The 57,671-nt window shown below is 68.5% G+C and carries 53 protein-coding genes, 1 tRNA gene and 1 pseudogene (1 of these 55 running past the window's edge); 19 read left to right on the forward strand and 36 right to left on the reverse strand.

The genetic code is table 11. From position 1 onward, the window contains the following. From C8258_RS27395 to C8258_RS27405, 3 genes are all read right to left on the reverse strand, one after another. Positions 1-1,316, reverse strand: a 1,316-nt coding sequence (locus C8258_RS27395) for a PP2C family serine/threonine-protein phosphatase (RefSeq protein WP_106957629.1), incomplete at its 3' end; no start/stop codon positions are given. Next, positions 1,313-1,780 carry an FHA domain-containing protein gene (locus tag C8258_RS27400; RefSeq protein ID WP_030516711.1) on the reverse strand — a complete coding sequence of 156 codons (468 nt, stop codon included), beginning with the start codon at positions 1,778-1,780 and terminating at the stop codon, positions 1,313-1,315. The genes C8258_RS27395 and C8258_RS27400, both read right to left, overlap by 4 nt. Before the next feature lie 186 nt (positions 1,781-1,966). Further along, a complete protein-coding gene (locus C8258_RS27405; RefSeq protein WP_106957630.1) occupies positions 1,967-3,418 on the reverse strand; it encodes a DUF3662 and FHA domain-containing protein in 1,452 nt (483 codons plus the stop codon). A gap of 280 nt (positions 3,419-3,698) precedes the next feature. On the opposite strand from C8258_RS27405, the gene C8258_RS27410 reads away from it, so the two are divergent. Continuing rightward, positions 3,699-3,781: transfer RNA gene (locus C8258_RS27410), tRNA-Leu, on the forward strand. A gap of 54 nt (positions 3,782-3,835) precedes the next feature. On the opposite strand, the pseudogene C8258_RS27415 reads toward C8258_RS27410, so the two are convergent. Then, positions 3,836-4,460, reverse strand: a pseudogene (locus tag C8258_RS27415) (alpha/beta hydrolase). Positions 4,461-4,569: 109 nt separating this feature from the next. Further along, a complete protein-coding gene (locus C8258_RS27420; protein WP_106957631.1) occupies positions 4,570-5,577 on the reverse strand; it encodes a GlxA family transcriptional regulator in 1,008 nt (335 codons plus the stop codon). 78 nt (positions 5,578-5,655) lie between these two features. Here C8258_RS27420 and C8258_RS27425 point away from each other — a divergent pair, with 78 nt between their 5' ends. Continuing rightward, complete coding sequence (locus tag C8258_RS27425; protein ID WP_106957632.1) at positions 5,656-6,279, forward strand: TetR/AcrR family transcriptional regulator; 624 nt, start codon at positions 5,656-5,658, stop codon at positions 6,277-6,279. Positions 6,280-6,307: 28 nt separating this feature from the next. Here the strand turns inward: C8258_RS27425 and C8258_RS27430 are convergent, their stop codons facing one another. Then, the gene (locus C8258_RS27430) at positions 6,308-6,646 is read right to left on the reverse strand and encodes a GNAT family N-acetyltransferase (protein WP_036496941.1); all 339 of its coding nucleotides are present in this window, start codon (positions 6,644-6,646) and stop codon (positions 6,308-6,310) included. Positions 6,647-7,356: 710 nt separating this feature from the next. Continuing rightward, complete coding sequence (locus tag C8258_RS27435) at positions 7,357-8,349, reverse strand: stage II sporulation protein M (protein WP_106957633.1); 993 nt, start codon at positions 8,347-8,349, stop codon at positions 7,357-7,359. Positions 8,350-8,501: 152 nt separating this feature from the next. Here C8258_RS27435 and C8258_RS27440 point away from each other — a divergent pair, with 152 nt between their 5' ends. Further along, positions 8,502-9,332 carry an RDD family protein gene (locus C8258_RS27440; RefSeq protein ID WP_106957634.1) on the forward strand — a complete coding sequence of 277 codons (831 nt, stop codon included), beginning with the start codon at positions 8,502-8,504 and terminating at the stop codon, positions 9,330-9,332. A 4-nt stretch (positions 9,333-9,336) separates the two neighbouring features. Here C8258_RS27440 and C8258_RS27445 read toward each other — a convergent pair whose 3' ends face one another. The 5 genes from C8258_RS27445 to C8258_RS27465 all read right to left on the reverse strand — a co-directional run bounded on the left by C8258_RS27445 (position 9,337) and on the right by C8258_RS27465 (position 15,697). Further along, complete coding sequence (locus tag C8258_RS27445) at positions 9,337-10,629, reverse strand: DUF58 domain-containing protein (RefSeq protein ID WP_106957635.1); 1,293 nt, start codon at positions 10,627-10,629, stop codon at positions 9,337-9,339. Positions 10,630-10,633: 4 nt separating this feature from the next. Beyond that, a complete protein-coding gene (locus C8258_RS27450; RefSeq protein WP_062994910.1) occupies positions 10,634-11,617 on the reverse strand; it encodes a MoxR family ATPase in 984 nt (327 codons plus the stop codon). A gap of 10 nt (positions 11,618-11,627) precedes the next feature. After that, a complete protein-coding gene (locus C8258_RS27455; protein WP_106957636.1) occupies positions 11,628-12,665 on the reverse strand; it encodes a DUF4129 domain-containing protein in 1,038 nt (345 codons plus the stop codon). Beyond that, the gene (locus C8258_RS27460) at positions 12,662-13,576 is read right to left on the reverse strand and encodes a hypothetical protein (RefSeq protein ID WP_146161350.1); all 915 of its coding nucleotides are present in this window, start codon (positions 13,574-13,576) and stop codon (positions 12,662-12,664) included. Before C8258_RS27460 ends, C8258_RS27455 begins: the two co-directional genes overlap by 4 nt. Positions 13,577-13,738: 162 nt before the next feature. Further along, on the reverse strand, positions 13,739-15,697 hold the full coding sequence (locus tag C8258_RS27465; RefSeq protein WP_146161351.1) for a DUF4407 domain-containing protein: 1,959 nt from the start codon (positions 15,695-15,697) through the stop codon (positions 13,739-13,741). Positions 15,698-16,168: 471 nt separating this feature from the next. Here C8258_RS27465 and aroQ point away from each other — a divergent pair, with 471 nt between their 5' ends. The 4 genes from aroQ (at position 16,169) to C8258_RS27485 (ending at position 24,856) form a co-directional block, all read left to right on the forward strand. Continuing rightward, complete coding sequence (gene aroQ, locus C8258_RS27470; RefSeq protein WP_146161352.1) at positions 16,169-16,738, forward strand: gamma subclass chorismate mutase AroQ; 570 nt, start codon at positions 16,169-16,171, stop codon at positions 16,736-16,738. Between the two features lie 719 nt (positions 16,739-17,457). Beyond that, on the forward strand, positions 17,458-22,122 hold the full coding sequence (gene gltB / locus C8258_RS27475) for a glutamate synthase large subunit (protein WP_106957640.1): 4,665 nt from the start codon (positions 17,458-17,460) through the stop codon (positions 22,120-22,122). Beyond that, a complete protein-coding gene (locus C8258_RS27480; RefSeq protein WP_106957641.1) occupies positions 22,115-23,584 on the forward strand; it encodes a glutamate synthase subunit beta in 1,470 nt (489 codons plus the stop codon). The genes gltB and C8258_RS27480 overlap by 8 nt, the downstream gene beginning before the upstream one ends. 348 nt (positions 23,585-23,932) lie before the next feature. Further along, entirely contained in the window at positions 23,933-24,856 is a 924-nt protein-coding gene (locus tag C8258_RS27485) for a cutinase family protein (protein WP_106957642.1), read from the forward strand. A gap of 63 nt (positions 24,857-24,919) precedes the next feature. Here the strand turns inward: C8258_RS27485 and C8258_RS27490 are convergent, their stop codons facing one another. From C8258_RS27490 to lysX, 4 genes are all read right to left on the reverse strand, one after another. Further along, entirely contained in the window at positions 24,920-25,234 is a 315-nt protein-coding gene (locus C8258_RS27490; RefSeq protein ID WP_062994904.1) for a hypothetical protein, read from the reverse strand. Between the two features lie 246 nt (positions 25,235-25,480). Continuing rightward, positions 25,481-25,759: a hypothetical protein gene (locus C8258_RS27495; protein WP_158271321.1), complete on the reverse strand. Its 279-nt coding sequence runs from the start codon at positions 25,757-25,759 to the stop codon at positions 25,481-25,483. 122 nt (positions 25,760-25,881) lie between these two features. Continuing rightward, the gene (locus tag C8258_RS27505; protein ID WP_106957645.1) at positions 25,882-26,511 is read right to left on the reverse strand and encodes a histidine phosphatase family protein; all 630 of its coding nucleotides are present in this window, start codon (positions 26,509-26,511) and stop codon (positions 25,882-25,884) included. A gap of 69 nt (positions 26,512-26,580) precedes the next feature. Then, the gene (gene lysX / locus C8258_RS27510) at positions 26,581-29,916 is read right to left on the reverse strand and encodes a bifunctional lysylphosphatidylglycerol synthetase/lysine--tRNA ligase LysX (protein ID WP_255420469.1); all 3,336 of its coding nucleotides are present in this window, start codon (positions 29,914-29,916) and stop codon (positions 26,581-26,583) included. Between the two features lie 156 nt (positions 29,917-30,072). Here lysX and C8258_RS27515 point away from each other — a divergent pair, with 156 nt between their 5' ends. Next, on the forward strand, positions 30,073-30,294 hold the full coding sequence (locus C8258_RS27515; RefSeq protein WP_030516732.1) for an RNA-binding S4 domain-containing protein: 222 nt from the start codon (positions 30,073-30,075) through the stop codon (positions 30,292-30,294). Positions 30,295-30,328: 34 nt separating this feature from the next. On the opposite strand, the gene rraA is transcribed toward C8258_RS27515, so the two are convergent. From rraA to C8258_RS27550, 7 genes are all read right to left on the reverse strand, one after another. After that, the gene (rraA, locus tag C8258_RS27520) at positions 30,329-30,814 is read right to left on the reverse strand and encodes a ribonuclease E activity regulator RraA (RefSeq protein WP_039775068.1); all 486 of its coding nucleotides are present in this window, start codon (positions 30,812-30,814) and stop codon (positions 30,329-30,331) included. A gap of 72 nt (positions 30,815-30,886) precedes the next feature. Further along, complete coding sequence (locus tag C8258_RS27525; RefSeq protein WP_036496952.1) at positions 30,887-31,345, reverse strand: SRPBCC family protein; 459 nt, start codon at positions 31,343-31,345, stop codon at positions 30,887-30,889. A gap of 90 nt (positions 31,346-31,435) precedes the next feature. Next, positions 31,436-32,377: a CopD family protein gene (locus C8258_RS27530; protein ID WP_106957647.1), complete on the reverse strand. Its 942-nt coding sequence runs from the start codon at positions 32,375-32,377 to the stop codon at positions 31,436-31,438. Further along, positions 32,374-32,928 (reverse strand): copper resistance CopC family protein, encoded by a 555-nt coding sequence (locus C8258_RS27535; protein WP_084461093.1) that lies wholly within the window; start codon positions 32,926-32,928, stop codon positions 32,374-32,376. Before C8258_RS27535 ends, C8258_RS27530 begins: the two co-directional genes overlap by 4 nt. Further along, on the reverse strand, positions 32,925-33,581 hold the full coding sequence (locus C8258_RS27540) for a YcnI family protein (RefSeq protein ID WP_106957648.1): 657 nt from the start codon (positions 33,579-33,581) through the stop codon (positions 32,925-32,927). The genes C8258_RS27535 and C8258_RS27540 overlap by 4 nt, the downstream gene beginning before the upstream one ends. A 75-nt stretch (positions 33,582-33,656) precedes the next feature. Next, positions 33,657-34,262 carry a hypothetical protein gene (locus C8258_RS27545; protein WP_146161353.1) on the reverse strand — a complete coding sequence of 202 codons (606 nt, stop codon included), beginning with the start codon at positions 34,260-34,262 and terminating at the stop codon, positions 33,657-33,659. 14 nt (positions 34,263-34,276) lie between these two features. Further along, positions 34,277-34,918: a DUF6474 family protein gene (locus C8258_RS27550; protein ID WP_036496956.1), complete on the reverse strand. Its 642-nt coding sequence runs from the start codon at positions 34,916-34,918 to the stop codon at positions 34,277-34,279. A gap of 421 nt (positions 34,919-35,339) precedes the next feature. Here C8258_RS27550 and C8258_RS27555 point away from each other — a divergent pair, with 421 nt between their 5' ends. Both C8258_RS27555 and htpG read left to right on the forward strand, forming a co-directional pair. Continuing rightward, the gene (locus tag C8258_RS27555; RefSeq protein WP_106957685.1) at positions 35,340-37,019 is read left to right on the forward strand and encodes a TM0106 family RecB-like putative nuclease; all 1,680 of its coding nucleotides are present in this window, start codon (positions 35,340-35,342) and stop codon (positions 37,017-37,019) included. Next, the gene (htpG, locus tag C8258_RS27560) at positions 37,016-38,998 is read left to right on the forward strand and encodes a molecular chaperone HtpG (RefSeq protein WP_106957650.1); all 1,983 of its coding nucleotides are present in this window, start codon (positions 37,016-37,018) and stop codon (positions 38,996-38,998) included. Before C8258_RS27555 ends, htpG begins: the two co-directional genes overlap by 4 nt. Positions 38,999-39,096: 98 nt before the next feature. Here htpG and C8258_RS27565 read toward each other — a convergent pair whose 3' ends face one another. Both C8258_RS27565 and C8258_RS27570 read right to left on the reverse strand, forming a co-directional pair. Then, entirely contained in the window at positions 39,097-40,347 is a 1,251-nt protein-coding gene (locus C8258_RS27565) for a lipase family protein (RefSeq protein WP_233225377.1), read from the reverse strand. A 290-nt stretch (positions 40,348-40,637) separates the two neighbouring features. Beyond that, positions 40,638-41,405, reverse strand: coding sequence for an SDR family NAD(P)-dependent oxidoreductase (locus C8258_RS27570; RefSeq protein ID WP_036496958.1), 768 nt, complete (start codon positions 41,403-41,405; stop codon positions 40,638-40,640). A 188-nt stretch (positions 41,406-41,593) separates the two neighbouring features. Here C8258_RS27570 and C8258_RS27575 point away from each other — a divergent pair, with 188 nt between their 5' ends. Continuing rightward, a complete protein-coding gene (locus tag C8258_RS27575) occupies positions 41,594-42,286 on the forward strand; it encodes a TetR/AcrR family transcriptional regulator (RefSeq protein ID WP_106957652.1) in 693 nt (230 codons plus the stop codon). 18 nt (positions 42,287-42,304) lie between these two features. Here the strand turns inward: C8258_RS27575 and C8258_RS27580 are convergent, their stop codons facing one another. Beyond that, entirely contained in the window at positions 42,305-42,742 is a 438-nt protein-coding gene (locus C8258_RS27580; protein WP_106957653.1) for a VOC family protein, read from the reverse strand. Next, entirely contained in the window at positions 42,742-43,311 is a 570-nt protein-coding gene (locus C8258_RS27585) for a DinB family protein (RefSeq protein ID WP_106957654.1), read from the reverse strand. Before C8258_RS27585 ends, C8258_RS27580 begins: the two co-directional genes overlap by 1 nt. Before the next feature lie 61 nt (positions 43,312-43,372). On the opposite strand from C8258_RS27585, the gene C8258_RS27590 reads away from it, so the two are divergent. Beyond that, on the forward strand, positions 43,373-44,347 hold the full coding sequence (locus C8258_RS27590; RefSeq protein WP_106957655.1) for a YafY family protein: 975 nt from the start codon (positions 43,373-43,375) through the stop codon (positions 44,345-44,347). A 23-nt stretch (positions 44,348-44,370) separates the two neighbouring features. Here C8258_RS27590 and C8258_RS27595 read toward each other — a convergent pair whose 3' ends face one another. The 4 genes from C8258_RS27595 to C8258_RS27610 all read right to left on the reverse strand — a co-directional run bounded on the left by C8258_RS27595 (position 44,371) and on the right by C8258_RS27610 (position 47,622). After that, positions 44,371-45,090, reverse strand: coding sequence for a TMEM165/GDT1 family protein (locus C8258_RS27595; protein WP_233225378.1), 720 nt, complete (start codon positions 45,088-45,090; stop codon positions 44,371-44,373). A 354-nt stretch (positions 45,091-45,444) separates the two neighbouring features. Beyond that, positions 45,445-45,972: a hypothetical protein gene (locus C8258_RS27600; RefSeq protein ID WP_039775088.1), complete on the reverse strand. Its 528-nt coding sequence runs from the start codon at positions 45,970-45,972 to the stop codon at positions 45,445-45,447. A gap of 203 nt (positions 45,973-46,175) precedes the next feature. After that, entirely contained in the window at positions 46,176-46,799 is a 624-nt protein-coding gene (locus tag C8258_RS27605; RefSeq protein ID WP_106957656.1) for a superoxide dismutase, read from the reverse strand. A 214-nt stretch (positions 46,800-47,013) separates the two neighbouring features. Continuing rightward, positions 47,014-47,622: a hypothetical protein gene (locus tag C8258_RS27610; protein WP_036496964.1), complete on the reverse strand. Its 609-nt coding sequence runs from the start codon at positions 47,620-47,622 to the stop codon at positions 47,014-47,016. Positions 47,623-48,072: 450 nt separating this feature from the next. Between C8258_RS27610 and C8258_RS27615 the strand changes: the two genes are divergently transcribed. The 4 genes from C8258_RS27615 (at position 48,073) to C8258_RS27630 (ending at position 51,441) form a co-directional block, all read left to right on the forward strand. Next, a complete protein-coding gene (locus C8258_RS27615) occupies positions 48,073-48,456 on the forward strand; it encodes a rhodanese-like domain-containing protein (protein WP_233225379.1) in 384 nt (127 codons plus the stop codon). A gap of 72 nt (positions 48,457-48,528) precedes the next feature. Beyond that, the gene (locus C8258_RS27620) at positions 48,529-49,626 is read left to right on the forward strand and encodes a DUF4328 domain-containing protein (protein ID WP_233225380.1); all 1,098 of its coding nucleotides are present in this window, start codon (positions 48,529-48,531) and stop codon (positions 49,624-49,626) included. Beyond that, a complete protein-coding gene (locus C8258_RS27625; protein WP_036496965.1) occupies positions 49,623-50,390 on the forward strand; it encodes a glycerophosphodiester phosphodiesterase in 768 nt (255 codons plus the stop codon). The genes C8258_RS27620 and C8258_RS27625 overlap by 4 nt, the downstream gene beginning before the upstream one ends. 124 nt (positions 50,391-50,514) lie before the next feature. Next, positions 50,515-51,441, forward strand: coding sequence for a DUF5926 family protein (locus C8258_RS27630; RefSeq protein ID WP_106957658.1), 927 nt, complete (start codon positions 50,515-50,517; stop codon positions 51,439-51,441). 93 nt (positions 51,442-51,534) lie between these two features. Here the strand turns inward: C8258_RS27630 and C8258_RS27635 are convergent, their stop codons facing one another. The 5 genes from C8258_RS27635 to C8258_RS27655 form a co-directional block, all read right to left on the reverse strand. Then, complete coding sequence (locus tag C8258_RS27635) at positions 51,535-52,083, reverse strand: ferritin (RefSeq protein WP_036496967.1); 549 nt, start codon at positions 52,081-52,083, stop codon at positions 51,535-51,537. Between the two features lie 152 nt (positions 52,084-52,235). Next, positions 52,236-52,775: a ferritin gene (locus tag C8258_RS27640; RefSeq protein WP_106957659.1), complete on the reverse strand. Its 540-nt coding sequence runs from the start codon at positions 52,773-52,775 to the stop codon at positions 52,236-52,238. 9 nt (positions 52,776-52,784) lie between these two features. Then, positions 52,785-54,212, reverse strand: a complete 1,428-nt coding sequence (locus tag C8258_RS27645; RefSeq protein ID WP_369974821.1) for an LCP family protein — start codon at positions 54,210-54,212, stop codon at positions 52,785-52,787. A gap of 91 nt (positions 54,213-54,303) precedes the next feature. Continuing rightward, positions 54,304-55,098 (reverse strand): CPBP family intramembrane glutamic endopeptidase, encoded by a 795-nt coding sequence (locus C8258_RS27650; protein WP_106957660.1) that lies wholly within the window; start codon positions 55,096-55,098, stop codon positions 54,304-54,306. Between the two features lie 59 nt (positions 55,099-55,157). Further along, positions 55,158-55,931 carry a DUF2470 domain-containing protein gene (locus C8258_RS27655; RefSeq protein ID WP_106957661.1) on the reverse strand — a complete coding sequence of 258 codons (774 nt, stop codon included), beginning with the start codon at positions 55,929-55,931 and terminating at the stop codon, positions 55,158-55,160. 107 nt (positions 55,932-56,038) lie between these two features. On the opposite strand from C8258_RS27655, the gene C8258_RS27660 reads away from it, so the two are divergent. The 3 genes from C8258_RS27660 to C8258_RS27670 all read left to right on the forward strand — a co-directional run. Continuing rightward, complete coding sequence (locus C8258_RS27660; RefSeq protein WP_106957662.1) at positions 56,039-56,458, forward strand: hypothetical protein; 420 nt, start codon at positions 56,039-56,041, stop codon at positions 56,456-56,458. Positions 56,459-56,541: 83 nt separating this feature from the next. Then, positions 56,542-57,462, forward strand: coding sequence for a prephenate dehydratase (pheA, locus tag C8258_RS27665; protein WP_106957663.1), 921 nt, complete (start codon positions 56,542-56,544; stop codon positions 57,460-57,462). Beyond that, positions 57,459-57,671: the beginning of a histidine phosphatase family protein gene (locus C8258_RS27670; RefSeq protein WP_106957664.1), read on the forward strand. 489 nt of this gene lie beyond the right edge of the window; the window shows 213 of its 702 coding nt (coding positions 1-213); the start codon lies at positions 57,459-57,461; the stop codon falls past the right edge of the window. The genes pheA and C8258_RS27670 overlap by 4 nt, the downstream gene beginning before the upstream one ends.

Raw genomic sequence — 57,671 nt, forward strand, 5'->3', positions numbered from 1 at the left:
TGTATAAGAGACAGCTCGGCGGGCGGCGGAGCGACCGGCGGGGCCGGCTTCGCGCAGACGGGCAGCAGGTCGGTGGCGGCCAGCTTCTCCAGTTGCCCACGCGTGGAATCGAATCCACCGGGCGGCAGCAAGCCGTTGTTGACCTTGTCGCGGCCGGTCTGCTGCAGATCGGCCACCGCCAGCTGCTTACACCCGCTCGGGAAGCCGGCGCCCGGTCGCATGAGGGTGACCTTGTTGCGCGAGTCGACGCAGACCAGCTGGTCCACATCCTGAATCGAATAGCCGAGAACCGAGCCGGGCAGACCGCGCATGATCACCACGTTGCCGTTGTCGGCGCCCACGTAGTAGTTGCTGCGAATCATCTTGTAGCCCACCACGAGTCCGACCACGACGGCCACGACGAGCGCGACGGCCAGTGCGATCCAGCGGCCCTTGTGGCTCTTCCGTGGCTCGGGCGGTTCCGCCGCGACCGCGGCCCGGCGGGGTGCCGCCCGCGGCGGACGCATGGCGGCGGCACGCCCGGCGGCGGTGTTGGGCGGTGGTGTGTCCTCGTCCTCACCGGAGGCGGCGCCCGCGACGATGGGGTGGCTCTGGCCGTAGTCGAGATCGATCACATCGGCGACGACGACGGTGACGTTGTCGGGACCGCCGCTGCGCAGAGCCAGTTCGATGAGCCGGTCGGCCGCCTCGTCGGTGCTGCCCTCGCGCAGGGTGTTGGCGATGGTCTCGTCGCTCACCACATCGGACAGGCCGTCCGAACACAGCAGATAGCGGTCACCGGCGCGGGCTTCCCGGACGATGAGCGTCGGCTCGATCTCGTTTCCGGTGAGTGCCCGCATGATCAGTGACCGCTGCGGATGGGTGTGGGCCTGCTCCGGGGTGATCCGGCCCTCGTCGACCAGCGACTGGACGAAGGTGTCGTCGCGGGTGATCTGGGCGAGCTCGCCGTTGCGGAGCATGTAGGCCCGGGAGTCACCGATATGGGCGAGGCCGAGTTTCTTGCCCGCGAACAGGATGGTGGTGAGCGTGGTGCCCATACCGTCGAGTTCGGGTTCCTCTTCGACCTGGTCGGCGATCGCGGCGTTGCCTTCGCGAATCGCCCGGTCGAGTTTGCCGAGCAGATCGTCGCCGGGCTCGTCGTCGTCGAGATGAGCCAGCGCGGCGATCATCAACTGCGAGGCCACCTCACCGGCGGCGTGCCCACCCATGCCGTCGGCGAGCGCCAGCAGGCGTGCACCGGCATAGACGGAGTCCTCGTTGTTTGCCCGGACGAGACCACGGTCGCTACGCGCTGCGTAGCGGAGAACTTGAGTCACGATCGCAGCTCGATCACAGTCTTACCGACACGGACAGGGGTGCCGAGTGGAACTCGGACGGGAGTGGTGACCTTCGCTCGATCGAGGTAGGTCCCGTTGGTCGATCCTAAGTCTTCGACGTACCAGTCCTCGCCGCGCGGCGATAACCGTGCATGCCGGGTCGAGGCGTAGTCGTCGGTCAGTACCAGCGTGGAGTCGTCTGCACGCCCGATGAGCACCGGTTGGGTGCCGAGCGTGATCCGAGTGCCGGCGAGTGAACCCTGAGTCACCACTAGATACTTGGCGCCCTTCTGGCCACGGCTGAAGGATGGCAGCACCACCGAACCTCGGGTGGGTCGGGGCTGGATCCGAATGCCTGATGCCGCGTAGATGTCGCTGCGCAAGGTGCGAAGCACCGCCCACACGAACAGCCACAACAACAAGAGGAACCCCGCACGGGTCAACTGCAGGATCAGTCCCTGCACGGCGCTCCACCTCCTGTTCGACCGGTCCCGTAGTGGCGTTTCGTCCCCCAACCGGCGTGCTGGTCAGCACGGCCCGGCTGCCGAGCGAATGTTGGCAGCATAATAGGGCCGATGACCGGTTGCGATCACGATACGGGCGAGCGGTTTTCGCGCCCCATCGTGACCTGCACCGGCGAGCTTACGGGATCAGACGATTCGGATCAGGATCTCGGAATGCCCGGCCCGGATCACATCTCCGTCGGCGAGCTGCCAATCCTGGACGGGAGAGCCGTTGACCAGCGTCCCGTTGGTGGAACCGAGATCCGAGAGCATGGCGACCTGACCGTCCCAGCGCACCTCGATGTGGCGACGGGACACCCCGGTGTCGGGAAGCCGGAAATGGGCGTCCTGGCCGCGCCCGATGATGTTGCTGCCCTCGCGTAGCTGGTACGTGCGGCCGCTGCCGTCGTCGAGGTGCAGGGTGGCCGCATAGCCGGACCCGCCGCGCGCCGGCTGCGGGGCCGCGGCGTAGCCGCCCTGCTGTCCGTAGGCCGGCTGCTGTCCGTACGCCTGATCCTCGGCGCCGTAACCGCCCTGGTCGGCGTACCCCTGATCGGCATAGCCGGGGTCGGCGTAACCCTGCTGGCCGTAGCCGGCCTGAGCCTGGTAGCCCTGGTCGTATCCGGGCGTCTGGCCATAGCCCGGCTGCTGACCGTAGTTCTGCTCCGGATAACCCTGCTGTTGCCCGTACCCCTGGTCGGCGTAGCCCTGCTGGCCGTAGCCCTGGTCGTAGCCGCTCTGCTCGTAGCCGCCCTGCTCGTACGCCTGCTGCTGGCCGTACCCCTGGTCGGCGTAGGCCTGCTGGCCGTAGCCCTGGTCGTAGCTGCTCTGGTCGTAGCTGCCCTGCTCGTAGCCCGGCTGCCCATAGGCCGCGCCACCCTGCTGGTAGCCCGCGCCGCCCTGCTGGTAGTCGTAGCCGTTCTGGTAGTCGCCGCCCTGCTGATAGTCGCCGTAGGCGGGCTGCGATTCCGGAGCGGCGTATTCACCGGCACCGGGGTACTGACCACCCCGGCCGTAGTCGTCCTGATATTGCGGCGCGGGGCGGCCCCCCGGCGGGGGTGCGTACCCGCGGTTGCGTGGATCGGACTCCGCGGGCTCTCGGCTGGGGTCGTAGCCTGAGTTCTGCGTCATGGGGCCAGCTCCTGGTTGCGGGTGTGCGGGTCGTTGTGGGGGTCGTCCAGGTCGATCGGGCGGCCGGCGCGGTGCCGGGGGGTTCCGGCGGCCCGCATCCGGGTCGACCCGTCCGTGCGTCCTGAACTGTCCGGTGTGCAGCGTAGGGGATGCCTCGAATTCGACGTGCACTTCACCGTAGGTCTGCCACCCCTGATCGCGGATGTAGTCCTGTAAATGCTTGGCGAACGCGCGGGTGGTCAACTCGTGGTCTGCATCGAGTTCCTGCAGGTCCGTGGGGTTGACCGTGATGACATAGACATTCGGGGCGAGCAGATGCCCGCCCTCGAGTTCGCTCAGGCGATCCGAGGCCTCGCGCTGCAGCGCCGCTTCCACCTCCTGGGGAACGACGCTGCCGCCGAAGACCCTGGCGAAGGCGTCACCGACGGCGCCCTGCAGACGTCGCTCGAAACGCGAGACGATGCCCATACCGGCCTCCCTTCGATGCCCGCCCTCGTTGCCTGCGCTGTCTGTCTACGTCAGCTGATCGGTCTGTGTCGTCCGGGCGTCACGATCCCGCGACACGACATGCCGATAGGGCGTGTCGTCGAACGGACACGGTCACTGCATGATATCCACGATCCTCCACCGCTGTAACTCACGACCGGCCACCCACGGTTCCCATAATCCGAAAATTCTCCCCCGCAACCGTCGTGAGCAGGCGATTTCGTGTGCGAAGCGGGCGCGTGATACTGTCGTCCAGTCGCTCGGGCGAGTGGCGGAATGGCAGACGCGCTGGCTTCAGGTGCCAGTGTCCTTCGGGACGTGGGGGTTCAAGTCCCCCTTCGCCCACAGAGGAAGAGCCGCAGATCGAATCCGATCTGCGGCTCTTCTTTTTCGTGTCCGTCAGGCGGTGGGCAGTGCCGCGCGCGGCACCGAGATGGCTTGGGCGACCGCCGCTTTCGCCGCGTTGGTGGCGTGCATGGAGTTGACCATCAGAAATCGTGGATGATGCCGCCGTACCGGGTCTGGACGACGGGGACGCCGGCCTCGCGAAGTTTGGCGGCGAAGGCCTCGCCCTCGTCGCGCAGGACATCGGCGGTGATCACCAGCGCCGGGGGCAGTCCGGCCAGCTGCTCGGTGGTGGCGCGCAGCGGGGAGGCCGTGATCTGGGCGCGGTCCGCTTCGCTGGTCGCGGCCGCGTGCACACCCACGGCGAGATCGCGCACCAGCCGGTCGTGGGTGTGCGCATCGCCGAACACCCAGCCGGCGCCGGGGGTGTACACGATGACGGGCAGCGTCTCGGTCACCCCTTGCGGTTTGACGATGCGGGCCCGCACCGATCCGGTCGGGCCGCCCTCGACCGTGATCCACTCCTCGCCGGCTTCTCGATCGGCGAATCCTGCACCGAGTCAACGGCTTTGCGGCCTTCCTCGGGCGGCAGCTGGTAGAGGAACGGCGGCTGTGAGGTCGCGTCGACGAGCTCCTGAGCGGCCTGCTCCAGGGAGACGCCCAGCGGATTTCCGGTCATCGGTGATTCCTTTCGGCGGGGTGTGCGGCTGCGGACAACGCGGCGCCCGATCAGTTTCCGCTGGTGGGATGGCAACGCGTCCCTCGCTACGGGACGGGAAAACACCGGATCAAGACACGGCGGCCACCAGCGGTGTCTCGCCGGATCCGGTGGTCCGGAACCGGCGCTGATACTTACTGGGCGATATCCCGAGCCGGGCTATGAACGCGCGACGCATCGCCTCAGTGCTGCCGTAGCCCGCCGCCATCGCCGCCTCGGTCACTCCGCAGCCGGCATGCAGCATGTCCCGGGCGACCCCGAAGCGGATGAAGGCGACGTATTCGGCGGGGGAGCGCTCCAATTCGGCGCGGAAGAGTCTGGTCAGATGCCGCGGGCTGACATTGGCATGGGCCGCCAGCGTCCGGACGGTATGGGGGAAGGCGGGTTCCGCGCAGATGAGATCGACCGCCTTGCGCACCAGCGGGCTGCGCGGCGCCGGCCCGGACAGCGAGGCCGAGAACTGCGACTGCCCGCCCGCGCGGTGCATGTACACCACCATCAACTGGGCGATCCGGCGTGCGATGTCGGGGCCGAAATCCTCCTCGACCATCGCCAGTGCCAGGTCGACCCCGGCGGTCACCCCGGCCGAGCTGTAGAGGTTTCCGTCGCGCACGTAGATGTCGTCGGCAGCCACGTCGATCGCGGGATAGCGGCGCGCCAGATGTGCGGCGAACTTCCAGTGCGTGGTGGCCCGGCGCCCGTCGAACAGGCCCAGTTCGGCGAGGACGAACGCGCCGCTGCACACCGATGCCAGGCGCCGCGTGTTCCAGGACAGCCGCCGCGCCGCCGCGAGCAGTTCGGGTGTGACGAATCGAGAGGGCGGCAGCTCACTGCCCGGTATCACCACGGTGTCGAAGACGCCCGCGTCGGCCGCCGCGACCGCGCATTCGATCCGGGCGCCGATCGAGGTCTGCACACTGCCGCCGTCCGCCGACACCAGTACGACCTCGTATCCCGGGCAGGCCTGGTTGGCCTCGACGAAAACTTCCGCGGGGCCGGTGAAGTCGAGCATCTTGACGCCGTCGAAGACCAGAATTCCTACCCGCCGGCGCGGTAGTTGGGCGAGTTCGAGGGCCATCCCGCCATCATTCTGGAGTAACGCCTCCAGAACAAGCTTTGTGGCCGGGGTCGCAGTGCGATTGATACGGTGGGCGCCATGGGGAGGCCACGGCAGTTCGACGAATCGGCGTTGCTCGACGCCGCCACCGAACTGTTCTGGTCGCAGGGTTTCGAACAGACGTCGGTCGAGGACGTCTCGCGCGCGAGCGGCATCGGCAACGGCAGCATCTACGCCGCCTATCGCAGCAAACGCGGCCTGTTCCTCGCGGCCTTCGAACGCTACTGCGAGGGCCGCGCTCGCCTGGTTCGCGAGGTGGTGACCTCGGCTCCCGGTTCGGCGCGCGCGGCCGTGCGCGCGTTGTTCGAGGCGATCATCGACGACTGCGTCGCACAGCCCGATCGGCGCGGCTGCCTGATGCTCAACAGCATCGCCCAGCTCGGCTCGCGCCTGCCCGAGGTGATCGGCATCGGGAATCGGACCACCGCCGCGATGGAACAGAGTGTCGCCGAGCGGTTACGCCGCGCCGCCGAGGAATCCGGCGCCGAACTCGATCCGGCGACCCTGGCCGCCTACAGCGCCGCGGTGGTGATGACGGCGCAGGGTCTCATTCAATTGAGTCGCTTGGGAACTCCGCTCTCGCGCCTGCGCGATATCGCCGAGGTGTCGAGTCGTAATCTGCCCGGGGCGTGGGACACTTCGGTCGCGGGCGGAGTTCTCTGAAGGTGTCGTCCTCCCGGGGCGCCGTTCGTCAGCGGCCTCGCTGGGTGCGCACGTAGTCGACGGCGTCCTGCGTGACAGCGTCGGTGATGTCGGCGAATTCCTCGTGCTTCTGGATGTAGCCCGCCACGAACGGGCAGATCGGCACGATGCGCAGACCGGCCTCGCGGGTACGGTCCAGTGCCTGCGAGACCAGGGCGCCGGCCAGGCCGCGTCCGGCGAAGTCGGAGTCGATTTCGGTGTGGTAGAAGATCCGCTGCCCGTCGTGGTCGAGGTATTCGGTGAAGCCGGCGAGCCGATCGTCCACGCTGATTTCGAACCGCTCCGCGGCCTGCGTGACGACCGGGGAGGGTTGCTGTTCGGCGGTCATGGTCTCAGTATTGCGGCCCGGCTGGCCGGATTCGGGCAGGTTCGGACGAGGACGCGCGCGGCAGTGTGATCTTCGCCGCATTCTCGGCGGCTGACCGGTCGTTATTCGTTTCCAGTATTACTGGCGAAGAATTGTTGTTCGAGTTCGCTGTCGAAATAACTGCACAATTCAATGGAAGCGCATCCGCAACTATCTGAGAATTACCTGACGGCCGACTTGGAATCTCCAGCGGTAACAAACTTGAAGTTTGTTTCTTGGTCGTGTCGCCCTTCCGGATGGCGCCACAGCGCCTTCGGTTGACGTTCTGACCTGCGGTGATGTCGAACAGGTAAGCGACAGGCGACGCGCCGGGAAATGATCGCGGACCGCGTATCCGGCGGCGGGGCCAACCGCCGAATGGGCAGAAAAATCCCGGCTACTCGAGCGTTGCGGTATGGGGTGCACCACTATTTCCGACCGCCCGCCAGGTATTTGCGCCCGGTCTCCGGAAGTGCTGCCCGGCTGCGGGTTTCGGCTCGGTTACGGCCGGGCAGACGGAGTGCGCAGGAGGTTGCGTAGGGGTAACGATTGTGTAGAGTCGACGGTAACGCTGGCCGCAGCTGAGCTGGACTCGCTGCGGCCAGTGGATCTCAAATCGGCACTCCGATGATCCTTCGAATCCCCGCCCTCTCGCAAGGGATTTTCTCAGCCTCAGCAGAACCCGGTCGGCGTTAGCTCGATATGCGCTCGTCCGCGGCCGCCGCGGACCGCAACGCCACACTTTCCTGCGCCGCACGGCGTCCGGGGCCGAAGACGTAGGTCAGAAATCCGAGCTCGGCAACCAGCCCGATACCGATGCGCACCGGCGCAGGCCAGCCGGCGGGCGTGACGAATCCCTCGATCAGGCCCGACACCAGCAGGACCGCCACCAGACCGAGTGCGATCGTGGCCGTCGCCCGGCCCTGCCGGGCCAGCGCCTCGGCCCGCGACGACCGCCCCGGATCGATCAGCGTCCACCCCAGCTTCAGCCCCGCACCGCCGGCGATGAAAACGGCCGTGAGTTCGAGCATGCCGTGTGGCAGCAGGAAACCGAAGAACGAGTCGAGCCGCCCGGCATCCGCCATCAGCCCGGCGGACACCCCCACGTTCAGCGCGTTCATGAACAGCAGATAGGCGGCCGGGAGAATCAGGATGCCGGTGAACAACGCGATCGCCGACACCCAGGCGTTGTTGGTCCACACCTGTGCGGCGAAGGCGTCGTGCGGATGTTCGGAGTAGTAGGACTCGAAGCGACCGCCGGGGGCGGTCAGCGATGCCGCGTCCGACGGCAGCCCCAAAGTCCTTCGCGCCGAATCGGAACCGGACACCCAGATGCCGATTCCGGCCGAGACGGCCAGGAACGCGGCCGCCACCCCGGCCCACCACGACCACGCTCGATACACCGCGGCGGGAAACCGGTGGGTGAAGAAATAGCCGATCTGCGACCAGGTGTCGGTCCGCGCGCCCAGCAGCCGCCCCCGCGCTCGCGCCAGGACCGCGCTCAGACCGTTGATCAACTCCGGATCCGGTGAATGCGATTGCAGTCGCGCCAGCTGCTGGGAGGTGCGGCGATACAGGGCCACGAATTCGTCGACCTCGGCGCCGCTGAGGCGCCGCTGCGCGGTCAGCCGGTCGAGCCGATCCCAATGCCGCCGCTGCGCGAACGAGTAGGCATCGACGTCCATCGGCTCCTCCTGTGTTCATGCGGGACACCCGCACCCGGTCGAATCGCCGCAATGAGCTTCGCAGGGTATCGCGGCAATTCTCCTGTGTTCGTGCCGACCTGCCCCCCCGAAGGCTAGTTCGCACGCGCCCGATTCGGGATACTGGAGCGATCATGGCCGATTTCACCACGGGGGAGGCCGTCTCCCTGCAGTTGCCGATCGCGCGCATCCCCACCCGCGCCGCGGCCTTCGCGATCGATCTGGTGTTGCAGCTCGTTCTCGCCCTCCTCTTGTTATCGGCCGTCGTCGGCGTGCTGTTCCGATTCGAACCCGACGGCGCGTGGGTCGATGTGGCCGTGCTGATGACCATGGTGACCGTCCTCGTCGGATATCCGGTCGTCAGCGAAACCCTGATGTGCGGGCGGACCGTCGGAAAAATGGCACTGGGCCTGCGTGTGGTGCGCGGCGACGGCGGCCCCGTCGATTTCCGGCACGCGCTGACCCGCGGCCTCGCCGGCGCGCTCGTCGATTTCTGGAATCTCGGCGGGTTCGGTCTGGTCGCGGTGGTCACCTCGCTGTGTTCGCCGCGGGCGCGGCGCGTCGGTGACATCCTGGCCGGCACCGTCGTGGTGTCGGATCGGGCGCGAATTCCCATGCCTGCCTTGGCCGTCGCGCCGCCGTGGCTGGTCGACTGGGTGGGACGGCTGGATCTGTCCGGGCTCACCGAGGATCTCGCACTGCCGGTGCGCCGGTATCTGACCCGCTTCCCGCACCTCACCCCGCAGGTCCAAGCGGAACTCGGTGCGGCGCTGGTGGTCGCGGTCTGCGAGCAACTGCGGGTGGCGCCACCGGCCGGATATCCGCCGCTGCAGATTCTCGGCGCGGTGATCGGAGAGCGGCAACGCCGGATTCTGCCGCCACCGCGCCTGCCCTTCTGGCCGATGCCCCAGCAGTGGGCGGCCCCCGCGCAGCCGTACGCCCCGGCGGTACGGCCGGGAGCGTGAACGCTCAGAGCGCTCCCGACCGTTTCAGTTCCAGGTACTCGTCGGCCAGCGCCTCCGGTACGCGATCCGGCGCCGCGGCCACCACGTCGATTCCCTGTCGCTGCAAGGTTTCTCGCACGATCGCGCGTTCGGTGAGCAGATGTTCGGCGGCCGCGGCGGCATAGACCTCGGCGGCGGAATCGCGACGGGTCGCGGTCACGGCGATCTCCGGATCGGTGACCGACACCAGCAGCACCCGGTGCCGACTGCTCAGCACCGGGAGCACCGGCAGCAGATTCTCCTCGACCATCGCCCCGTCGAGGCTGGTGAACCAGACCACCAGGCTGCGCCGCCGGGTGTGGCGAACCGCGGTGCGGACCATCGCCGGGGTGTCGGCATCCAGCAGTGCGGGCACGACGCCCGAGAGGGCGTGCATCAGCTTGGGCTGCACGGCTTTTCCGCGCGCGCCCCGCACCTCGGCGCGGATCTCGCGATCGAAGGCCAGCAGATCGACGGTGTCCCCGGCCGCGGCCGCCAATCCGCCCAGCAGCAGCGCGGCCTCGATGGCGGTGTCCAACCGGGTCTGCTCGCCGAGCCGGGCGGCGCTGATCCGGCCGGTGTCCATCAACATCAGCACGTGGCGATTGCGTTCGGGCCGCCAGGTGCGGACCAGCACATCGGTCGCGCGGGCCGTGGCTCGCCAGTCGATGGAACGCACATCGTCACCGGCCACGTATTCGCGGAAGGAATCGAATTCCGAGCCCGGGCCGCGCAGGTTGGCGACCGATCGGCCGTCCAGATGCTGCAGCCGTTTCACCTTGGCAGCGAGGATCCGTTCGGTCCGGAACGGCGGCAGTGCACGAACCGTGGCGGGAACGGTGCGGCGGAACTGCCGCCCCGCCAGGCCGAGCGGTCCGACCAGCCGAACCGTGACCGGCCCCGCGATCCGATCGCCGCGGCGAGCCGGGCGGACGGTGGTGGCCAGCCGAGTGGTGGTGTTCGGCGGCAGACGCAACCGGTGGGTCTCGGCCGGTGCCTGCGCACTGGGCGGCCAGTCGTCCCACAGCAGTGCCCGCACCACGCCCGGGCCGCGGTTCAGGACGGTGAGCTCGACCGTGGCGGTGCGGCCGACGCGGACGGTGGTGAGCGGCACCCGGGACAGTTCGAGAGCGTCGGTGCGACAGGCGATCACGTCGACGGCGACCAGCAGAGCCAGCACACCCGTCAGCACCACGACTCCGGCCCAGGACGGCAGTGCGACACCCACGACCACCGCCGCCACGGCCGCGCAGACGGCGAGCCGACCCGTGACGATCATCGCGCTACACCGGAACCGGGACCGCGGCCAGCAGCGAGGACATCACGCCGTCACCGGTCACGCCGTCCAGTTCGGCCTCGGGACGCAGCTGCAGACGATGCCGCAGGACGGTCACCGCAACGGTTTTGACGTCGTCGGGTGTCACGAAGGCGCGCCCGTTCAGCCAGGCCAGGGCCCGAGCCGAGGCCAGCACCGCGGTCGCCCCGCGCGGTGACGCGCCGTGCTGAACCGCGGGGGAGGTGCGGGTGGCGCGGCACAGATCGACGATGTAGGCCAGCACCTCCGGATTGACCGTCACCTGTGCGACGGCGGCCCGCGCCGCCGCGATATGCGCCGCCCCCGCGACCGGCCGCACACCCGCCGCGCCCAGATCGCGCGGATCGAAGCCGGCGGCGTGGCGCTGCAGAATCCGGAATTCGTCGTCCCGGCCGGGCAACTGGATGTCCACCTTGAACAGGAACCGGTCCAGCTGCGCCTCCGGCAGCGGGTAGGTGCCCTCCTGTTCGATCGGATTCTGGGTCGCGATCACCACGAACGGATCGGGCAGCGGCTGCGGCACGCCGGCCACCGACACCTGCCGCTCCTCCATCGACTCCAGCAGTGCCGATTGGGTTTTCGGCGGTGTGCGGTTGATCTCGTCGGCGAGCAGCAGGTTGGTGAAGACCGGGCCGCGGCGGAAGGTGAATTCGGCCGAATGTGGATCATAGATCTGGGAGCCGGTGACATCGCCCGGCATCAGGTCCGGAGTGAACTGCACCCGGGTGTGCTCGAGTTCCAGCGCCGCGGCCAGCGATCGCACCAGCAGCGTCTTCGCCACGCCCGGAACACCTTCCAACAGCACGTGGCCCCGGCACAGCAGCGCGAGTACCAGGTACAGCACCGCGTGGTCGTTGCCGACGACGGCCTTGCCGATCTCGGCACGCACCTCGCCGAGCGCCCGGAGCGCCTGGTCGGCGGTGGGGGTGTGGTTGGTCTGCGCCGTTGTCATCCGGTCTCCGTCATCCTGTTTCCGATTCGATCCAGTCCAGTTGTGCCGCCACGTATTCCAGTGCCGCATCGTCGGCGACGGGCCCGTAGAAGGCCGCGGCGACGCGGCCGGGATCGACGCCGATCCGGGCTCCGATCACCGCGCTCACTCGTTCCGGCGCGGCATCGGCGCGCAGGTCCACGCGGGCGCGGATGCGCCGCAGGGTGGCCGCGCGCAATTTCGCCGCGACATGGTCGCGATCCTTGGTTCTGCGGTAGAGCGCGGCCTGACCGGCGAGCAGCTCACCGGCCGCCACCTGCACCGGTCGGGGTTCGCCCACCACGGCACCGCGGCGGCGGGCGCGCCACCAGACCACGACCGCGGCGAAGATCAGCGCCTGCAATCCGCCGTAGGCCAGCCAGGGCGGCAGGCGCTGGAAGATCGAATCGTTGCCCCCGCCCACATCGGGTGGTCGGACATCCGGATGATCGGGCGGTGGCGGTGAGTGCGGCTGCGGCGGCTGCGGTGGGGCCGTCGGTGCGGCGGCGAGCCGGAACAGCAGATACACCACCAGCGCGACGACGAGCGCACCCACCACGACAGCCCAGAAACGCTTGTCGCGCAACAACTGTGGCAGTGGCGGCAGCTGACGACGGCCACGGCGCGTGCGTGCCGAGCGCCGCTGTTCGATCGGGTCCGGCGGTGGCGGCGGCGCCAGCGAATACCGGTCGGCCGAGGTGAGGCGCTGATATTCGTCCGGGGTGGCGGTGCGCCCGCCGTAGACGATCTCGTCGAAACTGTGTGCCGCGCCGTCGAATTCGGCGGAGGCGCCGGGGAGGGCATGCGCTGCGGCCGACGCGGTTTCGCGCGCGGTGCGCGAACGCCGGACCTCGAGCACCCCACCCTGTTCGAGACCGCGCACGACGGCGCGGAAACGTTCGCGCAGTGCGGTATCGAAATCGTGGTGCCCCGCGGCGGATTCGGCCGCGGCGCGGTGCTGGGCGGCCGGGCCGAGTGCCGGTGGAGGAGGCGCCGAGGGCCGATCCGGCCGGGCGTCGTCGTCGGTCACCGTGCCGCCTGCCCGCTCGGTATCCGGATGTCGAAACCTTCGCGGCCGCAGCGCCGGTCGATATGGACCACCACCGCGGTCGCGGCGTCCACCGCCGCGGCGAACGCCGAAATCAGCAGCACCGCACCGGACAGCAGGATGACGACCGCCCAGCGATGGGTGCCGGAGATATCGGAGAGGAAGCCCAGGAGTCCCGCGACCGGCGCCGCCAGCACCAGCAGCACTGCGCGCAGATAGAGCCACAGACCGGCCAACGGCATCACGCGGCCGGTGGCGAGGAGTTTCGCTCGTCGGACCGCCGCCTGGTACGAAATCGATTCGGTGAACAGGACGGGCGCGATCGGCCACCTCGTCCCGCGCACCCGCGCCAGCCAGATCACCGCCGGAATCAGGGTGACGATCAGCGGCGTGCCGAGCAACAGGATGCCGAAGCCGATCGATGTGGAAATCACCTGATTCAGCAGCAGCCGGCCCGAGACCGGAAACAGGCGCCCGGCGGCGGTGCGCGCGGTGATCGGCTGGTCGTCGACGACGGCGAGCCCGATCGGCACGGTGACGCCGACTGTCCACAGCCGCAGCACCCATGCACAGCAGGCTGTGGAAAGAATTGCCGCCCAGGCGGTTCCGGCGCTCGAGCCGTCGGTCGCGAACGACACCAGTGCGGTGATCCCGGCCACGACCCCCAGGGCCGCGGCTGATCCCGCACCCGCCAGCCCGGCGATCAGCCGAATCCGATGCTGCAACACCGCGAAGGGCAGATCGGCCAGCTCGCGCCACGACAGCGGTCGCACCGGAATTCGTTCGGCGTCGTCTCCACCGCCGCCTCCGGAGTCGCGGTCGTCGGCACCGCGCGGCGGCACCACGCGGTGGGCGGACGATCGCCCCTCTCGACCGGTCACGGCTGGAAACACGGGCCGAGTCTATCCACGGACCCGGACGCGTGACGGTTATCCGAGCGGCCACGCGGCCGGGGCCGCCCACGAGCCGACGCGACCCGGTCGGCCACACCCACGCGACGACGCACCGTGCCGCCACCGGCCGTGGCTCCGGGCGCGTCCGGTCGCAGCCCTCGGTCAGTCGCGGCCGGAGCCGGGCGGCAGTTCGCGCGGGGCGCGGTAGCCGAGTTCGGTCGCGTCGGCGGCGGGCAATTCGCCGTACGGGCCGGATTCCGGCAGGCCGGGGTGGGCCGCGGGATCCCGGTACGGGAGCGCCGCGTAGCGCGCATAGCGCGGGTCGTGCCGGTAGGCGGCGTAACGCGGGTCGTGCTGGTAGGCGTCGTACGGGTACGACGCGGTGACCTGGCCGTACGGCGCATTCGGCAGCGCCTGGGCCGGATGTGCGTAGCCCACCGCCGGATCGTGCGAATCCTCGGAGTTCACCGTCACCTTGCGGGTGCGTTTGAGAGTGAAGGTGATCTCCTCCGCCTCTTCGAAGACCTGACGGACGGTGCGCAGCGGTGCGGTCGCGGTGTCTATGGTCCGGTCGAGTGCGGAGGTGACGAATCCGGGCACCAGCGGCCGGATCCAGCGCGCCGCGGTATCGGTGAACGGCACCGTGCCGATCACCGGGAGTTCCAGTCCACCACCCTTTTTCGCATCCTCGCGCGGGGCGGGCACCGCGGCGGGCGAATTCGGCGCCAGGCCGGTCGAGGGCAGCTGTGCGGGCAGATTCCGTGCGGTCACGGTCGCCTCCTGTAGGGGGTCGGTTCGGGCCGTGGATTCGGCGGCGGGCAATGCGTTCGGGGCGGTCTGCGCCCCCGGGGGAAGGGCGGCCAGCGCTTCGAATTCGGCCACCGCCCGGCGCTGCGGTTCGGTGATGCCGATTTCCAGGTTGCCGATCGCGGCTATCACCCGTTTGCGCTGGCGTTCGCGATCGATCGCGGTATCGGCGTGCAATGCCAGTTGTGCGGCGGCCACCCGGTGTTCGGCGTGCTGGACCGCGACCGCGGTGTCGGCGGCCCGCGCGGCGCGGTCGGCTTCGGCCCGCGCGGCCACGGCGCGGTCGAACGACGATTCGCCACGCCAGGACCGCAGTATCAGCGGCAGCAGTGCCAGTACCACCGCGATCGCGATCGTGAGCAGGCGCAACAGCAGTGCGCCGATATGCCCGGTGGTGTAGTCGTTCATGGCCAGCCAGCGCGCGCCCAGACCACGGTCCCCGGTGTGGAAGGCAGCGGTACGGGCCTGCTCCAGGGCACTCTGTCGGGTGGCGATCTCCGCGTCCGAGGGCTGGATGCGCGCCTGGGCGGTGTTGAACCGCCCGCGGGCGTCGTCGAGCATCGCGTTGGCGGTCTGTGATTCGGGGCCCCGGCCGGGCACCCCGGTGATCTTGGTCTGCGGGCACTGCGGCGTCGGGTTGTATTCGCAGCGGGCGACGACCAGGGCCTGATCCATATCGGCCTGCGCCTGGGCGATGGTCTGCGTGAGTTCGGCGCGTTCGGCCGTCGCCCGGTCGAGTTCGGTGCGCGCGGTGACCACGGTCGCGGCGGATTCGGCGTCGCGGCGGGACCGATCGTCGAGCGTGCGGTCGACGGATCCGGCGAGAATCACCGTGCTCGCCAGCTCGGCCACCAGCACACCGGTGATCACCGCGACCACGACCCGCCCGAACCGCTCGGCCCGGCCGCGGCCGGCCCGGTCCGACAGTGGCGCGGTGGCCAGGGCTCGCGATATCGCGCCGACCAGCAGTGTGGCGGGCAGCGCGACGATCGCCACGACCGCGGCGGGCCAGTGCGCCGCCGCACCCGCTGCCGCGACGACGATCCCGGACAGCACCGCGAACAGCAGCACCACCCCACCGGTGACGGCGTAGGCCGACGCCTCGTGCCGATCGCCGCGGCCGGCTTCGGCGCCGCCGAGCCAGGTCAGCGCGCCGATCGGCGACCGCCGGGACATGGGTCGCGGTGCGGTCGTGCGGGAGCCGGCCGCCGGGGTTTCGGTCGCCGAGGGTTCGGAGGCCGGGCTTTCGGAGGCCGGGGCTTCGGACGCCGGACGTCCGGTGGCGGATTGATCGAAGACGCGGGGATCGGTCAACGGATTCACATCCTCTGGGTCCCAATCGTTGTCGCCACGGGCGAAACGGTCGTTGCATCGTGGTCCGGGCGGTGGTGTGCCCCCGCGCGCGGGCGGAGCGGGTAATCCGCCGAGCGCCCCGGCCGCGCGCAATCAGGTTCAGAGTGACAGGCCGACCGGGGAACCACCGAGTGCGGTGGCATCGATGTGGTAAGCCTCACAGACGGCCGGGGAGCGAAACCCTACTCTCGGGTAGGCGGCACCGATCCACACGAGGGTGCGGCCGTGACAGGAGGGCGGAACGTGCGAGCGACTCCGGAAGTCGGTGCTCATGGGAGCGGGGGAGCATATGCGGGTGAGACCGGCGACTCCGCGGTGGCGGTCGACGCCCACGCCGAACGGTCGCGATGCGATGGTCACCGCCCGCGCCGCCGCGCTCGCCTCGTCGCGGCCGCCGTGCTTCTCACCTCGGCATTCGCGATCGTGGCGCCGATGACCGCGGAACACGTACTTCCGCAGGCGCAGGCGGCTCCCACGGAGGAAGGCCGGTCGGTATTGAGTCCTTTGGTGGAGCTGGTGCTGCGCCGCCTGAACACCGCCGACGCCGTCGCCAGCGCGAAATGGACCACCTCGCAGCGGACCGGACAGGCTCCCGTGGTGGACGACCCGGTGCGCGAGGCGCAGGTCTACGACGCGATGGCCGCCGCCGGCACCCGATCGGGGCTGCCGCAGGACTGGGTGCGGCAGGTGTTCACCGGCCAGATCGAAGCCAACAAGACCGTGCAGTACGGACTACTCTCCCGGTGGCGGTTCGATCCGGCTGCCGCGCCCGCATCGGATGCGTCGGATCTGGCCGCCGTGCGGCCCGTGATCGACCAGGTGAACGGCGAAATCCTGAGTCGGCTGGCGGCGCATCGCACCGTGCTGGACGCGCCGGATTGTGCGCAGCAGCTCGCGGCCGCCGTCTTCCCCGTTCTTACCTCGGGCCGGGTGGACGCACTGCACGGCGCGGCGCTGGTCCGGGCGACCGTAACGCTTTGTCCCGCAACGTATGTGAAATAAACCACAGCCATTCTCGATCTTGGTTTGCCCAGAATGTGCTGAACTCCACATTCGCAAACGATGCCGTACGGTCCGCACATTGGCGTGGCTTGTCGCTCCGGTATCCGGAATGTCTCCTCCGGGTGTCCGGAGAGTTAGCCGCCTTACACCCCGGTTTGCCGCCGCGGCGTACGGGGAAATCTGTTTCGACGCAGGTGAGAGCGTTGCGCAGGACTGGGCTCCCAGCTCGCGGGCGATGCCCAGGCGCTATCGACGGCAGTGGCGAACGCGACTCAGCGATCCGCGCCGGCTGCTTTACACTGGAGAACGCGCAGGTAGTGGAGGACCGATGAAGATGCCCAGGTAGACGGAGTATTTAGCACAACCTAAGTTGGTTGGGCTCCGGTCCTGACTTATCGTTTGCTCTAAGTGTCGGACGTGAAATGTCCGACTCGTCGCCCGCACTCGGCCACGAGCCGCAAGCATCAGCCTAGCGGGCGAGCACGGCGCGGTGGGTAAGGAACTCCTCAGAGTTCCGCTACCACCGAGCACCCGACTACGAAACCGAAGCGGGTGGACAACTGGAGAGTTTGACTGCACGGGATGACCATCAGCGCCGCTGGTCGCCGCAACGTCCGGACGCAGTCTAGGCGGAGGCGTTTCGACGAGGGCCATCGGAAAGAAGGCATCGAAATCGAAGGCCTCTTCGTTGAAGGCGCCTATTTCTTGAAGGCAGAGGCATGACGCAACTTCCTGGCCACAGGTCACCTGGACCGATCGGGCTCTATGACCCGGCGAACGAGCACGACTCCTGCGGTGTCGCGTTCGTCGTCGACATGCATGGCCGTCGTAGCCGCGACATCGTCGACAAGGCTATTACGGCACTGCTGAACCTGGAGCACCGTGGTGCTGCGGGTGCAGAACCCAACTCCGGTGACGGTGCGGGCATCCTGATCCAGCTCCCGGATGCGTTCTTCCGGGCCGCGCTGGCCGAGAGCGGTGCCGCGTTCGAGTTGCCGCCGGAAGGTTCCTACGCCACCGGTATCGCATTCCTGCCGCAGGCCCGCCGCGAGGCCGCCCGCGCCTGCTACCGGGTCGAGAAGATCGTCAAGGAAGAGGGCCTGGCCGTTCTGGGCTGGCGCGAGGTTCCGATCGACGAGTCCTCCCTGGGTGCGCTGTCGCGCGACGCCATGCCGACGTTCCGGCAGCTGTTCATCGCCTCGCCCGCCGACGCCGCCGAGCAGCTCAGCGGCATGGATCTGGAGCGGCGTGCCTACGTCGTGCGCAAGCGGGTCGAGCACGAACTCGGCAAGCAGGGCGCCGGCGAGGGTGCCGTCGGCCGCGAGACCGTCTACTTCCCGAGCCTGTCCGGTCAGACCTTCGTCTACAAGGGCATGTTCACCACCCCGCAGCTGCGGGCGTTCTACCTGGATCTGCAGGACGACCGGGTCGAATCGGCGCTGGGCATTGTGCACTCGCGCTTCTCGACCAACACTTTCCCGTCCTGGCCGCTGGCCCACCCCTTCCGCCGCGTCGCGCACAACGGTGAGATCAACACCGTCACCGGTAACGAGAACTGGATGCGCGCCCGCGAGGCGCTGCTGAACTCCGAGATCTTCGGCACCGACAGCGAGGGCAACAACCGGCTGGAGAAGATCTTCCCGGTCTGCACTCCGGGCGCCTCCGACACCGCGCGCTTCGACGAGGTGCTGGAACTGCTGCACCTCGGTGGCCGCAGCCTGCCGCACGCCGTGCTGATGATGATCCCGGAGGCCTGGGAGCGGCACGAGTCGATGGACCCGGCGCAGCGCGCCTTCTACCGCTACCACTCCATGCTGATGGAGCCGTGGGACGGCCCGGCCTCGGTGTGCTTCACCGACGGCACCGTCGTCGGCGCGGTGCTGGACCGCAACGGTCTGCGCCCGTCGCGCATCTGGGTCACCGAGGACGGCCTGGTCGTCATGGCGTCCGAGGTCGGCGTGCTCGACATCGAGCCGTCGAAGGTGGTCCGCAAGGCCCGTCTGCAGCCCGGCCGCATGTTCCTGGTCGACACCTCGCAGGGCCGCATCATCAGCGACGACGAGATCAAGTCGCAGCTGGCCGCCGAGCAGCCGTACCAGGAGTGGCTCGACGAGGGCATCATCAAGCTGGCCGAGCTGCCCGACCGTCCGCACGAGCACATGTCGCACGACCGCGTGCTCATCCGCCAGCAGATCTTCGGATACTCCACCGAGGAACTGAGCCTGCTGATCTCGCCGATGGCCAAGACCGGCGGTGAGGCGCTGGGTTCGATGGGCACCGATACGCCGATCGCGGTGCTGTCCTCGCGTCCCCGCCTGCTGTTCGACTACTTCGCGCAGCTGTTCGCGCAGGTCACCAACCCGCCGCTGGACGCCATCCGCGAGGAGGTCGTCACCAGCCTGCGCAGCACCATCGGTCCCGAGGCCGACCTGCTGCATCCGGGACCGGAGTCCTGTCGTCACATCACGCTGACCCAGCCGATTCTCGACAACGACGAACTGGCCAAGCTCGTCCACATCAACGACGACGGTTCGCGGCCCGAGCTGCGTTCGGTGGTCGTGCGCGGGCTCTACTCGGTGAAGAAGGGCGGCAAGGGCCTGCGCAAGGCGCTCGAGGCGATCAACGCCCAGGTGTCGGCCGCCATCGACGGCGGCGCGCGGATCATCGTGCTGTCCGACCGCGAATCCAACGAGAAGCTGGCGCCGATTCCGTCGCTGCTGCTCACCGCCTCGGTGCACCACCACCTGGTGCGCGAGCGGACCCGCACAAAGGTCGGCCTGGTCGTCGAGGCCGGTGACGCCCGCGAGGTGCACCACATGGCGATGCTGGTCGGCTTCGGCGCGGCCGCGATCAACCCCTACATGGCCTTCGAGTCGATCGAGGACATGCTCGAGCGCGGTGCGCTGGAGATGCCGGGCAGCACCGGCGACAAGGCGGCCGACTACGCCGCGGCCGTCAAGAACTACAACAAGGCGGCCGGCAAGGGCGTGCTGAAGGTGATGTCCAAGATGGGCATCTCCACCATCGCCTCCTACCGCGGCGCGCAGCTGTTCCAGGTCGTGGGCCTGTCGCAGGAACTGTGCGACCAGTACTTCACCGGCCTGACCTCGCCGCTGGACGGCATCGGTCTCGACGACATCGCCGCCGAGGTCGCCGCCCGCCACCGGGTCGCCTTCCTGGAGAACCGCACCGAGCGCGCGCACCGCGAACTCGAGATCGGCGGTGAATACCAGTGGCGGCGCGAGGGTGAGTTTCATTTGTTCAACCCGGACACGGTGTTCAAGCTGCAGCACGCGACCCGCTCGGGTCAGTACTCGATCTTCAAGGAGTACACCAAGCTGGTCGACGACCAGTCCGAGCGCCTGGCCTCGCTGCGCGGCCTGTTCAAGTTCAAGACCGAGGGCCGGCACGCGATTCCGATCGAGGAAGTCGAGCCGGCGAGTGAGATCGTGAAGCGCTTCTCCACCGGCGCGATGAGCTACGGCTCGATCTCGGCGGAGGCGCACGAGACCCTCGCCATCGCGATGAACCGTCTCGGCGGCCGCTCCAACTCGGGTGAGGGCGGCGAGTCGCCGGCCCGCTTCGAGCCGGAGGACAGCGGCGACTGGCGGCGCAGTGCGATCAAGCAGGTGGCCTCGGGCCGCTTCGGTGTGACCGCGCACTACCTGACCAACTGCACCGATATCCAGATCAAGATGGCCCAGGGCGCCAAGCCCGGTGAGGGCGGTCAGCTGCCCGCGCACAAGGTGTACCCGTGGGTCGCCGAGGTGCGGCACTCGACGCCGGGTGTCGGCCTGATCTCGCCGCCGCCGCACCACGACATCTACTCGATCGAGGATCTGGCCCAGCTGATCCACGACCTGAAGAACGCGAATCCGCAGGCTCGGATTCACGTGAAACTTGTCGCGGAGCCGGGTGTGGGAACGGTCGCGGCCGGCGTCTCCAAGGCGCACGCCGACGTCGTGCTGATCTCCGGCCACGACGGTGGTACCGGCGCCTCGCCGCTGACCTCGCTGAAGCACGCGGGCGGCCCCTGGGAGCTCGGCCTGGCCGAGACCCAGCAGACGCTGCTGCTCAACGGTCTGCGCGACCGTATCGTGGTGCAGGTCGACGGCCAGATGAAGACCGGCCGCGACGTGCTGATCGGCGCGCTGCTCGGTGCCGAGGAGTACGGTTTCGCGACCGCTCCGCTGGTGGTCTCCGGCTGCGTCATGATGCGCGTCTGCCATCTCGACACCTGCCCGGTGGGCGTCGCGACCCAGAACCCGGTACTGCGTCAGCGCTTCACCGGTAAGCCCGAATTCGTCGAGAACTTCTTCATGTTCATCGCCGAAGAGGTGCGGGAGCTGCTGGCCTCGCTGGGGCTGCGCACGCTCGACGAGGCCATCGGCCGGGTCGACCTGCTCGACACCACCAAGGCCAAGGAGCACTGGAAGGCGAGCAAGCTGGATCTGTCGCCGATCCTCGACGATGTCGAGACGGCGTTCATGTACCAGGACCGCCGCAACACCAAGACTCAGGACCACGGCCTGGACAAGGCGCTGGACAACCAGCTCATCGCCCAGGCTGCGGATGCGCTCGAGCGCGGCAAGCCGGTCAAGTTCGAGACCAAGATCACGAACGTGAATCGCACGGTCGGCACCATGCTCGGCCACGAGGTGACCAAGCTCTACGGTGGCGCCGGCCTGCCCGACGACACCATCGACATCACCTTCACCGGTTCGGCGGGCAACAGCTTCGGCGCGTTCGTCCCGGCCGGTATCACCCTGCGGGTGTTCGGTGATGCCAACGACTATGTGGGCAAGGGCCTCTCGGGCGGGCACCTGGTGGTGCGGCCGTCGCTGAACGCGCCGGAGTCCTTCGTCGCCGAAGAGAACATCATCGCGGGCAACGTGATCCTGTTCGGCGCCACCAGCGGCGAGGCGTTCATCCGCGGTGTGGTCGGCGAGCGGTTCTGCGTGCGCAACTCGGGCGCCACCGCGGTGGTCGAGGGCGTGGGCGACCACGGCTGCGAGTACATGACCGGTGGCCGAGTGGTGATCCTCGGCGAGACCGGCCGGAACTTCGGTGCCGGTATGTCGGGCGGTATCGCCTACATCTACAACCCGAACGGCACGTTCGAAGCCAACCTCAACACCGAGCTGGTGGATATCGAACAGCTCGAGGGCGAGGACTTCACCTGGCTGCGCGACGTGGTCGCGAGCCATCGCGATGCGACGGGTTCGGCGGTGGCCGAACGCATCCTGAGCGATTGGTCGCAGCAGGTGAACCACTTCGTGAAGGTTATGCCTCGCGACTACAAGAAGGTATTGCTCGCTATCTCCGAGGCTGAGAAGGCCGGTCGGGATGTCGACGAGGCGATCATGGAGGCCGCACGTGGGTGATCCACAGGGATTTCTGAAGCACACCAAGCGGGAGCTGCCCACCCGCCGTCCGGTTCCGCTGCGACTGATGGACTGGAAAGAGGTCTACGAGGAGAGCTACTCCCACCAGACCCTGCAGACCCAGGCCAGCCGCTGCATGGACTGCGGTATCCCGTTCTGCCACAACGGCTGCCCGCTGGGGAACCTGATTCCCGAGTGGAACGACCTGGTGTACCGGGATCGCTGGCGCGAGGGTATCGACCGTCTGCACGCGACCAACAACTTCCCGGAGTTCACCGGGCGGTTGTGCCCGGCGCCGTGTGAGGCGTCGTGTGTGCTCGGCATCAACCAGGATCCGGTCACCATCAAGCAGGTCGAGGTCGAGCTCATCGAGAACGCCTTCGACGAGGGCTGGGTGCAGCCGGTCTATCCGACTCGCCTGACCGGTAAGAAGATCGCGGTCGTGGGTTCGGGTCCGGCCGGTCTGGCCGCGGCCCAGCAGCTGACCCGCGCCGGTCACACCGTCACGGTGTTCGAGCGCGACGACCGCATCGGCGGTCTGCTGCGCTACGGCATTCCGGAATTCAAGATGGAGAAGCGCTTCATCGACCGCCGCCTGGCGCAGATGGAGGCCGAGGGCACCATCTTCAAGGCGGGCGTGAACGTCGGTGTCGACATCACCGCCGAACAGCTGCGCGAGCAGTTCGACGCGGTGGTGCTCGCCGGTGGTTCCACCATCGCGCGGGATCTGCCGATTCCGGGTCGCGATCTGGACGGCATCCACCAGGCGATGGAATTCCTGCCGCTGGCCAACCGCGTTCAGCTCGGCGATCCGGTCGCCGACGAGGAGGGCCTGCCGCGGATTCACGCCAAGGGCAAGAAGGTCGTCATCATCGGTGGCGGTGACACCGGCGCCGACTGCCTGGGCACCTCGCACCGGCAGGGTGCGGCCAGCATCCACCAGTTCGAGATCATGCCGAAGCCGCCGGCCGAGCGGGCCGAGTCGACCCCGTGGCCGACCTACCCGCTGATGTTCCGGGTCTCCTCGGCGCACGAAGAGGGCGGCGAGCGCGTCTTCTCGGTGAACACCGAGCGGTTCATCGGCGAAGACGGCAAGGTGACCGGACTGCAGGCGCACGAGGTCCGCAACGTCAACGGCCGCTTCGAGAAGGTCGAGGGCACCGACTTCACGCTGGAGGCCGATCTGGTCCTGCTGGCGATGGGCTTCGTCGGCCCGCAGAAGCCGGGTCTGCTCGAGGAGCTCGGCGTGGGCTACGACCAGCGCGGCAACGTCAAGCGCGGTAAGGACTTCCAGACCACCGTTCCCGGCGTCTTCGTCGCCGGCGATATGGGGCGTGGGCAGTCGCTGATCGTGTGGGCCATCGCCGAGGGCCGGGCCGCCGCGTCGGCGGTGGACAAGCACCTCGAGGGCGAGACCGCGCTACCGGCGCCGATCGCTCCGACGGCGGTCCCCCAGCGCTGACCACTGAAATTCAGAGGCGTCCACGGGCTTTCGAGCCCGTGGACGCCTGCTTTTTCGCGCTGTAGTGCGGAAACGTGTACCCGAGTCTCAAACATCGGAAATCGGACGGGATTTCGAGCTCGGATGGCAGTTCCTCGATGCCGCCGTTATCCTGAGCACCGGTATGTCGTAAATGCTCTTGGTCCGTGTCCGGACTCGTTGTCGCGAGATCCTCTCGCTGCCGCGCGTCACGGAGGTGGGCGGTTTTTGCTTCGCCGGGAATTTACCGCGCGGCAATGTGGCGGCGGCATCATCAGCGGCGAATACATATGAGGAGCCCCGGCGAGGGCTGGCTTGAACTGGAGCAGCATGCGGTTGAAGAAGGTTGTCGCGGCCGCCGGGGCGGCAGTCGCGGTACTGGCTGGTATGGCAGTGTCGGGTACCGCGATCGGAAGCGGTTCCGCGAGTGCGGATCCCGGATGCCCGAGCCTGTATGTCGTCGCGATTCCGGGTACCTGGGAAACCGGTGACCACAAGCCCGATCACATGGTTGGCCCCGGCATGCTGTCCGGTGTGACCCGCGGCCTGCCGAGTTCGACGGACGTCGACTACGTCAGCTACGCCGCGACCGCCTTCCCGTGGGAGGGCGATGTCTACGGCGCCTCCAAGAAGGAAGCGACCGACAACGCGCGCGGCCTCATCCAGGGGATGGCGGCCCGCTGCGCCGGTACGCATTACGCGATCGTCGGCTACAGCCAGGGTGCGGATGCCGCGGGCGATCTGGCGGCCGAGATCGGCACCGGCCTGGGCGTGGTTCCGCCGGACCGCGTTTCGGGTGTCGGCCTGATCTCCGATCCGCGCCGTTCGCCCACCGACGTCCAGGTCGGCCCGGTCGTCGGCGGCGCCGGCGCCGGTGGTCCGCGCGTGGGTGGATTCGGCTTCCTCAGCGACCGGGTGCGCACCATCTGCGCGGCCGGTGATCTGTACTGCTCCACCGAGGACACCGACTACGTCACCCGCTTCGCCGGCTTCCTGGCGCAGGCCTCCGGTGCGAGCGCGGCCAACCTGTGGCGCTACCAGCTCGAGGCGGGTTCGATCATCGGCGATCTGATGGCGCACGGCGGTGTCGGGGCTCTGCAGTCGCAGCTCACCGACGACGCCAACCAGCAGCGGGTGGAACAGCTCGAGCACTTCTACCAGTCCGGCACCCACACCTCCTACGGGAGCTACTCGGTGGGCGGCGGTCAGACCGCGATCACCTGGATGCACAACTGGATCGCCGGAATGGCATGAGCCGGTAATCCACCCGTGCAGGCCACCTCGCATCGAGCGGGGTGGCCTGCACCGTTTCCGGGATCAGCCGGCGGAACCGGTCGGCGGGAGCTGGGGCAGCTGCGGCGCGGGAGCCGGCTGGTTCTCCGGTCCGCGGTCCCGATCCCCGCGGTTGTCGCCACGATGGTCGCCGTCGGGCCCGCGGTGGTCGCCGTCGTGATCGCGGTCGCCGGGGTGGTTGTCACGGTCGATGGCGACCGCGCTGGGGGCATTGGCGGGCGTGTCGGCGAAGGCCGGCACGGCGAGCGCGGACAGGGGAACGACGACGAGCGCGCCGGCGACGGCGACGCGGGTCACGAGGCGGCGGGTGCGGTTCTTCGGCTTCGCGGTGGTCTGCAAGGTTTCGGCCTTTCGTCTGCGAAATATGGAGCCGCGCTCTCGGTTTCGGGCCGGTCGGCCCGGCGGCTCACGAGTACATCGAAACGCTCCCGGCTGGGTCGGCGATGTCTGCGAACTGTGAATGAACTTTGAAGCGACCGGTCACGGCACCGCGGATCCCGGTCACGGCTCGCTGAATCCGCCTCCCCACACAGCAACGAGGGCCGCTCCTGAAAAGGAGCGGCCCTCGTATGCCGTCGCGGTCGATCAGCCGAACGAGCCGGTGGGAGGCGGTCCGGGGAGGAAGCCGCCGGGCCCGCCGGGCAGGAAGCCGCCCGGCCCCGGCTGCCAGGGCCCGTGGTCGTGATCGTGGTGATGACGCCACCCGTCGTGGTCGTGGTCGTGGTCGTGCCAGTCGACGGGTGCGGCGGAGGGGGTGTCGGCGAAGGCGGGAACGGCGACGGCTGCCACGGGGGCGGCGGCGACGGCGCCGGCGACGGCGATGCGGGCGATCAGCCTGCGGCGCGAAGAACTCTTGGAGAGCAACGGATTACCTTTCACTCGGAACACGGGCCGTCGTGCGGGGGCCCATGGTCACTCATCGAACGACTCGATGCTGGGACGGACGAGCGATCGCGCTGGTAATCGGCTGTGAATGTGGCGGCTGTTCAGTCCACCGGCAGATTGCGCGGCAACAGTTCCCAGACGTGGCTGTTCTCGTTCACCGTCGCCGCGGTCCGGGTCCCGCTGCGCGAGAAGAGCACTCGGGTGATCGAGCAGTAGTCGATCGGAAAGGTCAGCGGCCGTTGCAGGCCGAGCACGTCCTGCAGCAGTACGTTGATCACCCCGCCGTGGGCGAAGGCGACGACGGTATCGGCCGGTTCGGCGGCCGCGACGATTTCGGCGATCGTGCCCAGTACCCGCGCCACGAATGCGGGACCGTCGATCTGTTCGGGCAGATGTCCGGCCTTGATCCGGTCGTAGGTGGCGCGAAAGTCCCGCTTGGCATCCTCGATCGGGATGTAGGCGGGTAGGTCGCGGTCGTATTCGGCCAGCCCGTCGAGCACCTCGACCGGCAGTCCCAGCTTCTCGGCCGTCGGCGCGGCGGTATCGCGGGCCCGCCGCTGCGGACTGCTCACCACCCGTGCGATGCGATGCTCGCCCCCCGCGAAGCGGGCGATCACCGCGGGGACCCGACGGGCCTGTTCGACACCCAGTTCGGTGAGTTCGGGATCGGCGGGACCGGAGGTGGTCAGCACCCGTCCGGGCTGGGCGTGACGCACGAGAACAAGCTGCACGGATCTACTGTGCCGGACGCCGGTTCCCGGTTCGCGAACGGGTGCGCGCCTCGGACGCCGCAGGTGCGGTCAACGTCCGTCGCCCTGGCCGGTGCGCGGTTTGACCAGCGGGAACGGCAGGGTTTCGCGGATGCTGCGGCCGGTGATCAGCATGACCACGCGGTCCACGCCCACACCCAGGCCGCCGGTCGGCGGCATCGCGAATTCCAGCGCCTCGAGGAAATCCTCGTCCAGCTCCATGGCCTCCGGGTCGCCGCCCGCGGCCAGCAGCGACTGTTCGGTCAGGCGGCGGCGCTGTTCGATCGGATTGGTCAATTCGCTGTAGGCGGTGCCGAGTTCGACACCCCACGCCACCAGATCCCAGCGTTCGGCGACACCGTCGATGCGCCGATGTGCGCGTGTCAGCGGTGAGACGGAGGTCGGGAAGTCGATGTAGAAGGTCGGTTCCAGGGTCCGGCCCTCGACGAGGTGCTCGTACATCTCGAGCACGATCTGCCCGGCGTCCCAGCCCGGCTGATACGGCACCTCGACCTTGTCGCACAGCAGCCGCAGCCGATCCACCGGGGTGTCGGGAGTGACCGTCTCGCCGACGGCTTCGGAGATGGCGCCGTGCACGGTGCGCACCGGCCAGTCGCCGGAGATGTCGACCTCGCTCAGCGTTCCGTCCGCATCCGGTCGCAGGGCGACGCAGGCGCCGTTGGCCGCGATCGCCGCATTCTGGATCAGCTGGCGGCACGCGTGCATCATCCGCTCGTAGTCGCTGTGCGCCTCATAGGCTTCCAGAATCGTGAATTCCGGATTGTGGCTGTAGTCCACACCCTCGTTGCGGAATACCCGGCCCAGTTCGAAGACCTTCTCCATCCCGCCCACGCACAGCCGCTTGAGATACAGCTCCGGTGCGATGCGCAGATACAGGTCCAGGTCGTAGGCGTTGATGTGGGTACGGAAGGGCGCGGCGTTGGCGCCGCCGTGCACCTGCTGCAGTACCGGTGTCTCTACCTCGAGGAAACCCCAGCCGTTCAGCGTGTCCCGCAGCGACCGCACCACCGCACTGCGTTTGGCCAGCACCTCGCGCGCCTCGACGTTGATCGTCATATCGACGTAGCGCTGACGCACCCGCGCCTCGGGGTCGGCGAGTCCGCGCCACTTGTCCGGCAGCGGGTGCAGGCATTTGCCGATCATCCGCCAATCCTGGGCGAGCAGCGACAGTTCGCCGCGGCGGCTGCTGCTGATCTGGCCGCTCACCTCGATCAGATCACCGAGGTCGAAGTACTCGCCGAACGAACTCGAGCGGCGCGCGCCGACTCGGTCCCGGTCGATGAGGATCTGGATGTCGCCGGACCAGTCGCGCAGCGCGGCGAAGGTGACGCCGCCGTGATCGCGGATCCGCAACAGCCGCCCGCACACGCGCACCGTGGTGCCCTTGGGGGAGCGGCGGGCATCGGCGATCGAATGGGTCGGGGCGTAGGCCACCGGATAGGCGTCGATATCGGCCGATTCGAGCCGGCGCACCTTGTCCATCCGCACCCGCACCTGTTCGGGACGGCGGGCGGCGGCCTGTTCGAGTTCCGAGGGCGGCGCCTCGGGCGGGCTGCCGTCGGCGTGCAGGCCCGTGAGGGTGGGCGGTACCGCGGAATGAAGACCGGTGTGTGCCGAGGCGTCCGGCTGCGTGCCGAAGCGCGGCAGGAAGCCCTCGGCCAGTGCGCCGGCGAACGCCACCCGCGGTAGCTGGCGGCGTTCCTCGAAGATGAGGAACCGCGGCACCCACTGCGGCTGATATTTCACATTCGACCGGTACAGCGCCTCGAGTTGCCACCAGCGGCTGAAGAACATCAGCACACTGCGCCACAGCCGCAGCACCGGGCCGGCGCCGATCCGGCCGCCCTCCTCGAAGACCGAGCGGAACACCGCGAAGTTCAGCGAGACCCGGGTGATCCCGTACTGTTCCGAGGTCAGCGCCAGCTGGGAAATCATGAATTCCATGATTCCGTTGGGGCCCTTGGGATCTCGTCGCATCACATCGAGCGAGACACCGCTGCGGCCCCACGGCACCAGCGAGAGCATGCCCCATACGCGGCCGTCGCGGTCGAGCGCCTCCACCAGCAGGCTGTCTCCGTCGAGCCGGTCGCCGAGCCGGCCCAGTGCCATCGAGAAGCCGCGTTCGGTTTCGGTGTCGCGCCAGGAATCGGCGCGGGCGATCATCTGCGCCATCTCGTCCGGCGGCAGTTCGCTGTGCCGGCGGACCCGGACGGTGAAGCCTTGTTTGTATAAACGGTTGGCGGCCTGGCGGACCTGCTTCATCTCGGGCCCGGCCAGCGAGAAGGAACGGGTGTCGAGAATCGCCTCGTCGCCCAGCCGCAGCGCGGACAGGCCCGCCCGGCGGTAGGCGGTGGCGCCGAGTTCACCCGCACCCATCACGGCCGGGGCCCAACCGTATTCGTCGGCCAGTCGCAACCAGGCATCGATGGCCTGCGGCCACGCCTCCCGCACACCGATCGGATCGCCGGAGGCCAGGCAGACGCCGAGTTCGACGCGATAGGTGATCGCCGCCTTGCCGCTGGGCGCGAACACCACGGCCTTGTCGCGGCGAGTCGCGAAGTAACCCAGCGAATCCTCGACATCGGAACGAGCGAGCAGGCCGCGCACCGCGGATTCGTCCAGTCCGGTCATGGCGTTGGAGGCGCGCTGGGAGCGGAACAGCACCAGCGCCGCCGCCAGCAGCGCGATCGCCCCGAACAGGCCGAGCAGCAGATTCACCACATGCGGGGGGTGCCCGTCGAAGTTGTTGTCCGCCACCAGAATTGTCGCGGTGACCCGCGAGACCGCCCACAGCGGGCGTTGCGCACCGCGGGGCAGGCTGCCGGGGAACAGTTCCACCAGCCCCCACCCGAGCAGACTGCCGATGATCAGCCCGCTGACCAGGACACCGAGCGCCTTCCACACCGCGCCCCGCCGCACCCGGGTGTAGAACTCCGGCCACGCCGCGATCATCAGGCCGATCACGGCCAGGTGGACGAACAGCGCGGCCAGGGCGTGCGGATCCTGTTCCTCGGCGAAATCCAGTCCGTTGGCGAGCGCGAACAGCGCCATGTACCCGACCAGCAACCACCAGGCGATGCGTTTCCGGGACGCCGTCGCGCCGGCGAGCAGACCGACGATCACCGCCCACATCAGGTTCGTGTCGGGCGCGTCGAAATAGTAGGCGTCGAGGTAGTGCCGCGGGACCGAGGTGATGTAGCGCAGGCCGGGCGAAATACTCCACAGCGCACACAGAATCGAGAACACGCCGAGCACCAGGCCGACCAGGTGGGGGACTTCGCTCAGCCGACCGTGGGCGCGATGCGGAACCGGTGAGGAAGGGGATCTGCCGTCGCGCGAGTGAAGCTGGTCTTGCGTGGAAGTCACCGCACCAGTGTGCGGGCTGAGACCGCCCGAGGGGAGAAGGCCACCGGGCGAGTCCTGCTCGTGCACGGTCATATTCGATCCTTTCGCCGGACCCCGGTACCCATCGCGACGGGGGCGGCGTGCGGCCCGTCGGGCGCGGCGGTAAAGATGTAACCCATGTCGGATCCAGTCGATGTGCCGATCGAAGACGAAGTCATTCGACTCGGGCAATTCCTGAAGCTGGCCAATCTCATCGACAGCGGGTCGGAGGCCAAGACCGTGATCGCCGCCGGGCTCGTGCGCGTCAACGACGAGGTGGAACTACGGCGGGGCCGCCAGCTCCATGCCGGAGACGTGGTCGCGCTCGCCGGCCACCGCGTGCGGGTGGCAGGCGGATAGTTCGGCGGCCGCGGGCCCGGCGGCGATCGGCGACTCATTCCGCGCGGACGACGACCCCGTCGTGATCGCTGTAGAGCATCTCGCCCGGAACGAAGGTGACGCCGCCGAATTCGACCGGCACATCGCGTTCGCCGGATCCGGTCTGCGTGCTCTTGCGCGGATTGGTGCCCAGCGCCTTGATGCCGATGGGCAGGGTGCGCAGAATCGCCGAATCGCGCACGCCGCCGTTGACGACGACGCCGGACCAGCCGTTGTCGACGCCGCGTCCGGCGATCACGTCACCGACGAGGGCGGTGTGGATGCTCGCGCCGCCGTCGACGACCAGCACACGTCCTTCACCGGGTTCGCTGAGAGTCTGCTTGACCAACAGATTGTCCTGGAAGCAGCGAATGGTGACGATGCGCCCGCTGAACACCGGATTGCCGCCGAACTGCGTGAATTGCGTATCGCAGCTACGAATCTCGGGGCCGATCTCATCGGCGAGGTCGGCGGTTGCCACTAGGTTTGCTGAATCGGTCACCAAATAAGCTTGCCATGCGGGCGGCGATCGAATCCTGAGACCTTCCCGCCGCCCGCCGCGGCCCCGCCCGGTTCAGCTGTCGAGGGTGCGCTGATACTCCGCGATCTTGGTCGTCAGATTGTGGGTGGTGTGTTTGACCGACAGCTTCACGAACGGCTCGATGGTCTTGCCCAGCACCTTGCCCGCGAGCCCGCCCGGTACCCGGTACTCGACGATGGCGTCCACCGTGCAGTCTCGGTCGCCGCGCGGATGGAACAGGAAGGTCGATTCGATCTCGAAGCCGGTCACAGCCTTCACCGCGATCGCGACGTTCTTCTCCCAGCGCACGATCTGCAGCCGCGAGGTCAGCGAGGCAGGACCCAGTTTGATCTCGGTGTCGAACGTCGCGCCCAGCCCGGCCACCTGATCGGTGATCGGGCGGAAGGAATGGACCTCGGTGACGAATTCCGGCAGATGGCGATAGTCGTTGACGTAGTCGAACGCGGTCTCGGCCGGCGCGGCGCAATCGGCCACGATCTTCACTGCGGTCATGCAGTAACGGTAACGTGTTGCAGTCCGGCCCGGACCGGATGTAATTGCTATCACTCCAGTTCGCAGGGCCTATCCGGCCCGGGCTCGGGCTCAGGCCGTCACCGACAACGTTGCCGCCAAGCCGAACACCGCCGCCATCACCATGACCTCGATCAGTGCCCGGCGCAGCGAGTCGTCCGCACTCATCCGATGGTCGGTGGCCACCGGAACCCAGCTGCGCCGCCACCACCAGCCGAGCCCGAGCAGTGCGAGGGCCATGACCGTCTTCGCGAGCAGGATGCGGCCGTACCCGGTGTCGGCCAGCGCGACCGGATCGCCGACGCGGACCAGCCCGTTGACCACGCCGGTCACCGTCACCGCCGCCACCGCGGGCAGCGCCCAGCCGGAATAGCGCGGCAGGATCACCGCCCATTCACCGCGGGTACGCACCACCAGCGCCAGCGCCAGCAGCAGACCGAACCAGGCGCCCGCCGCGAGAGCGTGCACCGCGGCCAGGACCGAGCCCAGCGTCTGCTGCGACATATGGCCGGTGATCGGCCGCAGCACCAGCGTCACCGCGGCGAAGACCAGCACCAGATCGGCGCTCGCGCGCTCCGGTCGCCGGAAGGCCAGCGTGCTGTAGCAGGCGACCGCCGCGGTGCCGATCAGCACGGCGATGCCGATCTGGCCGCCGCTGACATGTGCGACGTAGTCGCCGAAATCGCCGGCGCGCAACCGGCTCAGCGGGACCCCGACCACCTCGGCGGCCTCCGTGGACAGCAGCACGAATTCCGCGAGCGTCCAGAGCCCGCCGAACACGGCCAGCAGCCGCCACGCGGGTCGCAGCCGGTCGTGCAGGCGCGGCAGAGCCGCGAGGCCGAGAACCGTGGCGCCCAGCCCGTCGGCCAGGGTGCGTACCGGCGCCTCGGCCTGTACCGGATCGGGTGCGGCGAGCGCCCATCCGGCGGCGACACCGACGAGGGCGGCCGGGACGACCAGCAGCAGTGCGTAGCGCAGTGCGGTCGATCTGCTGCCGGCCGTCCCCGGCCTCATGGTTTGCCGCCGCTGCCCGGCCGTCGGGAACGACCGCCGAACAGCGCGAACGCCAATCCACCGCCGAACAGGACGACCGCGGCCACGATGAACACCCACAGCGGAACGCCACCGGAATCGCCGTCACCACCGGAGCTGCTCTTGGCGTCGGCCTTGGCCCCCGGTGTCCCGTGCCCGGGCGTGGTCAGCTCGAAGGTGCGGGTGCCGCTGACCGGATGGCCGTCGGCGGAGGTGACCCGGTACGCCATCGTGTACGTGCCGGCCGGCCCGAGGTCACCGACCTCGACGCTGACGGTCGGCCCGTCCACAACCGGTTTTCCCTTCGACCACAGATTCCCGTCCGGGCCGACGACGGTCAGTGACGGAAAGCTCGGCTGCAGATTCTCGTTGAAGGTGATGCTGACCCGCGCCGGGCCGGACGCGAGTTTCGCGCCGTCGGCGGGGTCGGTGGACACCACCGTCGAATGCGCGGCGGCCGGGCCGGCGACCGCGATCGTCAGTCCGCCCAGCGCCAGCGCACCGACCAGGGCGAACAGTATGCGGCGCATCATGCGCGCCGGCTCCGGATCAGGCTGCCGAGTCCGAGCGCGGCGCCGAGGGCGCCGAGCGCAAGTCCGATACCGCCCAGCCAGCGCGCGGTGTTGTCGGAATCGGACTCGTCGCTGTCGGTGTCGCTCGACATGCCGGCCGCGTGGTCGTGATCGGATCCGGCGGCCGCCAGCGTGACGCTCGGCGCGGGGTGCTCGGGTTCGTCGCCGCCGGCCGGCATGGGTTCGTTCCAGTTGACGACCTTGCCGTCACTGTAGGTCTGGGTGGCCGGGAAGCTGATCTTGTCCTGCTTCGGCAGCGGACCGACCGCGAGGGCGAAGCGCTGGAACTGTTCGGGGGTGATGCCGGGATTACCCGGGTTCGCGGTCCAGGTCACGGAGGTGAACTGGTTCTTGTCGTTCTTCTCGGTCTTGGCGGTCCAGCCCGCGACGGGTTCGGTGCGGGCCGCGGACAACTGCGGCAGCGCGACGGTCAGCTTGGTGGTGGACGCCGTCGCCGATTCGGTCGGCACGCGGAAGGTGATGACGGCGTAACCGCCCTGGGCCGCGCCGGGCGCGTCCGCGGTGACATGCGCGGCCGCGGTGCCGGAGGCGAGCAGGGCGAGACCTGCGGCGGCGCCGGTCGCGACGAGGGCGCGCGACAGTGAGGTGGACATAGTTGAGCGCACGATGGGTGACTTTCTCGGTACTCGGCGATGTGCCGGGGGAATTGCCTGTGGTCGGGGAGCGGTTCAGGCGAGTACCGGTGGTGCGCGGGAGCCGAGGGCGCCGGCGCGCCATTGCTGCCACGGTGGCCGCACGGAACTCCGCCACCGGGGTGTGGCGATATCCACCGGCGGCAGCGGTCGGGTCGTGACGGCCCGGACCGAGTGGGAGACAGCGGCATACAGACGTTCCACGGCCACGATGAGCGCGGCACAGGCCACGGTCGCGAGCGTGTGCGCCAGCGTCATCCAGCCGCTCGGGAAGATCGACGTCAGGCCGGAAAGGCCGCTCCCGCACGATGTTTCATCCGGCCGGTGGGCGGGCAGCAGACTCAGCGCGATATGGGAAACCGCCTGTCCGCCACCGAGTGCCGCGAGGACGCCGGTCCGGCCCCACGCACCGCCGGCGGGCGGCAGCATCGAGGCGAAGGTTCCGGCGACCGTCGCGCTCAGCAGGAGCAGCGCCAGCGTCGCCGAGCCGGGATAGCCGCCGTCGGCCCAGCCGTGCGCGGCGGTCGCGAGGACCACCACCGCCATACCGACCAGGCCACCCCGGAGCCCATCGATGCCCGGCCGCCGGACCGCTCGCCGGGACGGCGGGGATCCGGTCGCGGGCCGGGCACGAGGCAGCATGGCGAAAGGGTCGGTCAGTGCACGCCGAGGCGCGCGAGGATATCGGCTTCGACGCCGGAGAGTTCGTGCGAGATGGAGTTGTGCACCGCCCGGCGGCGCGGCGCCGGCATCTGCTCGGCGGTGCGCACGGCCGCGGACAGGCTGGCGAGCCGGTCGCGGGTGGCGGCCACGAACTTCTGCGTCTCGCCGCTCTTGTCACCGGAGTTCTCGATACCGGCCAGGGTCGATTCGACGCCGGTGATGCGGGCCTGCAGGCGGGCGCCGTGACCGGTGAAGTTGCCCAGCTCGCCGAGGCCGATACCCAGCCGGTGGGCGCGGCGGGTGTCGATCTGGCCGCGGACGAAGGTGGCGGCCCGGTAGGCCAGCGGCGCCAGCACCGGCACCAGCACCCGCGCCACGCCCAGATACTTCTTCACCTGGCTCGCGGTGAGCAGTTCGCGGTCGGCGCGTTCGGCGGTCTTGAGGGCGGCCTTCTCCTCGGCCTTCAATGCCGCGATCTGTGCCTTCGCCACATCGCGCTGGGTGCGGAGTTCGGCGCGCTGGCGTTTGCGTTCGTTGCGGGCGCCGAGTTTGGCCTCCATCGCGGCCTTGTGCTTGAGGGCTTTCGCCTCGGCTTTGCGGTCCGCACGCCGCTTGCGCTTGGTGAACAACCCCATCGAAAGCCCTCCGTCACGAAGTTCCGTCATGCTGATATACCCACATGCCACACGGTTTGCGCCAACTGTAGCGGGATGCGCACCCGAGGGCGCCGTCGCGGCGGCCGGGGCGCGTGCCGATCCGGGCTCGCCGGCCGCGTGAGTGCCGAGGTAGCGGCTCCGCATACGCCCGGCACGCAGGCGGTTCGCGGGAGTGTCGGAGGTAGGGACCATACTGCTTAGCGTGTATTCGGGCAGCGGCGACCAAGACGGTCGCGAGGAGGACGGCGGAGGCGACGAGCGGCGGGCTGCTGCTCGACGAACCGTCGTGGTGCCCGCCGAAGTGGAACGGGCGCAGCAGGTTTCGGCCGGCACGGCGAGTGCTCCGGCCGGGCCCGCGAATCCGTCGGCGCCCGCCGGGTCCGGCGAGCACCCGCCGCGCATCGCCTATGTCGACGCCCGCGCGCTGGTCGGCTGCCGGCACCGGCTGCATCTGGACGCGACTCATCCGGAACGGCTGCTGGGGGTGCCGGAGGACGCGGGTGTCAAACAGCGCCGCGACGCCGCCACCGCGCATCGCTCGAAGGTCCGCGACACACTCGTCGCCGCCGATCCGCAGGCATGGGTGATCATCGACCCGGATCAGCACGCGAGCGGCCGCGCCGAGGACACGCTGCGCGCGTGTGCGGAAGGGGCGCAGCGCATTTGGGGCGCATTGCTACCGCAGGAGGCCGATACCGGCCGTCGCGGCGGCTGCGAGATCCTGCTGCGCGATACCGATCGCGGCGGCTACATCCCGATCATCGTGGTCAACCACAAGGTGACCGACCCGCGCCAGCCGGATCCTGCCGATTTCCATCCCACCACCTCCGATCTGTACCGCTGGGATCCGCGCCCCGACCGGCACGTCCGGGTCCGCACCCAACCGCGCGACCAGCAGCGGCTGGCCCATCTCTACCGCATGTTGCAGCGGCACGGGCTGGCCAGTCCGGCGCTGGTCGGCGGCGCCATCGGCTATCACTTCGACCGGATCCTGGTGCACGATCTGGCCCCGGTGCTCGACGAGTACGACCGGCGTTATGCCGACCGCATCGCGGTGGTGCGCGGTGAGCTGCCGACCGTTCCGTCCAAGGTGCCGGAATGCCGGCAATGCCCGTGGTGGACGCGGGCGCCCAGTGTGACCGGCGGTGAGCGTCCGGATATCACCGAACCGCCCGCGGTGAGCTGTGAGGGCTGGCTGGCGGCCCACCGCGACGTCAGCCTCGTCGCACCCGGCTCCCGCGCCGAACTGCTGCGCCGCCACGGCGTGCAGACCATCGACGACCTGGCCGAGTGGACCGCCGACGAACCCGAGGACTGGCAGTACGAGCCGTTCGCCGAGACGGTCGTGACCGCGCGTGCCTGGATCTCGGGCGCGCCACTGGTCCGCCGCGTGGACCGGGTGCGGGTCACCCGGGCCGACGTCGAGGTCGACGTCGACCTGGAGAGCTATCAGGAGTACGGCGCCTACCTGTGGGGGACCCTGCTCGACGGGGTGTATCGCCCCTTCTTCACCTGGGACCCGCTGCCGACCGCCGACGAGGCCCGCTCGTTCGCCGAATTCTGGACCTGGCTGATGGCGGTGCGCGCCGACGCGGCCGCGGCGGGCAAGACGTTCGCCGCCTACTGCTATTCGCGCACGGCCGAGGACAAGTGGCTCTACGAATCGGCGCGCCGATTCGCCGGACGGCCCGGCGTCCCGACCGCGGACGAGGTCCGCGCCTTCGTCGACAGCCCGCAGTGGGTGGATATGTTCCAGGCGGTGTCGGAGCAGTTCATCTGCCCGAACGGCAAGGGGCTCAAGAAGATCGCCCCGGTCGCCGGATTCGGCTGGCGCGATCCCGAGGCCGGCGGCGAGGCGTCGATGAGCTGGTATCGCCTGGCGGTCGGATACGACGGTGCGCCCGATCTGTCGCAGCGCACCCGCCTGCTGGAATACAACGAGGACGACGTCCGCGCCACCCAGGTGCTGCGCGAATGGATGGCGCCGGCACAACCGCGGGCGCACAGTGCCGACGCGGAGGTTCCCGCGATGACCGACTTTCGCGAGCCACCCGCGGTCCGTCGTAATATCTGCACGTGACCGATCACGTCGAACAACTGGAGTTTCAGGCCGAGACCCATCAGCTTCTGGAACTGATGATCCACTCGGTCTACTCGAACAAGGACACCTTCCTGCGGGAATTGATCTCGAACGCCTCGGACGCGCTGGACAAGCTGCGGCTCGAGTCGTTCCGGGACAAGGATCTCGAGGTCGACACCTCGGATCTGCATATCGAACTAGAGGTCGACAAGGACGCCCGGGTGCTGACCGTCCGTGACAACGGCATCGGCATGTCGCGCGCCGAGGTGGTCGATCTCATCGGCACCCTGGCCAAGTCCGGCACCGCGGAACTGCGCCGCCAGCTGCTGGAATCCAAGAGCGGCGAGGGCGCGGTGAGCTCCGAAGACCTCATCGGCCAGTTCGGTATCGGCTTCTATTCGACCTTCATGGTGGCCGACAAGGTCACGCTGACCACCCGCCGCGCGGGTGAGTCCGAGGGCACCCGCTGGGAGTCCGCGGCCGGCAGCTCGACCTACACCATCGAAACCCTCGACGACGCGCCCCAGGGCACCGCGGTGTCGCTGCATCTGAAGTCCGCGGACGAGGACGATCACCTCTTCGATTACACGCAGGAGTGGAAGCTCCGCGAGATCGTCAAGAAGTACTCGGACTTCATCTCCTGGCCGATTCGGATGCAGGTGGAGCGCACCGTCACCGAGGGTGAGGGCGAGGAGAAGCAGGAAAAGACCATTCTCGAGGAGCAGACGCTCAATTCGCAGAAGGCGCTGTGGACGCGCCCGCGCAGCGACGTCTCCGACGAGGAGTACAAGGAGTTCTACAAGCACGTCTCGCACGCCTGGGACGATCCGCTGGAGATCATCCCGCTCAAGGCCGAGGGCACGTTCGAATATCAGGCGCTGCTGTTCATCCCGTCGCACGCGCCGTTCGATCTGTTCATGCGCGAGCACAAGCGCGGCGTGCAGCTCTACGTGCGCCGGGTGTTCATCATGGACAACTGCGAAGAGCTGATGCCGGAGTATCTGCGCTTCGTCAAGGGTGTGGTGGACGCGCAGGATCTGTCGCTGAACGTCTCGCGCGAGATTCTGCAGCAGGACCGGCAGATTCAGATGATCCGCAAGCGCCTGGTCCGCAAGGTGCTGTCGACGATCAAGGATCTGCAGAGCGCCGAATCGGCCGAATCCGGCCCCGACGACGCCACCGCGACAGAGTCGAAGTACCGGACCTTCTGGAACGAATTCGGCCGAGTTCTCAAGGAGGGTTTGCTCTCCGACTTCGACAACCGCGAAACCATCCTGCAGGTCTCGTCTTTCGCCTCGACGCACTCGGATTTCGAGCCGACCACGCTCGCGCAGTACGTGGAGCGCATGGCCGAGGGCCAGGACCAGATCTACTACATGACCGGTGAATCCCGGCAGCAGATCGAGAATTCCCCGCATATGGAGGCCTTCAAGGCCAAGGGCCTCGAGGTGCTGATCCTCACCGACCCGGTCGACGAGATGTGGGTCGGCTCGGTGCCGGACTTCGACGGCAAGCCGTTCCAGTCGATCGCCAAGGGCGAGGTCGATCTGGAGACCGAGGAGGAGAAGAAGGCCTCCGAACAGCTGCGTGAACAGCAGGAGAAGGATTTCGGCGAGGTGCTGAAGTGGCTGCAGGAGACGCTGAGCGACAGCGTCAAGGAGGTCCGCCTGTCCTCCCGCCTGACCACCTCCCCGGCCTGTGTCGTCGGTGATGTCTTCGACTTCACCCCGCAGCTGGAGCGCATGTACCGCGCGTCCGGCCAGGCGCTCCCGGAATCCAAGCGGATTCTGGAACTCAACCCGGAGCATCCGCTGGTCACCGGCCTGCGCGATGCGTACGCCAAGGACAAGGAGTCCGAGGATCTGGGCGCGACGGCCGAATTGCTCTACGGCACAGCGGTTCTGGCCGAAGGCGGCGAACTGAAGGACCCGGCCCACTTCGCCCGGCTCCTGGCCGACCGCCTCACCAAGTCCGTCTGACAACCACGACCGTCCGACCACGACAACCGAAACACCAAGGCCCGCAAGGAATTTCCTTGCGGGCCTCGGATTGTGAACGGGCCGCCGTCAGCGGCGCGTCAGTCGACGGTGCAACCGGCGACCGGCTTGTCGTTCAACCGGTCCATCAGATAGGGGATGACACCGCTCGGGCTGAAACCGTCGATGATCTCCGGACCGAAGTGGTTCGGCAGCGCCATACCGGGCAGGATCGGCGGGAGACCGTTACTGCGGAAGGTGACAGTGGCACCCTTGCCGCACCAGTCGTCGGCGAGCTGCCGCGTTTGTGGATAGGGCACGGTGTCGTCGTTGACCCCGCTGGTGATCAGAACCGGTGCGGTGGGGCCGAGGGTGCCGATGCGCTGCCGGTTCAGAATGTCCATGGCCGCCGGTACTTCGCGCAGGTTGTCCAGAATCGGCCGATGGTCCCGGGTGAAGTCACTGCCGCGCAGCAGCGGATGTTTCAGGATCACATCGCCCACACAGCTGTCCTGCAGTTCCGCGAGCAGGCCCTCGCCCTCCGGCGTCACCCGCTTGTCCACCTCGGGTTTCAAATCCGGGTAGCGTTCGAGGAATCCGTTGAGGGCGTAGGCGACCACACCACCGATGAGATTTCCGTCGATCTTCTGCAGAACCGCGCTCAGATCGGCGGTCGGCGCGCCGGCCCACACCCCCTTCAGGTTCAGCTCCGGTGCATAGCTCGGCTGCAACTCCGCCGCGGACGCGGTCGCCCCGCCGCCCTGGGAGTAACCCCAGAAGGCGAGCGGCGTCTGCGCTCCGGTACCCGAGAGCGCATTCGCGGCGCGCGCCGCGTCGAGAACGGCGTGCGCCTCTTCCACCCGGTTGACGTAGGTGTGGACGCCGGGCGTGCCCAGTCCGATGTAGTCGGTGACGAAAACCCGGGCGCCCAGCGCATGCCACACCATCGCCGATACCGCCTCCTGATTGGCGGAGATGCTCGGTGGGGTGATCCGGGCGTAGAGACCGGTGGCGAAGGCCTCCGACGGCGCGCACTGATCGCCTTGTCCGGAGGTACCGGGCGCGATCACGATGGTCGGCCGCGGTCCGGTGCCCTGCCAGGCAGCGGTGGCGTCGAGGTAGGTGCCGCTGACCGCGGTGGGAGCGCCGTCCTGGGTCTGCGAGGTGTACATGACCTTCTGCGCGTTCGCGGGCCACGGCCCGAATCCCGGCGGCGCCACGAAAACCGGCATCGCCTCGGTCTTGATCACCGATCCCGGCGTGGTCGCGAATTGTGCCGGGGGAATGTAGAACTCGCTCACCGGCGTGGCGGTGGAGGTGCCGGCGGCCGCGCAACCGAGCGCCGCGCCCATACACGCTGCAGCCCCGAGCGCGACCATCCGGCGGAAGCCGGCCCCACGCCGTCTCGGCGATCCACTCGCCCTCGAGTGCTGTGCTCTGTCACCCAGTTGCATCGTCACGACCTGGCCTTTTGAACTTACTACCCAGTAGAATCAGCTTTAACATAGCCTTAATTCCCTCTGGGGAGAAATGCCTGGTCACCCGCACCGAAGTTACGCCGCCGAGATTGTGATGGTTCACAACCCGTGGGTCATCAAAGCAAAAGGCCGACACGGGAATCCGTGTCGGCCTCGGCTCGACGTCAGCGCGGCGCCATGCGCAGCGCACCGTCCATGCGGAAGGTTTCGCCGTTCAGGTAGTCGTGCTCGGTGATGTACTGCGCGAGCTGCGCGTACTCGTCCGGGCGGCCCAGGCGCGAGGGGAACGGCACGCCGGCCTCCAGGCCCTTGCGGTACTCCTCGGTGACGCCGGCCAGCATCGGGGTGTCGATGATGCCGGGGGCGATGGTGTTGACGCGGATGCCGAACTGGGCCAGGTCGCGCGCGGCCGGAACGGTCATGCCGGCCACGCCGCCCTTGGAGGCGGAGTAAGCGATCTGGCCGATCTGGCCCTCGAACGCCGCCACCGACGCGGTGTTGATCACGACACCGCGCTGGCCGTACTCGTCGACCGGCTCGGTCTTGGAGATGGCGTCGGCGGCCAGGCGCATCACGTTGAAGGTGCCCAGCAGATTCACGGTGATCACGGTCCGGAACAGCTCCAGATCGTGCGGGCCGTTCTTGGACAGGATGCGTCCCGCCCAGCCCACACCGGCGCAGTTGACCACGATGCGCGGCGGCACACCGGATTCGACGACCTTCGCCACCGCGGCGGCGACCTCGTCGTTGCTGGTCACATCGGTCGGAATCAGGGTGACACCGGCGGGGACGCTGTCGCCGGCCCGTTCGATCGACTGAGTCAGATCGAGACCGAATACGGTCGCACCCTGGTCGGCGAAGCGTTGTGCGGTCGCGGCGCCCAGACCGGACGCAGCTCCGGTGATGATCGCGGCGGAGCCCGAAATCTCCACGGTGTTTGGTCCTCTCGTTAGTGACGGCCCTATGGGGTACTGGCCTTCCGTCAACAGCACCATATCGGGCGTGGGTGCCGTCACAGCCGGGGGTGCGCCGGCGAGGGAAGCCGCCACCGCGCAGAATGGAAGACAACCAGCTAGTTTCGTTTGCGAACCGGTACGCGATCGAACGATGGAGTTGCCACATGACCGCCTCGGCCCCCGCGGACCGCCGGCTACCTCGGGGCCGACACGGTATCCCGCGGGAAACGGTCGTCCGGGACCAGCGCGACCGGATTCTCGCGGCGATGGCGGATGCGATGGCCGCCCACGGATATGTGGGCACGTCGGTCGCGGCGGTGATCAAGCGTGCGGGAGTGTCGCGGGAGACGTTCTACGAGCAGTTCCGCTCCAAGGAGGACTGTTTCGAGGCGGCCTACGAGCGGGCGGTGGAACAGCTGATCGCGCGCATCCAGGACACGCTGCGGCCACGGCCCGACGCCCCGGCCGAACCGCCGATCGGCGCCCTCCTCGACGCCTATCTCGACGGCCTGGCCGCCGAACCGGCCTACGCGCGCCTGTTCCTCGTCGAGGTCTACGCAGCCGGCCCCACCGCGATCGCGCGGCGCGCGGAACTGCAGGAATCGTTCGTCGCGCTCGTCGCGGACATTCTCGACGCCCGCACGGATCAGCAGCGCTTCGCGTGCCGCACCATGGTCGCCGCCCTCAGCGCCATGGTGACTACCCACATCGCCGCCGATGATCTGGACGGGTTGCGGGAGTTGCGCGAGCCCATGCTCGAGCTGGTCCACCGCAGCGGCGACTTGTTCGGCGGCGCGCCCGCCGACCCCGGCGCCCTCGGCCGCGCCGATCCGCGGGAGCATTTCGATCCCTGGTGATTACCGCCGGGTGCCGGCTCAGTCGAGGCAGAACTCGTTGCCCTCCGGATCGGCCATCACGATGTGACCGTTGCCGAGCGGGGGAGCGGGTTCGTGGCGCTGCAGCCTGGTCGCACCGCGGGATACCAGCCGCTCGGCCTCGGCCTCCAACGCGGCCATCCGGTCGTCGCCGGTCAGCCCCGGGGCCGCCCGCACATCCAGATGGACTCGATTCTTGGCCTGCTTGCCTTCGGGCACCCGCTGAAAGAACAGCCGCGGGCCGGCGCCCTCGGGATCGATCAGCGCCGAGGCGTCGTTGCGCCGTTCCGCCGGAACGTTCATGGCCGCCAGCGCCTCGTCCCAGGTCCGGAATCCGGGCGGTGGATCCTGTAGTCGGTAGCCGAGGGCCTCGGCCCAGAACGCGGCCAATTCGGCGGGATCGCCGCAGTCGAAGGTGATCTGGACATCGCGGGCCATCAGCTCGCCTCCTGTCGGTCGTGGTGCAGGTAGAGGTCGCGCAGCAGGCACACCTCCGCCAAATGGTGGATCAGTTCGCGGTTGATGTGCAGAACCAGCGCCGAGAACGGGAATTCGGCATAGGGTCCTTCGGCCGCACCGCACGGACGGTCGAGGCCGTCCTCGTCCAGCGATCCGATGCCGCCCAGCCAGGTGGCATATTCCGAATCGAGCTGGGCCAGTGCTTCTTTCGCGGTCTCGGCGTACTCGAACGAATGGTAATCGGTCGCCGCGCGCCCGAAATGCGCGGCATTGCGCACGGCGAGGACGCCGACGATCACATGGCCCAGCCGCCAGGCGATCGTCGTGAACGGCGCCGGCTCCGGCGGCGGGAAGGCGAAGTCGATGGTCATCGCGCCCGAACCACCCTGGATCGGTGCGCTGCCGGTGCCGCGCGGGTGCAGATTCCAGCAGCCGGGCACGGGCTCCCAGAAGTACTCGTCGTCGGTGAGTCCGTCGAGCCGGGGGCGGAGCTGCTGAGTCCAGTGCCAGTCGATCTGCTCGCGCAGCAGAGTGTTCCAGTCGGTCATGGGCACAGCCTCGCGCCAATAGCGGACAGATACCTTCCGCGATCTGTGCCACCATGAGCGAATGACCGTCGAGGCGACCACCGAACGGGTGTTGCGGCTGCTGGCCCTGCTGCAACGCCGGCCGTCGTGGACCGCTACGGAACTGGCCGACGAGCTGGGCGTCACCGACCGTTCGGTGCGCCGCGACGTGGAACGACTGCGCGCGATCGGTTATCCGGTAGAGGCCACGGCCGGCGTCGGCGGCGGATACCGGCTCGGTGCGGGGACGCGGCTGCCGCCGCTGTTGCTCGACGACGAGGAGGCCATCGCCACGGCGGTGTCGCTGCGCCTGGCCACCGGAGGAACCGTCGCCGGCGCGGGCGAGGCGGCGCTGCGGGCGCTGACGAAGCTCGATCAGGTGATGCCGCCCAGATTGCGTGCCGAGGTGCGCGCGGTACACGACGCCACCGAGACCATGGTCGGTCCGGGTATCGAGATCGATGCGGAACTGCTGATGACCCTCGCCCGGGCCTGCCGCGACGCCGTCCGGGTCCGCTTCCAGTACTCAGGCCGTAACGGGACTGCCGGTGAACGTACCGTCGAACCGGTCCGCATGGTCACCACCGGCCGGCGCTGGTATCTGATGGCCCGCGATATCGATCGCGACGACTGGCGCACCTTCCGCCTCGACCGCATGCGGGAGGTGCGTGCCACGACCTGGCGTTTCCGGTTGCGGGACCATCCGGATCCGGTCGGCTACGTCCAGCGATCGGTGGCCGAGGCGCCCTACCGCCATCTCGCCCGGATCCGCGTCCACGCCGATTCCGCCCGGGTACGTGATCTGATTCCGCCCCAGGTCGGCCGCGTCGAAGACGATCGCGACGGCTGGTCGGTACTGGTGGTGGCCGGCGACGACCTCGACTGGCTCGCGGTCCGCATCGTCCGCCTCGGGTTCGAGGTCGACGTGCTGGAGCCTCCGGAACTCCGCGAAGCCGCCGCTCACCTGGCGCGCGATCTGTCGGCCCTAGCCGAACCGGGCCCAGCCGAACCGGGCTGAGCCGACCGCCGAGGGCGACTTCCTCAGCGTCCGTGCAGTGACTGCGGTTCCGCCGGCTCCTCGTCGGTCCGATTCGACCGCCCGAGCAGTCCCCACAGCGCGCCGCCGACGAGCGGTACCACCGCCGCGATCGAGTACTCGCCGAGTTTGCCCAGGTCCGGCGCTATCGCGCCGAGCAGGGTGGCGGCACCGATGTACAGGAACAGCAGGCCGGACGCGACGGCGACCGCCCGCTCCGGAATGTGCTTGCCGACCGTGATGCCGATGGCGATGGCGAGACCGCCGGCGGCGACCATGCCCGCGACCGAACCCACCCAGACGGCCACCCAGCTGTGATTCGAGGCCAGGGCGATGGTCGCGAACATGGTGCGGTCGCCGAGTTCGGCGAGCAGGAACGACGAGATCACGATGAGGAAGGCACGGCCGGGGGAGGCGGGACCGGCGGTCTCGGGTTCGTCGGGATCGGGTTCCTCGTGCCGGGCCGCCCACAGCGTCCACACGCCGACCGCCAGCAGGATGAGGCCGGTGCAGAGTGCGATGAAGTCGGTGGGCAGGGCCGCTCCGAGAAAATGTCCGACGCCGACGGCGATCACATTCACCAGCACGCTCGCGACGGTGATACCGCCCAGCACGATCCACCAGCGGTAACGCAACGCGAAGGTCAGGGCCATCAGCTGCGATTTGTCGCCGAGTTCGGCGACGAAGAGCACGCCGAAGCTCAGTAGTATCGCGGCGATCATCATCGGCTCCCAGGTCTCCGGCGTATCGGCCGAAGACGGGGCGCCCTCAGCCGACCACGCCCGTATGAACGGTCTGTCGTCGGCCGAAGGTCTCGCCCACCGGAAATCCGGTTCGGATGGCCGGATCCGTCCAGCGGATCAGTATGTCGACCATGCGATTGCGGGCTACTCCCCTTCGCTGCCTTTCAGCCTACCCTTACCTGCGCGCTGCCGCCAAGTCCCTGTTGCCGAAATCGCAATGCGCACAATAAGTTTGGCGATGCGGCCGAAAAGTTTCGGGTACCCGTCGAAGGTGTTTCGCCGCGGCTCCGCACCGCGTTCGGACGTCCGTGCCGCGGGTGGCGGGGTGCCCGTGGATCAGGCGGCGAGCAGCATGGCCAGCACCGCGGTATCCGGATCCGAGATCGGGTCCACGCCCACGCGGCTGACCATCGAGGTGACCGTGCCGTCGAGTTCGGCCTCCACCCACGCCGCCCGGTGCGCGAGCCCCAGATGCGGAATGCCCGGCAGCAGAACACATCCCGATGCGGCGCCGACACATTCGGGCAGCGACGGATTGGTCTCCGAGGGTGGATGCAACATCATCAACGCGGGTGGCACATGATCGGCGAAGCGTCCCGGTTCGAGCGCTTCCTCGCCCAATACCGGCCCCTCGGCCACGACCAGTCCGACGGTGTCCGGATGCGGATCGTCGGGCAGTTCTTCGCGCGCACCGAAGACCGTCGTGGTGGTCAGCAGGCCGGGCAGACTCGCCACCCGCACCGCGAGCGCCAGCAGTTGCGCCCATTCCTTGGTCGTATCGGGCCAGCGCCCGGAGATCACGAAGCCACGCAGTATGCCGCGTGCCTGGAACGGCGTGACCCCGACCGGATTGTTCGTACGCATCGGATGCCTCCCGAACTGTCAACGGGGGCGGCTCCGCGATGAGCGAGCCCGTCCTCGACCTATCGTGCGATAGGAGTACCCGAGAATGACTCGAACAATGTCTGGCACACAAGTACCAGAGAGTGCTAAATCGCAGGTAACACGGCCGAAACGCAACTCAGGCCATACCCGGCGGGTATGGCCTGAAGTCGCGAAGAGGCATATCAGCCGAAGATCAGGCCCTTGCCCTGAGCGACGGCCTTGGCGAAGCGCTCCTGCACGTCGGCCCAGTTGACGACGTTCCAGAACGCCTTCACGTAATCGGCCTTGACGTTCTTGTACTGCAGGTAGAAGGCGTGCTCCCACATGTCGACCTGCAGCAGCGGGATGATGCCGAGCGGCACGTTGGCCTGCTGGTCGTACAGCTGGAAGGTCAGCAGCTTCTGACCGAGGGTGTCGTAACCCAGCACCGCCCAGCCCGAGCCCTGCAGGCCGTTGGCGGCAGCGGTGAACTGCGCGCGGAACTTGTCGAACGATCCGAACTGGTCGTCGATCGCGGCGGCCAGGTCCCCGACCGGCTTGTCGCCGCCGTTGGGGGACAGGTTCTTCCACCAGATGGAGTGGTTCACGTGACCACCGAGGTGGAAGGCCAGGTTCTTCTCGTACAGGAAGATCGCACCGTGGTCGTCGGCCTCGCGCGCGGCTTCCAGCTTCTCGAGCGCGGTGTTGACGCCGGCGACGTATGCGGCGTGATGCTTCGAGTGGTGAATCTCGTTGATCTGCCCGGAGATGTGAGGCTCCAAGGCGCCGTAGTCGTAATCCAGATCTGGCAGCGTGTACTCAGCCACGATGTCCCTTCCTCATGATGTCGGCGCGTGTACCCGGTCATGTCGAGCACACCAACCTTCATTCGTACACCCGCTCGATGCAACCGGGTCCGGTCCACCCTAGATTCCCACGGCCCGAAATCGACGGCTCGGCCAGGATCGAGGGCGCACGCCCGTGGTATGCCCCGGCTCGGAGATTTATTCACGCTGAACGCATGTCGGCGCGTGCCGACGGCTACATCGGCGGTGCGACGTCGGGCAGCATCGTGCGCGGATCGCACGAGTCGTGTGCCTTCCACCAGCGCCGCGCGCCGGCCGCGAATTCGTCGAGGCCGACCAGAGTTCCGTCGGCGGTCTCGATGGTGACGTCCTCGAACCAGACCCGCACATCCAGCTCGCGCGGATCGGTGCCCTCCTGCTGGGAGAACTCGAGGACATGGGCCGGGGTCCGAGCGCTGATCGTGGTGTCGAAACTCAGCAGCTCGCGCCACAGCGCCCAGCCACTGTCGTCGACGTCGATGAAATCCCAGCCGTGCAGGGCGCCGCCGCCGAATCCGGCGATGGCATCCCCGAGGGTGTCGAGGGTGAGCGGGAAGATGCGCGGTGCCAGATCGTCCCAGCGCTGCCGGCGCAGGGATGCCGCGACCCGGCTGACCCCGGAAAGTGTGAGCGACACCCGGCCGTCGGCGGGCTGCCCGTCACCGGGGAGGGTGAGTACCTCCAGTTCGATTCGAAGTCGTCCGTCCGCGGCGTCGACCACGAGTCCGAGACAGGTCGCCTCGGCGAGTGCGGTGTTGAGCCCGGTCGTATCCAATCCGTCGAGTAACGCCCTGCTCGCGTCCATAGCGTCAGGCTACCGATTCCCCGCCGTAGAGCCCGGTATTTGGGTTTCTCGCTAGTGTTGTCGTTTTTTTGCCGAAGCGAGGGAACCGATCGGTCAGCCGCCCCGTCCAAGTATGTGTCGGGCTCTCGTAGCGGCCGGTGATCCGCCGTTGACCAGCGCAGGAGACCCGCACGCGGCGGCGGGGGCCGCTCCGGGACCGAGGAGGGGAGTCCCGGAGCGGCCCCCGTTCCGTTTTCCGGAATCGGTTGATGCGAACCGACCGGTCTCGCAAGTCGCAACCTGTGGATGAGGTTGTGGATTATGTGGATAACTGGGGGTGAGATATACACAGGTCGGTGTGCCCGGGGTGTGCGGCACGGTATGGACGGCCGGAACAAACCTGGAGTTCACCCGGGCGATCGACTGCCGGGTCTCCCCGCCGATCCGGGGGACGTGGCAGGATCGTCCATTGTGACGAGCTCCGAAATCCCCTCGGTGCCGGTCCAGGATCTGCCTGCCGAATTCGACGCCGCACCGTCGGCGGGTGCCGGATCCGGAGCCGGCGCCCCGTCCGCGATCCTGCTCGATGTCCGCGAGGACGACGAATGGCAGCTCGGCCACGCGCCGGCCGCGCTGCACATCCCGATGATCGACGTGCCCGCACGCCTGGACGAACTGGACTACGACGCCGATATCTACGTCGTCTGCCGCCAGGGCGGACGCTCGATCGAGGTCGCCAAATATCTCGCGTACGTGGGATTCGAGGTCTACCAGGTCGTCGGCGGCATGGTCGCCTGGCAGCAGGCCGGACGCCCGCTGATCGGCGGGGATAGCACCGAGGCGAAAATCTACTGACGAGCCGTCGAATACGAGCGCAACCGCACACCCGATGATGAAGGTCGACAGGATGGAAGGGGGAGCAGCCCGGTGAGTACGGTCGTGCAACCCTGCGCCCGGTGCGGCGCCCGCTGGGCGGTGCACGGCACCCCGATGCACTGGTGCCCGCGCTGCCGCGGTGTGCTGCTGTCACCGGCGCCCGTCGATGCCCCGCCGGAACGGCGCAACTACCGCTGGGTGGCCCGCCCGCCGGGGCGCGGCCCCCGGGTCGAACGCCCGCGTCCGGCGTCCGCGATCGATCCGGCCACCCCGCGCTACACCGAGATTCCGCGCTGGGGACTGCAGGACCGTCCGCCGCACCTCGCCGCCGCGCCGCAGAACCGGATCCAGGCCGTCCTGCACTGGCTGACCGAACGGGTCGCCGGTCTGCTGCTGGCCACGGTCATCCTGTTCGGACTGTCGGCGGTCGCCGAATTCGGCCGCTATCTGATTCTGCTGCGCAACCGCACCCGGCTGATCCAGCCGCTGCTGCTGTTCTTCTCCGACCTCACCGTCTACGCGACCTCGGTCGCCGCGCTGATCTGCGCGTTGATCACCGCGATCGGCCTGCTCGGCTGGCTGGTCCGTGCTCGCCGCAGCGCCTACGCCGGAAACGGCCGCCGCGATCCCCGCTCCCTGCGGGCGCTGCTGTGCGGCGGGCTCATCCCGGTGGTCAATCTGGTCTGGCCGGGTGTTTTCCTCACCGAACTGGCTCGCCAGCTCGGCGGTGACCCGCGCACGCTGCGCGCGGTGCGGATCTGGTGGGGTGTCTGGGTTCTCAACGGTGTGATGGTCATTGCGTCGCTGTTCTGGCGTACGGCCGATACGCTGCAGGGCCAAGCCGACGGTGTGATCTTCACGGTCTACACCGATCTGGTCGCGGTCGCGGCGGCAGTGCTGTCGCTGTGGGTGCTGCGGATGTGCGAGGGTCGTGATCTGCGCGGCCGGATCCGGACGGCCAAGCGCTGGTTGCCCGCGGCCGGTCCGGCGGTCCCGGTGATCGAGCCCGTCCATCCGGTCACCGCGGTGGAAACCGCGGACCGGGCGGCCGCCGGGAACGCCGAAACACAGCACACCGAAGCCGAGAACACCGGCGCCGAGAACACCGAGGCGGAGCGCGTCGAACAGGAGGAGGTCATGGCCAAGTGAGCCAGGGCAATCGCGCACCGTTCGTGGTCGCGCACCGGGGTGCGTCGGGTACCCGTCCCGAACACACCCTCGCCGCCTACGAGCTGGCATTGGAGGAGGGCGCGGACGGTGTCGAATGCGATGTCCGGCTGACTCGTGACGGTCATCTGGTCTGTGTGCACGACCGCACGGTGGACCGCACCTCGTCCGGCACCGGCCTGGTCAGCGAGATGACCCTCGACGAGCTGCGGGATCTCGACTTCGGCGGCAACGGCAGTCCCGCACCGGTGCTGACGCTGAGTGAGCTGATCACGCTGGTACTGGACTGGCGCAGCCGGCCGACCAAACTGTTCATCGAGACCAAGCATCCGGTCCGCTACGGCGCGCTGGTGGAGAACAAGGTGCTGGCCGAACTGCAGCGCTTCGGCATCGCCACACCGGCCTCGGCCGACCATTCCCGCGCGGTCGTGATGTCGTTCGCCGCCACCGCGGTGTGGCGGATCCGCCGGGCCGCGCCGCTGTTGCCGACCGTACTGCTCGGCGAATCCTCGCGGTATCTGGGCGGAAGCGCCGCGACGACGGTCGGTGCCACCGCGGTCGGCCCGTCGGTGAAAACCCTGCGCGAACATCCCGAACTGGTCGACAAGGCCGCCGCCGCCGGACGCGCCACCTACTGCTGGACCGTCGACGATCCCCAGGACGTCGAACTGTGCGCGGAGCTGGGCGTCAGCTGGGTCGCGACCAACCATCCCGGCCGGACCAAGAACGTGCTGGACGGTATCTGATCGAACGGGAAACCCCGGCGGCGGAATCGGTTCGCCCTCCGCGGCGGATTCTGTGCACGCTCGCGCGGCAATTCGGTGCGCCCCTGCGCGGCGGTGGCCGCGCGAACCTGTAGGTTCTGCGTTCGTGGGTAAGAGCAAGCGCAACAGTCCCAAGCCCGACAGTAACCGGGCCCAGCGCCTCGCCGAACGTCGTGCGGCGCAACAGCAGGCCGCTTCGGCCGTGACGCGCCCCTTCGCCGGGCTGGCCGCCGAATGCGACCTGGTCGCACTCCGCGAGTTCGTCCCGTCTGCGACCGCGACCCTGGAATTGGCCGCGGGCGTCTCCGCCGAGCGCCCGGTGACGCTGGCCACCGTGCTGCCCGGCGCGGTCGCCGCCCTGGTGCGCGCCGGTGACGAGCCGACCGGGTTCGTCGGTGCGCAGGTGCAGGTCCAGTCGGACAATCCGGCCGCCGATCTGGCCGCCGCGATTCTGTGGACGCAGGCCGCCGAACCCGGCGAATCGCTCACCGCGGCAAGTGAAGCCGCCCAGGACGCGGTGCCTCCGCTGTCCGAGGTCATCGATCCCAAGGCGAATCTGGATCTGACCGTCCACCAGAACTTCCAGTGGTGGGTGCCGGACGGCGTCACGCCGGATCCGCAGGTCGCCGCGACCATCGACCAGGCCGATCAGGCGATCATGCCGTCGGATCGGCTGGCCCTCGGCGCCGAATCAGTGGGCGCGGCCTGGTGGGTCGACGCCGGCGAGAAGGCGCATCTGCGCTGGGTCCGGCCCGAGGACGAAGATGCCCTGATGCTGGCCCTCGCACGCGTGCACGCCGCGGGTGGACTGCACCTGGGCGACGGCTCCCGATTCGCGGGTTCGTTCCGCACGCACGGCCTGCTGGTGCCGGTCTTCGATCTGGATCGCGAACGGCACCCGAGCGAATGGGTCACTCCCGCACACGAATTCGGTGCCCGCCTGGCCGAGGCGCTGGCCTCCGACGCGCCGCTGAGCTCGGAGGAGCGGCGCTCCCGCGACGGACTGCGCTCGCGCCAGGTCACGCTGCGCTAGCGAAACCTACTGCGGGACAAGCGTTCCGCACCGGCACCATACGACGAACTCGGCCCGCCGGACGGCAGGCCGAGTTCGTCGATGTCTCTCGCGTCAGATATTTCCGCCGGCCGCCGCCGGTGCCCCGGAAGTATCGCTCGGACCGCTCATCTCGCGGGAGACGAAATACTCGAGATCGAACAGGTTCGATCCGGCCCGGTCGGCGACGGTGAGCAGCGTGGTCATCCGCGCCACCTCTTCGACCTGCTCCTTCAGGAACCACTGCATGAACTGCTCGCCCAGGTAATCGCCCTCCTCGCGGGCGGTGCTGGCCAATTGGACGATCTGCTCGGTGACGGTCTTCTCCTGCTGCAGCGCCAATTGGATCGGCTCGCGCGCATTCTCGAATTGCGACCGCGCGGCGTCGACCCCCGAGAGTTCGACGCTCATGTCCCGATCGAGGAAATACCGCACGATCATCATCGCGTGATTGCGTTCCTCGATGGCCTGGGCATAGAAGTGCTTCGCCAGAACCGGCAGATCGGCATTGTCGAACCACACCGCGATCGCGATGTACTGATGCTCGGCATTGAATTCATGCCGGATCTGATCATGGAGCAGGGCGTGAAATTTGCTGTGCGAGGAATCGGCGTGGCTGGACATGAGCCCGACATTAGTGCTGGTCAAGTTCGGCTGTCATCCAAGTACACCCTTAATGAGGCAAGTATTGCCTTAGTTACCGGCGCCTTACCCGAGCGGCTCGGCCGCATTTCGGAATTCGCCGGCTGCCTGCGATTTCGGACGCCCTCGCATTTTCATCGCCGCGCGGTTCCCGCCGGTTTCGGAGCGGAGGCGTCGGGCGTGCGTGTGGCCGGGATCTCGCGCGCCACGAACTCCTCGATGTCGAACAGATTGCCCGCCGCTCGCTCGCACACCGCCGCCAGGGTGGTGAGCCGCGCGACCTCCGCGAGTTGATCCTCGAGGAACCAGCGAACGAACTGCTCGCCGAGATAATCCCCCGCGTCGCGGGCGGTGCGAGTCAGCGTGGTGATGTGATCGGTCAGTTCCCGTTCCCGCGTCAGCAGGAATTCCACGGTCGCCGAGGGTGATTCGAAATCCGAGCGCACCTCGTCGGTACCGGTGACCGCGACGGCGACATCCCGGTCGAGCAGATACCGCACCATCCGCAGGGCATGGGCGCGTTTGTCCTCCGCGCCCAGATAGCAGATACGTGCCAGCTGCGGCAGCCGCTGCGCGTCGAAATGGACGGCCGCGGCGAGATATTGCTGTGAGGCGGTGAATTCGCGCCGAATCTGCGCGCGCAGCAGGTCGGGGAAGGGGCCGGTGCCGGACATACCCCGACGCTACCGGGTGAGCAGATCGTCCGGGACGGCCTGGTCGTGTGCCAGCGCATCGAAGAAGCGGCTCGCCCGATCCTTGTCCCACAGCAGCACGTTGCCGGAACCCGATTCGTCGATGAAGCCGCCGATCGGCACGGTGGTGGCGATCGTCTTACCGTGCAGCGCCCAGCCCAACCGGCCGAGATCCCAGATGTGATCGCCGTTGTCGACCTGCATCGAGGAGGCAACATCGCGGGCCAGCGGCCACACCTTCAACGGGTTGGCGAGCGTACCCGCGCTGGTCGCCTTCTCCAGCAGCGCGGACAGGAACAGCCGCTGATTGTTCATGCGGTCCAGATCCGCTCGCGGGGTGGCGCGGGTCCGCACGAACCCGAGCGCCTGGGAGCCGGACAGATGCTGACATCCGGCCGGAAGGTCGATACCGGCCTTCGGATCGTCGATCGCATCGGGCAGGCACATGTCGATACCGCCGAGTGAATCGACCATGCCGGCGAAACCGCCGAAGCCGATTTCGGCGAAATGGTCGATGCGCAGGCCGGTCGCGTTCTCGACCGTCTGCACCAGCAATTTCGGACCACCGGCCGAAAACGCCGCATTGAGTTTGTCCTTGCCGACACCCGGAATGCTCACATACGAGTCGCGCGGCAGGCTCACCACGGTGGGCGCACCCGATTTCGGGATGTGCACGAGCATGATGGTGTCGCTGCGCTCACCACCCGCGTCGGCGCTGTCGCCGGTCGACAGTTCCTTCTCCTGTTCCGGCGTCAGACCGACGCGGGTATCGGATCCGGTGAGCAGCCAATTGGTACCGGCCGTCTGCGCGACGCGGTCCGGATAGGCGGCCAGCGCGTCGACGCGGTGAAGTGAGCGATCCAGATAGATCAGCCCGGCGACCGGCAGCAGGATGACGATGAGCAGCAGAATCAGCAACCACCTGCCCCAATGCCGTTTCCGGCGGGCCCGCGGCGCACGGGGTTCGCGCGGCGGGCGCTCGGTGCGGCGGGGACGTGCCGGGGGCGGTGGCGGCGGTGCCTCGCGGTACGGCACCGGGCGCTGGGTCGGCGCGTGGGTGGGCGGTTCGCCGCCGGGCTCGTAGGGCGGCGGATTGCCGCGCGGCCGCGCGGAGCTGCTCGGCGCCTGCGACCAGGCCAGCGGCGGATTGCTGCCGTCGCGGCGGATGACCTGGGTCGGTTCGATCGGTGGACGTCCGGGCGGATGGCCCGATCCCGGCGGTAGCGGCCGTCCCGAACCGGGAGGACGACCCGAATGCGGCGGGCGGCCCGAGCCGGGTGGCATCGGCCGCCCGGAACCGGGCGGGACGCGCGGATCGTGTCCGTGCCGGTCCGGCGGCGGCATGCGTCGACCGTCCGGGCCCGCCGGCGGCGGCACCCGGCGGGTCCGCGGATACTGCTGGGGGTCGTCGCCGTTCACCACCGAGATGGTACTGACCGGGGCGTTGTGTCGGTCGGCACAATGCGTCCGGTGGGCTGAACGTGGCCGATTCCCGCAGGTCGGCGCGATCTCACGGCAGCCAGGAGACGTGGCCGTGCAGGGCGGTGTAGCCGATGTAGGCCACCGAATCGATCGTCGCGTGCGCCAGGATCAGCGGCCACAGCCGTCCGGTCCGCTGCCAGTACCGCCCGAAGATCACCCCCATCACCAGGTTGCCGAGGCCTCCGCCCAGTCCCTGGTACAGGTGATAACTGCCACGCAGCAGCGCCGACGCGGCCAGCGATCGGTTCTCCGACCAGCCGAGCGTGCGCAGCCGGCTGATCAGATAGCCGACGACGATGATCTCCTCGGCCACGGCATTCGCCACGGCCGAGAGCACCAGCACCGGTAACCGCCACCAGTGGTCGTGCAGTGAACTGGGCACGATCGTCACGCTCATGCCCAGCGCGTGGGCGGCCAGGTACAGACCCAGTCCGGGCAGTCCGATCACCGCGGCGAGGACGACACCGGGGACCACATCACCACGCCACCGGAGCCGCGCCAGCCCGACCAGTCGCGGCCCGATTCCGCTGCGCCACAACAGATACAGTCCCAGCGCACCCCAGCCGATCAGGCGGGCGACGCTCAACAGCTGAAACAGCAGATCGATCGTCGACTGCGCGGCCCGGGAGGGATTCAGCGCGACCTGCTGACCACCGATTCCGCCCGGTGCCAGCGCGCTTTCCAGCAGCGACAGTGCCGCACCGGCCCCGCTCGTCCCGAAGGTGACGACCAGGACGATCGCGATCTCCACCCGGATCGCGAACCGGTCGCGCTCCGCAGCGGGATCGGGCCACGCAGCTGCGAAACGATCGGCCGGAACCATAGGGACAATCTAGGGGTGGCCCGCCGCATGCCGAGTATCCGGCCGTATCGGATGTGCCCTCAGGCGGAGCGATCGGAGCCGTGCATGCGGTCGAAGAACGGGCAGCCGGCGAGGATGCGCACCGCGCGGCTCAACTGCTGCACATCGTCCACCGGCGCGTGGAAGGGTAGTCGCACATCGTGATCGGTATCGGGGCCCTCGACCCGCAGCGTGACGCCGTAGCGGTCGATGGCCAGCGGCCGCACCGAGCCGCCGCGCAGCCGGACCGGCAGATGGCGGGCCAGCCGGGCGATCACATCCGCGTGGTCGGAGTCCATATGTTGCAACCAGGCCGCTTCCAGCTCCCAGAACGGATCGGCGTCGGCGCTGCGCAGATCGTGCGGGCAGACCGATTCGGCGCCGGCGGAGTCGGCGACGACGGCCGATTCCAGCACCACTCGCAGCAGGGTGCTGGTATGGCCGACGTCGAGCAGCCCGGGATGCGGATATTCGCTCGCGACCTGAGCGGCCAAGGCGCGCTGGGCATGTCCGGGCACCGCCCGCACGCGTCCGCGCAACCAGACCAGCGCACGCACGGGTTCGCGCAACGCCAAGGGTGCGTGGTCGGTCAGCTCCAGCACACCCGGTGAACCGACCTCGACCGCGGCGGCGGCGACCGCAGCCGCATTGCGCGCGACGGCGACGACCACATCACCGCATGCCCGCAGGTGGTGCACGGTCGTGGGGATCGGATCGGTGCCGGGCAGGGCCAGGACGGAACTCTCGGCATGGGCGCACGCACTGCGGATCCGCTCCGCGGCGGATGGAGCGGCGGACGTGATCGTGCGGCGCATACAGACCTCCAGTGACGAACCCGGGACGGAAACCGACGTAATTAGGTAAACCTAAGCTAAGTCACGGCCCGTGGTTACGCAAGCATTGCGCTCGCTACGGTGGAAATGTGCCGCACGATTCGACGCCCGCCTCCGAACCCGTTCTGCTGTCGTTGAGCGTGCCCAGCACGGGCCCCTCGGATCTGGTGGGCGGACTGGTCCGGCCGCCATCGGCGAATCCCCAGGCGCCGGTGCTCGACCTGACCCAGCCCGATGAGCGCATCGCCGAATTCCTGGTCGGCGTGGCACATTCCGATACCGGATTCGTCGCCGCGACCGGCTCGGGCGAGCGGGCGGTGGCGATCGTCGCGGCCACGGTGGCCGCGCTGTGCGGCGAGAATATCCGGACCGCACTGACCAGCCCCGATATCGATTTCCTGCGTGGCCTGTCCGCTCCGGCCGTCCAGGCACTGCGCGAGGTACTGCTGGCCGTCGAGACCGAACAGGTGGAGTCGGTGACGGCGGCGCTGCGGGTGCTGACCTCCTGATCGAGCCCGGCCCCACCTGGGCTGTTACCGCTGGGTACGCACAAACGGCGAGCGCGCAGCCAACTGCCAGTAATGTCGTATCCGTGCCGCGTATCGCCTATTTCGGACCGTCGGGAACTTTCACCGAGATGGCCCTGGCCCGACTCGAATCGGACGGGGCCTTCGACGAGCCGGTCGAGCGGATCGCCGCACCCAGTCAGGGCGCGGCACTGGAGATGATCCGGTCCGGTGCGGCCGACGGCGCGGTGGTGCCGATCGAGAGCTCGGTCGAAGGTTCCATCTCGGCGACCCTGGACGCGCTCGCGGTGGGCCCGCGGCTGCAGATCATCGCCGAAACCGAGCTCGACGTGGCGTTCACGATCGTGGCGAAACCCGGAATGGAGCTGTCGCGGGTGCGCACCGTCGCGGCCTATCCCGTAGCGGCCGCGCAGGTGCGGTTGTGGCTGGCGGATCGGATGCCGCAGGCGACGCTGTACACCTCGGCCTCCAACGCGGCCGCGGCCGAGGATGTGGTGGCCGGCCATGCCGACGCCGCGGTCTCGACCACCCTGGCCGGTCAGCGGCTGAAACTCGTCGAACTGGCCACCGGCGTCGCCGACCACGACCAGGCCATCACTCGTTTCGTGCTGGTCACCCCGCCACGTGAGGCGCCCGCCCGCACCGGCGCCGACCGCACCTCGCTGGTGGTGCTGGAACTGGCGAACGAACCCGGTTCGCTGATGCGGGTGTTCGCCGAATTCGCCACGCGCGGTGTGGATCTGACTCGCATCGAATCCCGGCCGACGCGCACCGGGATGGGTACCTATCGCTTCTATCTGGACTGTGTCGGCCATATCGACGACATCGCCGTCGCCGAGGCCCTCAAGGCGCTGCACCGGACCGCCGGGCGGATCCGCTATCTGGGCTCCTGGCCGGCCAGTTCACCGAGTGGATCGCCGCCGCCCGCCGACGAGCCGGCGGCGGCCTGGTTGGACGATGTGAAAAAGGGGGTGGACGCCTCATGAGTGAAACCGGTGCGAACCGCGATCCCGTCCGCGGTTCCGGCAGGTTGGTGCTGGTCCGTCACGGCGAGACCGAGGGTAATGTCGCGAAACTTCTGGACACCCGCGTACCGGGTCTGCCGCTGACCGAACGTGGTGTGGCGCAAGCGAAGTCGTTCGCCGCGCGGCTCGCGGTGCCGCCGGTGCGGTTGTACTCCTCGGTGGCGCTGCGT

It is taken from the genome of Nocardia sp. MDA0666, assembly GCF_003023875.1.
Lineage (GTDB): Bacteria > Actinomycetota > Actinomycetes > Mycobacteriales > Mycobacteriaceae > Nocardia > Nocardia aobensis.

What these genes read in the sequence shown, in the direction of transcription:
- C8258_RS27425 (WP_106957632.1), top strand. Translation starts at nt 5,656, where the DNA reads ATGGGGAGGCCACGGCAGTTCGACGAATCGGCGTTGCTCGACGCCGCC.
- C8258_RS27595 (WP_233225378.1), bottom strand. Translation starts at nt 45,090, where the DNA reads ATGATGATCGCCGCGATACTACTGAGCTTCGGCGTGCTCTTCGTCGCC.
- C8258_RS27610 (WP_036496964.1), bottom strand. Translation starts at nt 47,622, where the DNA reads ATGGACGCGAGCAGGGCGTTACTCGACGGATTGGATACGACCGGGCTC.
- C8258_RS27515 (WP_030516732.1), top strand. Translation starts at nt 30,073, where the DNA reads ATGTCGGATCCAGTCGATGTGCCGATCGAAGACGAAGTCATTCGACTC.
- C8258_RS27445 (WP_106957635.1), bottom strand. Translation starts at nt 10,629, where the DNA reads ATGATCGTCACGGGTCGGCTCGCCGTCTGCGCGGCCGTGGCGGCGGTG.
- C8258_RS27640 (WP_106957659.1), bottom strand. Translation starts at nt 52,775, where the DNA reads ATGTCCGGCACCGGCCCCTTCCCCGACCTGCTGCGCGCGCAGATTCGG.
- C8258_RS27590 (WP_106957655.1), top strand. Translation starts at nt 43,373, where the DNA reads ATGACCGTCGAGGCGACCACCGAACGGGTGTTGCGGCTGCTGGCCCTG.
- C8258_RS27580 (WP_106957653.1), bottom strand. Translation starts at nt 42,742, where the DNA reads ATGGCCCGCGATGTCCAGATCACCTTCGACTGCGGCGATCCCGCCGAA.
- C8258_RS27405 (WP_106957630.1), bottom strand. Translation starts at nt 3,418, where the DNA reads ATGGGCATCGTCTCGCGTTTCGAGCGACGTCTGCAGGGCGCCGTCGGT.
- C8258_RS27430 (WP_036496941.1), bottom strand. Translation starts at nt 6,646, where the DNA reads ATGACCGCCGAACAGCAACCCTCCCCGGTCGTCACGCAGGCCGCGGAG.
- gltB (WP_106957640.1), top strand. Translation starts at nt 17,458, where the DNA reads ATGACGCAACTTCCTGGCCACAGGTCACCTGGACCGATCGGGCTCTAT.
- C8258_RS27635 (WP_036496967.1), bottom strand. Translation starts at nt 52,083, where the DNA reads ATGTCCAGCCACGCCGATTCCTCGCACAGCAAATTTCACGCCCTGCTC.
- C8258_RS27525 (WP_036496952.1), bottom strand. Translation starts at nt 31,345, where the DNA reads ATGACCGCAGTGAAGATCGTGGCCGATTGCGCCGCGCCGGCCGAGACC.
- C8258_RS27535 (WP_084461093.1), bottom strand. Translation starts at nt 32,928, where the DNA reads ATGATGCGCCGCATACTGTTCGCCCTGGTCGGTGCGCTGGCGCTGGGC.
- C8258_RS27435 (WP_106957633.1), bottom strand. Translation starts at nt 8,349, where the DNA reads ATGGACGTCGATGCCTACTCGTTCGCGCAGCGGCGGCATTGGGATCGG.
- C8258_RS27485 (WP_106957642.1), top strand. Translation starts at nt 23,933, where the DNA reads ATGCGGTTGAAGAAGGTTGTCGCGGCCGCCGGGGCGGCAGTCGCGGTA.
- C8258_RS27550 (WP_036496956.1), bottom strand. Translation starts at nt 34,918, where the DNA reads ATGGGGTTGTTCACCAAGCGCAAGCGGCGTGCGGACCGCAAAGCCGAG.
- C8258_RS27450 (WP_062994910.1), bottom strand. Translation starts at nt 11,617, where the DNA reads ATGACAACGGCGCAGACCAACCACACCCCCACCGCCGACCAGGCGCTC.
- C8258_RS27440 (WP_106957634.1), top strand. Translation starts at nt 8,502, where the DNA reads ATGGCCGATTTCACCACGGGGGAGGCCGTCTCCCTGCAGTTGCCGATC.
- C8258_RS27575 (WP_106957652.1), top strand. Translation starts at nt 41,594, where the DNA reads ATGACCGCCTCGGCCCCCGCGGACCGCCGGCTACCTCGGGGCCGACAC.
- C8258_RS27420 (WP_106957631.1), bottom strand. Translation starts at nt 5,577, where the DNA reads ATGGCCCTCGAACTCGCCCAACTACCGCGCCGGCGGGTAGGAATTCTG.
- aroQ (WP_146161352.1), top strand. Translation starts at nt 16,169, where the DNA reads ATGACCGCGGAACACGTACTTCCGCAGGCGCAGGCGGCTCCCACGGAG.
- C8258_RS27650 (WP_106957660.1), bottom strand. Translation starts at nt 55,098, where the DNA reads ATGGTTCCGGCCGATCGTTTCGCAGCTGCGTGGCCCGATCCCGCTGCG.
- C8258_RS27540 (WP_106957648.1), bottom strand. Translation starts at nt 33,581, where the DNA reads ATGTCCACCTCACTGTCGCGCGCCCTCGTCGCGACCGGCGCCGCCGCA.
- C8258_RS27600 (WP_039775088.1), bottom strand. Translation starts at nt 45,972, where the DNA reads ATGCGTACGAACAATCCGGTCGGGGTCACGCCGTTCCAGGCACGCGGC.
- C8258_RS27530 (WP_106957647.1), bottom strand. Translation starts at nt 32,377, where the DNA reads ATGAGGCCGGGGACGGCCGGCAGCAGATCGACCGCACTGCGCTACGCA.
- C8258_RS27565 (WP_233225377.1), bottom strand. Translation starts at nt 40,347, where the DNA reads ATGGGCGCGGCGCTCGGTTGCGCGGCCGCCGGCACCTCCACCGCCACG.
- C8258_RS27585 (WP_106957654.1), bottom strand. Translation starts at nt 43,311, where the DNA reads ATGACCGACTGGAACACTCTGCTGCGCGAGCAGATCGACTGGCACTGG.
- C8258_RS27655 (WP_106957661.1), bottom strand. Translation starts at nt 55,931, where the DNA reads ATGCGCCGCACGATCACGTCCGCCGCTCCATCCGCCGCGGAGCGGATC.
- C8258_RS27545 (WP_146161353.1), bottom strand. Translation starts at nt 34,262, where the DNA reads ATGCTGCCTCGTGCCCGGCCCGCGACCGGATCCCCGCCGTCCCGGCGA.